Genomic DNA, 55,439 nt, shown 5'->3' on the forward strand with positions numbered 1-55,439 from the left:
GCCGGGACAAAGGCCGAAGCCAACGTCGCCTTCAACTTCTTCGTCGAAACCTACGGCGTGAAATGGGACAAGGCGGTGGCCAAGCTGGTCAAGGATCGCGCGGAGCTGCTGACCCTCTACGACTATCCGGCCGAGCACTGGAAACATATCCGGACGTCAAATCCGATCGAGAGCACCTTCGCCACCGTCCGGCACCGCACCCGGCGAACCAAGGGCTGCCTGAGCCGAAAGACCGGGCTCGCCATGGCCTTCCGGCTGATGATGTCGGCGCAGAAGAAATGGCGGAGGCTCGACGGCCGGAACCGCCTGCCAGAGGTCATCAGCGGGGTTGAGTTCCGCGACGGCGTCCGCCACATTCAAGCTGCCGCCTGATCAAGCGTCACCAACTTTCGAGCATATCTCCGGGGATGGTGCCGACTGGCTCTATGGCGGCGTCGGCAATGACACGCTTTGGGGCGGCAGGGACGAGGGGCGCCTTTTTGGCGGCGACGGCAACGACCGGCTATACGGCTATAACAACCATGACAGCCTGATCGGCGGCGCCGGAAATGATTACATGAGCGGCGGCAATGGCGACGACCACTGCGATGGCGAGGATGGCAATGACGGCATAGAAGGCGCGGAGGGCACCGACCGGATCTATTCCGGCGAGGGAGGGGACACGATCGTCTTCCGCGAGGCAAGCCACAGCGCGGTCGGCGCGGCGCGCGACGTCATCCATGATTTCGACACCCAATACGACACGATCCAGCTTTATGAAATGTTCGACTTCATGGTCAGCATCCCGTTCTGGAACGGCACCTCGGCGGCAGCCTATAGCGTCTGGATCCTCGCGCTTGGCAACAACACGCTGGTGCGCGCCGATACGACCGGCGATGCCGTGGCCGATTTCGAGCTGCTGCTGGCCGGCACCACCGGCGTGACCGAGGACAATTTCATCATCTGACCGCCGCCAGGCGGCACCGGCCAGGCCCGAGCCTGTGCCAGTGCCAATGGGGCGGAAAACACCTGCTTTCCCATCCGGGGCGGCTTCGTCACATCAACCCGTTCAACTAACGAGACATATCCATGGTCACCATCACCGGCACCGATCTTGGCGAAACGATATACGGCGCAATCTCTGCGGATTTCCTCTATGGCCGCGGCGGCAATGACACGATCTATGCGGGCCTGGGCGCGGATGTTCTGGCCGGGGGTCTTGGCGATGACGAGCTTGTTGCGAATGCCGAGAATGACACGCTGTCCGGCGATGATGGCGACGACACGCTTTATGGCGACGCGGGCGACGACAGCCTGTTCGGGGGCAACGGCAACGATAGCGCTGAAGGTGGCGAAGGCGACGATCAACTCATTGGCGGCGAAGGCAATGACCGGCTTTATGGCGAGGACGGCGATGACCGGCTTGTCGGCGGCGATGGCGACGACAGGATCGATGGCGGCATCGGGCACGACACGCTGAGCAGCGGCCTTGGCAATGACGAGATTCTCGGCGGCCTTGGCGACGACTGGCTGACAAACGCAGGCGGCAACGACCGCCTCTATGGCCAGAGCGGTCATGACAACATCCACATCTTCGGCAGCGATGGCAACAGCCGCGCCTTCGGCGGCGATGGCGATGACAACCTGTCCTCAACCGCAACCGGGGGGCACAACCTCCTGAGCGGCGGCGAGGGCAATGACAATCTTTCCTGCGACAACGGGCAAGCCGTCCTGTACGGGGACAATGGCAACGACCGGCTTTCCCTGTCCAACGGCAACGGCACCCTCAACGGCGGCGCGGGCAATGACAGCCTGAGCTGTTACGGGGGCGGCACGGGCCTGTTTCTTGGCGGCGAGGGCGACGATTGGTTCCTTTTTTCCAGCGGCAACACCACCATGAGAGGCGGGGCCGGCAATGACGCCTTTACAAGCGCCGGCACCTCAGATGCCATCTTCCTTGGCGAGGCCGGCAATGACAACCTGAGCGGCGGGAGCGGGCAGGACCGGCTGTTTGGCGGCGACGGAAACGACAGGATCTACGGATATGGCGGCAATGACACCCTCATCGGGGGCGCTGGCGACGATAGATTGAACGGGGGGGCCGGGACCGACCAGCTTTATTCCGGCGCCGGGCAGGACAGCTTCTACTTCTCGAACGCCAGCGACAGCACCGCCGGCACCGGTCGCGACGTCATCCACGATTTCAACAGCCGATCCGACATCATCCACATCTCTGGTCTCGATCACGTTGAATGGAGCCGCGCATCGGCGGCATACGGATTCTGGCTTGTCACCCTGGGCAACAATACGCTGGTCCGCGCCGATACCAACGGCGACGCCGTGGCCGATTTCGAACTGCTTCTGGCCGGCACCACCGCAGTGACGCGAGACGATTTCACCTTCTGATCGCGGGCGCCATGCGAAACATTGCCCGCGCCCCACAGATCGACATGATAGAACCGGTCAGTCCAGTTAACGAGGCACATATATGGTCAGGATCATCGGCACCAATCTAAGCGAAGTGATCAACAGCGGCATTGCGGCGGATCTGCTTTTCGGCCGTGCCGGCAATGACACGCTCAATGGCTATCTTGGCAACGACACCCTGTGGGGCGAGGACGGCAACGACTGGCTGTATGGCAGCCTTGGCGATGACTGGCTTTATGGCGGCCTTGGTGATGACTGGCTTTATGGCGGTGGCGGCAACGACTCGCTTTATGGCGGTGCCGGCAACAACGTGCTTTACGGCGACAACGGTCACGACAGGCTTTTCGGCGAGACCGGAAATGACACGTTCCGCGGCGGCAACGACAACGATTCCCTCTTCGGCAATGACGGCAACGACTATCTCATGGGCGAGCCGGGCAATGACTCGATCTCGGGCGAAAATGGCGACGACAGGCTGCTTGGCCACGAGGGCGACGACATCGTCCTTGGCGGATACGGCAATGACCATGCCTCGGGCGGTGACGGCAATGACACGATCACGGGCGGCCGCGGCAATGACACGCTTTACGGTGACTTGGGGAACGACTCTCTTGGGGGCGACGAGGGTGCGGACAGCCTGTTCGGCGGTGCCGGAAACGACACAATCTGGTCCATGGTCGACGACCTTCTGAACGGCGGAGACGGAGACGACCTCCTGTACACCACGGGTGGCAACACCACCCTGCAGGGTGGTGCGGGGACAGATGTCCTTTCTGTCACGACTGGGGTCAATTTTCTTTATGGCGAGCTTGGTAATGACAGGCTCTCGAGCAGAAATGCAGACTCGATCCTGCATGGCGGCTACGGAAACGACGCCCTCGACGCCTATGGCGGCAACTGCACCCTTATCGGCGCCGAGGGGGATGATGAACTTCTTGCAGTTGGAATGAGAACCCTTCTGGATGGCGGCAACGGCAATGATCGCCTCTGGTCCAGGAACATCCTTTCCAGCAGCAGCGAGACATTGATCGGGGGGGCCGGAAACGACTGGCTGAACGCGGGATACGGTAACAGCCTGCTCAGCGGCGGGAGCGGCAAAGACACTCTCAGCGCCGGAGGAGGCCGTTGCTTGGTCTCGGGCGGGAGTGATGACGATCAACTTAGCGGCGGCAGCGGAAATTCGACGCTGAACGGCGATGACGGCAACGATTACTTTGGCGGCTACTCTGGCAGGGGAAGCGGAAGCGCGACCATGAATGGCGGCGCAGGAAACGATACTATGGCAAGCTTCGCCGCGAGCGACTGGCTTTCCGGGGATGACGGCAATGACTGGGTCTCGGGCGGTGCGCGGAACGACACCCTGTTTGGCGGCAATGGCAACGACAGGGTTGAGGGCGGTGCGGGAACCGACCGCCTCCATGGTGGCGCGGGTAGCGATATGTTCGAGTTCTATGAGGTCAGCGAGAGCACGGTCGGAGCAGGGCGTGATATCATCGTCGACTTCAACAGCCAGGACGACGAAATCAGCCTTTTCTGGCTGCGCGAAGACTCCGCCCCCCGTTTCAGTTGGAGCGGGGAAACGGCCAGTGCCTATGGCGTCTGGGCTGTTGCGCAAGGCAGCAATACGCTGCTCCGGCTCGATCACGACGGCGATGCGGTGGCGGATTTCGAGGTGCTGCTGCTGAACACCCGCACCAGCGATATCACGCAAGACTGTCTCAAGCTCTGACCATGGCTGCGGTGCGGTCTGTCCTCACCGCAGCCTTTCGCCCTGATCAGGCGTCAGCGTCCCAGCCGCTGATCTGCTTGCTGTCCATGAACTCCTCAAGCCCCCAGACGCCGCCCTCGCGCGCGCGGCCCGAGGCCTTGACGCCCCCGAAGGCCGAGCCACGGGCGCGGCTTTGGCCATTCGTCTCGATCATGCCGGCGCGAAGCTGGCGGGCCAGCCGGTTGCGGCGGGCGCCGTCCTGCGTCTGGACGTAGTTGGTCAGGCCATAGATCGTGTCATTGGCGATGCCGAGCGCCTCTTTCTCGGTATCAAAGGGGATGATCGACAGCACCGGGCCAAAGATCTCTTGCTTGGCGATGCTCATGTCATTGTTCACATCGGCAAAGACCGTCGGGCGGACGTAATAGCCGCGATTGACGCCTTCGGGCAGGCCGGGGCCGCCGGCGACCAGACGCGCGCCCTCGTCGATGCCTTTCTGGATCAGCTCCTGAATGCGGTCCCATTGCAGCTTGCTGACCACCGGCCCGATATGGCGGCCGGGCTGATGGGCGGTGGCGACGGGCGTGTCCTCGGCCACCTTGCGGGCCTGCTCGACGGCAGTTTCGTAGAATGAGCGTTCGACCAGCATCCGCGTCGGGGCGTTGCAGGACTGGCCGCTGTTGTAAAAGCAATGCCGCGCGCCGCGCTCGACCGCTTGCGGATCGGCATCGGCAAAGATCAGGTTCGCGCCCTTGCCGCCCAGTTCCAGCGCCACTTTCTTGACCGTGTCGGCGGCGGCCTTGGTGATGGCGATGCCGGCGCGGGTCGAGCCGGTAAAGCTGATCATGTCCACATCGGGATGCACGGAAAGCTGGGCGCCGACGCCCGGCCCGTCGCCATTCACCATGTTATAGACGCCCGGCGGCAAGCCGGCCTCGTCCACGATCTCGCTCCAGACGACCGAGGACAGCGGCGCGATCTCGCTGGGTTTCAGGACCACAGTATTGCCACCCAGGATGGCCGGGATGACCTTCAGCGTGACCTGGTTCATCGGCCAGTTCCAGGGCGTGATCAGGCCGATCACGCCGATCGGCTCCCACGCGACCATGGCGGTGGGGGTGTCGGGGCGCAGCGGGCGGATGAACTCAAAATTGCGGAAGGCGTCGATGAAGGTCTGGATGTGATATTCGCCGGCGCCGGTCTGGTCGCCCAGCGACATGTCCTGCGGGGCGCCCATTTCATCGGTGATCGCGCGGGCCATGTCCGGCGCCCGGCGCTGATAGATCGCAAGGATCTTTTCCACATAGGCCAGCCGCTCGGCCGGGGGCGTTGCCGCCCATGCCGGGAATGCCGCCTTGGCCGCCGCCACCGCCGCATCCGTATCCGCCTGATCCCCCAGCGAGATCACCGCCACGGCCTCCTCGGTCGAGGGGTCGATGACCTCAAGGTCACGGGCCACGACCGGATCAACCCATTGCCCGTCGATGTAGAATTTGCGCTTGTCCGCCAGTCCGCTCATCCGAACCCTCCCAAGGTCTGTGTGCTGGCCGCAAACTGGCACCGCAGGGGCCGGGCTTCAACCCATGGGCGCGGGATCGTGTTTATCACGACCTAACAGATCGTGTTGGACAATCGCGCCGCCATGACTATCTTGGCGCCGCAAATCACCGAAAGGACCGCGCGCCATGTCCCTGCGCATCAACGATATCGCCCCCGATTTCACCGCCAACTCGACCGAGGGCGAGATCCGCTTTCACGACTGGCTTGACGGCAGCTACGCTATCCTGTTTTCGCATCCGCGCGACTTTACCCCGGTCTGCACCACCGAATTCGGCACCGTGGCGCAACTGATCCCGGAATTCGAAAAGCGCGGCACCAAGGTCCTGGGCGTCTCGGTCGATTCGGTCGAGGATCACGGCAAATGGAAGCGCGACATTGAAACCGTCGCCGGTGTCCCCGCGAATTTCGCCATCATCGACGACACGCAGCTGACCGTGGCCAAGGCCTATGACATGCTGCCCGCCGAATACTACCTGCCGGCCGAGGGCCGCACCCCCGCCCATTCGGCGACCGTGCGCACGGTCTTCATCATCGGGCCGGACAAGAAGGTGCGGCTGACCATGACCTATCCGATGTCGGTCGGCCGCAATTTCGCCGAGATCCTGCGGGCGCTGGACGCGGTGCAGGCGACCGATGGCGTGCCGCTGGCCACGCCCGCGAACTGGGTTCCCGGTCAGGACGTGATCGTGGCACTGGCGCTGGACGACGCGGCGGCCGAGGCGAAATACGGGCAATTGGACAAGAAACTGCCCTATCTGCGCTTTGCCCGCGACCCCAGGCGCGCCTGATCCGGCCCGCCGCGCCTTTCGGGGCGCGGCGGCACCGCATCAAGCCGGGACGCGACCTCCCGCCTGCATGCGGCTGCGCAGCCAGCGCGTCATCGGCTGTTCGATCACCGAATAAAGCAGGCACCCCAAGGCGATGCCGATTGCGCCCATGGCCAGAACCTTCAGGTCATATCCGGCATCGGGCATGAGCTTCTGCACCGCCCGATAGGCAACCGGCAGCGCAAAGACCTGCCCCAGATAGATCGAATAGGAGGCCGCGCCGAAATAGCCGCCGATCCGCGACCTGACCTGCGGCAAGAACACCGCCCCCAGCACGATCATCGCCGAGGGGATGCCCAGATAAAGGCTGCGCGGCGCCACCGGCGTGCCAAGGATCGGCAGCAGGAACAGGACCAAGCCCAGCGCAAGGATCACCCCCGCATAGGGCAGATGGCTGCGCGATATCCGTAGCCGCGCGATCAGCATGCCGGCGACAAATTCCAGCACCATATCCTCGACCCAGCCCATGGCCGCCATGAGCGCCAGCACCGGGCCCAGCACCCATGCCACCCGGCGCAAGGGCAGGATCAGGCTGGCCAGCGCGAAAAGCAGATAGAACAGCGCCTCGTATTCCAGCGTCCAACCCACGAACAGGATCGGCCATTCCCTGAGCAACAGCCAGTTCACCATGCCAAAGGACAGCAGGACTCGTTCGGCCGTCACCGGCGGCTGGCCCGCGAATGAGTTCGGCAGCGCCAGCAGCAGCACCATGAAAGTCGCCGTCAGCAGCCAGTAAAGCGGCAGGATGCGCAGGGCGCGGTCACGCAGAAAGGCCCCGAAGGGCCGTTGCGCCCGCGATTGCGAATACATGATCACGAAGCCCGAGATCACGAAGAACAGATCGACGCCGCTTTTTCCCCAAAGGTCAAAGATGCGCTGGATCAGTGGCGGCGCGGCGGGATCGAAGGGCAACCACGGCACGGCATGGTACATCACCACCATGGCAGCAGCGATGCCGCGCAAAAGCTGGACGTTCTGGAACATCGGAACGCAGACCTATTACACAAACACGCGCCCCCATACCCCGCGCGCGCCAGTCGCGGCAAGCATCTCGCGCCGCCGCAGGCGGGACCTTGCCGGGTCTAAAGGAAACCCGCCGCCCTGGCCCGCGCGACGTGATGGCCCAGAAAACTGTCCTCGGGGATCTGGCCGTTGTTTTCGGCTTTCAGGATCTTGTTGATATTGCTGGCGGTCAGATGAACCGCCTTGGTATTCGGGCCGAAGCTGGCATCGGTCAGGTCGCCCGGCGTGACAAAGCGCCGGCAATCGGCAGTCAGGATCGGGTAAAGCACCTCAAGCGGCAGGGCGTATTTCAGCTCATCATGCTGGCGCAGATAGGCGGTCAGGGCGCGCGGCCCGGTCGAGCCCCATGGCCAGCGGTCGATCGGCACGCCGCGCCCCAGCGTCTTGACCCAATATTTCAGCCGCCGCAGACCCTGAATATGCGGCGCGACGCCCCGAGTTTCCGCCGTCAGCTTTGACAGATCGGCCAGAACGGGCGAATCCTTTGGCAGCCGCAGCACGGCGCAATTCACCTGATCGGCCTTTTCATAGCCGTAAATCCGGTCGCCCTGAAAATCAAAGGGCTGCAGCGCGATCATGTCCAGATCGACCCAAGTATGGTCGGTATTCCGCATCAAGGCAAAGCGGAAGAAATTCGAATGCAGCGAGGGCGAGCCCTCGCGCGCATAGGTCGCGATCTTGCGGGCCGGGAACACCTCATTGGCGTCGCGGGCCTGAACGCCCGGCGGCAGATTCACGATGGGCGCATAGCTATAGACCGTCAGCGGGTTGCCCATGCGCAGGAAACTTTCGACCGAGGCCAACTCGATCGGGCCCAGCCTTTCGCCGACCCACAGCGTCGCCAGTGAATTGCGCATCGTTACCCCCGATCCCCGGTCCGAATGAAAAGGCCGGCCCGAACATCGCCGGGCCGGCCCAAAAACTCAAGAAGCCTGACCGATCATTCGGCCTGCGCTTCTTCCTTCTTCTCGGGGGCGACTTCCTCGCCGGTCTCCTGATCGACCATCTTCATGCCAAGGCGGACCTTGCCACGGTCGTCAAAGCCCAGAAGCTTGACCTTGACCTCCTGGCCTTCCTTCAGCAGCTCATTGGGATGGTTCAGGCGCTTGTTGGCGATCTGGGACACATGGACCAGACCGTCGCGCTTGCCGAAGAAGTTCACGAAGGCGCCGAAATCGACCAGTTTCACGACCTTGCCGGTATAGACCTTGCCCTCTTCGGGTTCGGCCACGATCGAATAGATCATGTCATAGGCCTTCTTGATCGAATCGGCATTGGCCGAGGCGATCTTGATGGTGCCGTCGTCGCTGATATCGACCTTGGCGCCCGAAACCTCGACGATCTCGCGGATGACCTTGCCGCCCGAGCCGATCACTTCACGGATCTTGTCGGTCGGGATGTTCATCGTCTCGATGCGCGGGGCATGGGCGCTGAACTCGCGGCGGCCTTCGGTCAGGGCGTGGCCCATCTCGGTCAGGATGTGCATGCGGCCGTCCTTGGCCTGCGCCAGAGCCTGCTCCATGATCGCCGGCGTGATGCCCGCAACCTTGATGTCCATCTGAAGGCTGGTGATGCCGTTCGCGGTGCCGGCAACCTTGAAGTCCATGTCGCCCAGGTGATCTTCGTCACCCAGAATGTCGGTCAGGACCGCATATTTGCCGTCATCTTCCAGGATCAGGCCCATGGCGACGCCAGCCACCGGTGCCTTCAGCGGAACGCCCGCATCCATCATCGACAGCGAGCCGCCGCAGACCGAAGCCATCGAGGACGAGCCGTTCGACTCGGTGATCTCGGAAACGACGCGGATGGTATAGGGGAAGTCCGTCGCCGCCGGCAGAACCGCCTGCAGCGCGCGCCATGCCAGCTTGCCATGGCCGATTTCGCGGCGGCCGGGCGAACCCACGCGGCCAACTTCGCCGACCGAATAGGGCGGGAAGTTGTAATGCAGCAGGAAGTTCGAGCGGAAGTTGCCATGCAGCGCGTCGATGATCTGTTCGTCATCGCCGGTGCCCAGCGTGGTCACGACCAGCGCCTGCGTTTCACCGCGGGTGAACAGCGCCGAACCATGGGTGCGCGGCAGGATGCCGACTTCGCTGTCGATGGCGCGGACGGTGCGGGTGTCGCGGCCGTCGATGCGGGCGCCGCCGTTGATGATGTCACCGCGCAGAATGCCCGATTCCAGCTTTTTCAGCGCCGAGCCCAGATTCGCATCGGCCAGTTCTTCCTCGGTCAGGCTTTCCTTGACCTTGGCTTTCGCGGCGGCCACGGCGTCCTGACGGTCGGCCTTGTCCTTGATCGCGTAAGCCGCGCGCATGTCGGCCTCGCCCAGCGATTTCACGCGGGCATAAAGCGCGCTGTAATCGGGCGACTGGAAGTTGAAGGGCTCTTTCGCGGCGGCTTCGGCCAGATCGATGATCAGGTCGATGACCGGCTGCATGGCGTCATGACCGAATTTCACGGCGCCCAGCATCTCTTCCTCGGTCAGCTCATAGGCTTCCGATTCGACCATCATCACGGCGTCCTTGGTGCCGGCGACGACCAGATCCAGACGCTGCTCGGGGTTCTGGCGCAGCTGGTCCATGTCCTGAACCTCGGGGTTCAGCACGTATTCGCCGTTCACGAAACCGACGCGCGCGGCGCCGATCGGACCCATGAAGGGCACGCCCGAAATGGTCAGCGCGGCCGAGGCGGCGATCATCGCGACGATGTCGGGATCATTGACCAGATCGTGCGACAGCACGGTGCACATCACCAAAACTTCGTTCTTGAAGCCGGGGGCGAAAAGCGGGCGGCAGGGACGGTCGATCAGACGCGCGGTCAGCGTCTCTTTCTCGGTCGGGCGCGCCTCGCGCTTGAAAAAGCCGCCCGGAACCTTGCCGGCGGCATAGTATTTTTCCTGGTAGTGAACGGTCAGCGGGAAAAAGTCCTGACCCGGCTTGGGTTCTTTCGCGAAAGTCACGTTGGCCATGACGCTGGTTTCGCCCAGCGTGGCGATGACCGAGCCGTCGGCCTGACGCGCAACCTTGCCCGTTTCCAGCGTCAGCGTTTCCTGACCCCACTGGATGGATTTCTTCACTTCGTCAAAATGCATCTGATGTCCTCTGGGTGCGCGCCAGCCCTCTGGCCGCCCCTGTCATATCGCGGCCCCATTGCCGCAGCCCCCTGTCCTTTGCGTAGCCCCGGAGGCGCGGGCTTCACGTCGCAGATTGGGGGGCCATACAGCAAAAGTCGGAGTTTGGGAAGTGTTTTGACCCGCCCGCGACCCGCCGGAATGAAAACGCCCGCCCCTTTCGGGACGGGCGCGAAAGCTGGGAAAAGCGCCCCGGCTCAGGCGTTTTTCGGCGCCCGGTATTCGCCCCGGTCGGGGGTGTTGAGGCTGACCAGAACGATGGCGATCCACGAGGCGACAAAGCCCGGGACGATCTCGTAAAGCGTGCTGCTGAGACCGGCGGCAATCCAGACGATCACGACCACCGCGCCCACGATCAGCCCGGCCACGGCGCCGGCGCCGGTCATCCGTTTCCAGGTCAGGGCCAGGATGATCAGTGGACCAAAGGCCGCGCCGAACCCGGCCCAGGCATTGGCGACCAGCCCCAGAACCTGCGAATCCGGGTTCGAGGCGATGATCACCGCGACCCCGCCCACGGCAAGCACGGCCAGACGTCCGACATTGACCAGTTCACGCTCGGTCGCGCCGCGCTTGAAGACGGTGCGATAGATGTCCTCGGTCAGCGAGGACGAGGCGACCAGAAGCTGGCTCGACACCGTCGACATGATCGCGGCCAGCAGCGCGGCGTAAAGGAAACCGGTCACCAGCGGATGGAACAGCAGGTCCGACAGGATGATGAAGATGGTTTCCGGGTCGGCCACGTCCAGCCCGGTCCGCAGCGCATAGGCGCGGCCAAAGACGCCCACGGCCACCGCGCCGATCAGCGAGATGATCATCCAGCTCATGCCGATGCGGCGGGCGGTCGGGACATCCTTGACGCTGCGCACGGCCATGAAGCGCACGATGATATGGGGCTGGCCGAAATAGCCCAGACCCCAGGCCACCGCCGAAAGCCAGCCCAGAAAGGTCACGCCCTTGAACATCGACAGGTAATCCGGATCGACATTGGTCAGCCGCTCGGCCGCCTGATCCACGCCAGCGCCGCCCTGCGTGGTCAGGATCACGATGGGCATGATCACCAGCGCCAGCATCATGATGCAGCCCTGCACGAAGTCGGTCAGGCTGACGGCCAGAAAGCCGCCCATGACCGTATAGACCAGGACCACGCCCAGCGTGACCAGAACGCCGGTCATGTAATCGCCGCCAAAGGCGCTGGCGAACAGCTTGCCGCCGCCGACCAGACCCGAGGCGGTATAGACCGCGAAGAACACCACGATGATGATGGCCGAGACGATGCGCAGCAGCACCGCCTGGCTGGGAAAGCGATTGCCCAGAAAGCCCGGGATGGTCAGGCTGTTGTCATAATCCTCGGTCTGCTGGCGCAGGCGCGGGGCGACGATCAGCCAGTTCAGCCAGGCGCCGACCACCAGACCGATGCCGATCCAGCTTTGCGACAGGCCCGAGACGAACAGCGCGCCCGGCAGACCCAGAAGCAGCCAGCCGCTCATGTCCGAGGCACCCGCCGACAGCGCCGCGACCGAAGGCGACAGGTTGCGGCCGCCCAGCATGTATTCCTCGGAATTCGAGGTCGATTTCTTCCAGGCGTAAACGCCGATGGCCAGCATCAACAGGAAATAGGCCGAAAGGCTGATCCAGACTCCGGTGTCCATATGTACTCCTCCAATCTTCACGAATTTGTGCGGCTTCTGTCATAAAACCTTATAAAAACGAAAGGAGAATTGCCGCTTTCCCCAGAGGCGAGCCGAATTTGGTCGATTCGCCTATAAACAGGCTTCAGAAATCCGAAATGACTACGAATCTGGAAAATTTAGCCAATCCGCCAGAGCAGCATTCGCGCCGGTTCCACGGAATCGGTCGCCGATCCGCCCCGGCATCGCCCGCGGCGAATCCATCTTTTTCTGCTGACCCAGCGTCATGATGACGTGGATAACTGGCCTGACGTCCGTCGATCAGATAGCCTTGGCGGCAGATGACCGCCCCCCGCCCGAGGACCTGCGCATCATGTCCGACACGACCACCGAACTGGCTGAACATTTCGCCGAAATCGAGACCTGGCGCGATGAGGTTCTGGCCCTTCGCGCGCTTCTGCACGCCAGCCCCCTGACCGAGGATTTCAAGTGGCGCGCCCCGGTCTATACCTATGGGGATCACAATGTCTGCATCCTCTGGGCGTTCAAGGATCGCTGCACGCTGGGCTTTTTCAAGGGCGTGCTGCTGACGGACCCCAAGGGCATCCTGAACGCGCCGGGGCCGAATTCACGCTCGTCCCGGACGGTGGATTTCACCGACACCGCCCGCATCGCCGAACTGGCGCCGGTGCTGCGCGCCTATATCGACGAGGCGATCGAGATCGAAAAAGCCGGCCTGCGCGTCCATTTCGCCAAGGACGATCTGGCCTATCCCGAAGAACTGGTCGAGCGGCTGGAAGAGGACCCCGAACTGCAATCGGCCTTCGAGGCGCTGACGCCCGGCCGCCGGCGCGGCTGGCTTTTGCATTTTTCCTCGGCCAAATTGCCGCTGACGCGCGCCACCCGCATCGACTGCGCCGTGCCCCTGATTCTTGCCGGCAAAGGCATGCACGACCGCCCATAGGGTGCGCGCTCGGCACGCACCGCACCCCCGGCCTGCCGGGCCAGCAATGCGGGGCTTACGAAACTGTCAGCCCCTCGGTCGAGGCAAAGAACATTGCCTGACTGACGGCGGAACAGACCTGTTCCTCGGAATAGGGTTTTGAGATCAGGAAGGCCGGCTCGGGCCGGTCGCCGGTCAGCAGCCGCTCGGGGAAGGCGGTGATGAAGATCACCGGCAGATCGCCCATATCGGCCAAAAGCTCATTGACCGCATCGATCCCGGACGAGCCGTCGGCAAGCTGGATATCGGCAAGGATCAGGTCCGGGCGCTCGCGCTGCGCCAGTTCGACCGCGGCGCGATGGGTGCGGGCGACGCCGGTCACGCCGTGGCCCATGGCCTGCACGATGCCCTTCAGGTCCATGGCGATGATGGTCTCGTCCTCGATGATCATCACCTTGCCGGTCACCGCCTGGCTCATTTCGTCCAGCGCGATCTGGACCAGCTGCTCGGCCTCGGATTGCGGGCATTGCATGACGGCGGCGATCTGGTCGTAACGCAGTTCCTCGATGGTGCGCAGCAAAAGCGCCTCGCGCGAGTTCGGGGTCAGCGTGCGCAGATGCGCCTGCACGCGCGCCTCGCGCGGGGTGGCGGCGCCGGTTTCGACCGGCTGGCCCGAACTTTGCCAGATGGCGTGAAACGTGCGGAACAGCGCGATGCGGGTTTCCTCGCCCGCCATCAGGCTGCGATCGCTCAGAATGGCCTCCAGCGTGGCGGCCGCGTAATTGTCGCCGGCGGTCTGGCTGCCGGTCAGCGCCCGCGCATAGCGGCGCAGGAAGGGCAGCTCCCGGCTGATGGACTGGGCAAGATCAGCTGCGGTCATGGCTTCCTCGAAAAAAACGTCGTCAGACGGAACCTGACCGGATACCTATCGGTTAGACAGGGTGCGCACAAGATTTTCAGGAATAACTAAAAAATGAATACCGGGCGTGAGGAACGCAGACGAGCCGCGATAGAAAAGCAGATCGACGAGAATCTGCGGCGCGTCTATGAACAGGAAACTTCCCAGCAGATCCCCGACCGATTCCTGCAACTGCTGGACAAACTGCGCGAGCAGGAGTGAGTGCATGACCGACCCGAAGCCGGCGCAACGCGCCCGTCCCGGCCCTGCTGATCCGCGCGATGAGCTGGTCGACCATTTGCCTGCGCTGCGCGCTTTCGCGCTGTCTTTGACCCGTGACGGCTCGTCGGCGGACGATCTGGTGCAGGACACCATCGTCAAGGCCTGGACCCATATCGACAAGTTCCAGCCCGGCACCAACCTGCGGGCATGGCTGTTCACCATCCTGCGCAACACCTTTTATTCCGCCCGCCGCAAGACCCGGCGCGAGGTCAGCGACACCGATGGCATCCATGCCGCGCGTCAGGCGACCCGCCCCGATCATGACGGCCGGCTGGCGCTGAACGATTTCCGCGTCGCCTTCGGGCAACTTCCCGACGAACAGCGCGAGGCGCTGATCCTGGTGGGCGCCTCGGGCTTTTCCTATGAGGAAGCCGCCTCGATGACCGGCGTCGCGGTGGGCACCGTCAAGTCGCGCGCCAATCGCGGCCGCCGCCGTCTGGCCGAGCTTTTGCATCTGGAGGATGGCGAGGCGCTGGAAATGACCGATCACGCCACGCTGGCGGTGATGGCGCAGAACGCCCCGGTCATGCGCTAGGGGATGACCTCGTGCTGCGGCGATGGCTGGACAGGCTGGAATTCACCAAGGGTCTGGGCTTTCGCCTTGGCGGGCTTTTGTCCGTCGCCATCCTGCCCATCGGCCTGATCTCGGTCATCCAGACGCTGCATCTGTCGCGCGAATACGAACGCTCGTCCGAAATCGCGCTGCTGGGCCGGACCGCGACGGCGGCGGCAGGGGAACGCGCGCTGTTGCAGGGCGCCTTGGGCACCGCCGATGCGCTGGGTCCCGCCGTCCTTGAGACGATGAACAACCCCAAAGCCTGTTCCGACATCATGCGCGGCTTTGTCCAGCGCACGGTGAACTTTGTCTATGCCGGCTTTACCCGGCTGGACGGGGTGACGGAATGCTCGTCGGTGCCGGGGGTGCATGATCTGTCGCAGAACGCGGCCTTCAAGCAGTTCTCGGAAAGCCCCGGCACGCTGGTCACGACCAGCATGGGGGGGCTGGCCACCGACCGCGCCGTGGTGGTGGTGGTCCAGCCGCTGTATCGCGGCGTCGATCTTTTGGGCTATGTCTCGGTCTCGATGACCCATGACCTGCTGCGTTCCAGCCATGTCTCGGCCATGGGGACCGAGGGCGCGCGCATCCTGACCTTCAACACGCAAGGCCAGATCCTGTCATCGGACAGCGACAGCGAGGACGATCTGGCGCAGGTGCTGCCGCGCGGCCAAAGCCTGCCCTCGCTTTTGTCGCGCAGCGAGACGACCTTCCGCGACTATTCCAATTCCGGCGAAAGGCGGGTTTTCAGCGTGGTGCCGGTGGTGCCGGGGCTGGTCTATGCGCTGGGATCGTGGAACCGCGCCGAAAGCGGCATCGGCGGCATCGACATCACCCGGCGCACGGCGCTGATCCTGCCCCTGATCCTGTGGGCGGCCTCGCTGGTCGTGGCCTATTTCGCCGTCTATCGGCTGGTCCTGCGCCATATCCGCGAACTTCGCGGCCAGATGCGGCGCTTTGCCATCGGCGACCGCTCGACCCCGCCGCCGGTTCTGGCCGACGCCCCCGCCGAGATCGAGGACATGAGCCAGACTTTCCACAACATGGCCCGCATCCTGATCCGCGACGAAGAGGCGATGGAGGCCTCGGTCAACGAAAAGACCGTGCTGCTGAAAGAGGTCCATCACCGGGTCAAGAACAACCTGCAACTGATTGCCTCGATCATCAACATGCAGATCCGCGTCATCGACCATGACGACGCGAAACGGGTGCTGCGGTCGGTTCAGGACCGGGTGGCGTCGCTGGCGACGATCTATCGCAACCTTTATCAGGCCGAGCATCTGGATTCGGTTCAGGCGGACCTGTTGATCCGCGATATCATCAACCAGATGGCCAATGCCTCGGTCGGCCCCGGTGCGGGGCTGCGCATCGATACCCAGCTTGAACCCCTTGTGCTGATGCCCGATCAGGCGGTGCCGCTGACCCTGCTTGCGACCGAGGCCTTTACCAATGCGCTGAAATATTCCGGCGCCTCGGACCCCAAGGCCCAGCCCTGGGTGCGGGTCAGCCTGCGCGCGGACGGGCCGAAATCGGCGGTGCTTGAGGTCGAGAATTCGGTTGCCAAGACCACTGAGGCCGAGGGCACCGGCCTTGGCAGCCAGCTGATCGAGGCCTTTGCCACCCAGCTTGGCGGCACGGCGGAACAGGAAATCTCCGAGGCCCGCTTTCTGTTCCGGCTGCGCTTCAAAGTGGATCGGGTCAGCAAGCGCAGCGATCCGGCCGAACCGCCGCAGGTGGTGCTGACCTCGGCCGCGCGGCCGGGGGCGCGGCATTAGCGCAGGCTAGTCCTTGGCCCCGGCCTTTGCCGCCTGCCGCAATTCGCGCGCGGCGATGAAACGCCGCCGCCGCGCCAGTTCCAGATTGATCAGCGCACCCAGCAGGACCGAGAACCCGCCCAGAAAGAACCACATCAGCAGCGCCACCACCGCCCCGATCGAGCCATAGATCCGGTTATAGCTGTTGAAACTGCCCAGATAGGCCGAGAACCCATACGAGGCCGCAGCCCATGCCAGCGCCGCGAACAGCGACCCCCAGGTAAAGATCGCCGTGCGCGGCGTCTTCACGTTCGGGCCATAGCGATAGATGATGCCGATGACGACCAGCACGATCACGAAGACCGCGATCCAGGGCAGCTTGCCGATCAGCCAGTCGCGCAGCGGCATGTCGGGCAGCAGGTTGAAGGCGATGGGCACGACGATGATCGTGGCCAGCCCCAGCGCGATCACGCCGACGATGGCCAGCGTCAGCGCATAGGCCAGCACGAAGCCGGTGATGGTGGAATGCGAGCGCACGCCGTAGGCCGCGTTCAGCCCCTGGATCAGCCCGCCCACGCCCTGCCGGGCGGCGATGGTGGCGATGACAAAGGAAATCGCCGTGGTCCAGCCCAATTGCGTCGGACCTGCCGCGACCAGCGCGCTGATCTGGCCATATAGGATCTGCGCCGCGCCCTCGGGGATGAACTCCTCGCTGGCATGCATATATCCCTCGATCAGCGCCGGGTCATACCACAGACCCCATAGCGCAAACAGCGCCGCAAGGCCGGGAAACACCGCGAACATGGCGTAAAAGGCGACGCCAGCGGCAATCAGGCTCATGTGGATCTTGTCCATGCGTTCAAAGATCGCAAGGATGAACCGCCACACCTCCCCGATCAAATACCCGCCTCCGTGCTTCGGCTGCCGCCCTCAGGCAGCTTCAGGCCTCGCCCATTTTGTAGCGAAGCCATACCGCCTTGTCGCCCATTTTCGCCACGAAAGCCTGATGCGCCTCGGCCTCGGCCCCGGTCAGGCGGGGAGGCAGGGCGCGCGGACGCGGCCCGCGCGGCGCGCTGCCCATGGGCCCCGTGCCCTGACCCGCGCCGCCCGTCTCGGCCGCGACATCCAGCACCAGCCCCGGCTGGCGTCCGCCTTGCAGGGCCAGATAGACCTCGGCCAGAAGCTCGCTGTCCAGCAGCGCGCCGTGCAGCGTCCGGTTCGAGTTGTCGATGCGGAAACGCCGGCACAGCGCATCCAGCGAATTCTGCGCGCCGGGGAACTTGCTGCGGGCGATCTCCAGCGTATCGACGGCGCGGCTATAGGGCATGGTGGGGTGCCCGGCGGCCTTCAGCTCGGCATTCAGGAATTTCATGTCGAACTGGGCGTTATGGATCACCAGTTTCGCATCCGGGCCTATGAAATCGATGAAATCCCGCACGATTTGCGCGAATTTCGGCTTGTCGCGCAGGAAATCGTCGCCCAGCCCATGCACGTCAAAGGCCTCTTTGGGCATCGGGCGCTCGGGGTTGATATAGACATGAAAGGTCCGGCCCGTGGGCAGGTGGTTCATCAGTTCGACCGCGCCGATCTCGACGATGCGGTCGCCGGTGGCGGGGTCAAAGCCGGTGGTTTCGGTGTCCAGAACGATCTCGCGCATGAGGCTAACCTGCCATGATCGCGGCGCAGATGTCCATGATCGCCGCCCGCGCGCCGTCCATGGTGTCCGAAGGGATCACCCAATCGGCCCGCTTGCGCTTTTCGCTGTCCGGCATCTGCCGCGACAGGATCATCTGGAAGTTTTCCTCGGTCATGCCGGGGCGGGCCATGACGCGGGCGCGCTGGATCGCTGGCGGGGCCGAGACCACGGCCACCCCGTCCATTCCGCGCTCTGCGCCGGTCTCGTAAAGCAAGGGGATGTCCAGAACCACGATGGGGGCGGCATCATGCCGGGTGATGAAAGCGGCGCGGTCCGCCGCGACCAGCGGATGCACGATCCCCTCAAGGGTTTGAAATCCATCGGGACTGTCGGCCAGCACAAGGCGCAGGGCGGCGCGGTCGATGCCGCCATCCTTCAGCACGCCCGGAAAGGCCGCAGCGACGGGCGCGACCGCATCCCCGCCCGGCGCGTAAAGCCGATGCACCGCCGCATCCGCGTCCCAGACCGGATGGCCAAGATCGCGAAACATCTGCGCGGCAGTCGATTTCCCCATGCCGATGCCGCCGGTCAGGCCCAGCCGAAAGCTCATGCCAGAACGGCCCGGCGCAGATCGTCGTCCACCTCGGGGCGCTGGCCGAACCAGCGTTCGAACCCCGGAGCGCCCTGATGCAAGAGCATCCCCAGACCGTCCACGACCTCGCAGCCGCGCGATTGCGCCTCCAGCAGAAAGGGCGTCATCAGCGGCGTATAGACCAGATCGGTGACCAGCGTGCCCGGCGCCAGCGCGTCCAGCGGCACGCGCAGGGCGGGCTTGCCCTCCATCCCCATCGAGGTGGCGTTCACGACCGTCATCGCCCCTTCCAGCATGTTGCCGGCCTGCGCCCAGTCATAGACCACGACCTTGGCGCCGAATTCGGCCTTGATCTGCTCGGCCCGGACGCGGGTGCGGTTGGTGATGCGCAGTTCCGTCACCCCGCTTTCCAGAAGCGAGGCGACGACGGCCCGCGCCGCGCCTCCGGCCCCGATCACCGCCGCCGGCCCCAGATCGGGGATCCAGCCCGGCGCGTTCTGGCGGATATTGGCGATGAAGCCGTAACCATCGGTATTATCTGCATGAATCTTGCCGTCGGGGCGAAAGATCAGCGTATTCGCCGCCCCGATCAGCGCCGCGCGGTCGGTGACCACATCGGCCAGCGCCAGCACCGATTCCTTGTGCGGAATGGTGACATTGGCGCCCACGAAACCCATGCGCGGCATGGCGCGCAGCACCTCGGCCAGATGCTCGGGCATGACTGGCAGCGCGACATAGCTTCCGGCGATGCCATAGCGTTTGAGCCAGTGCCCGTGCAGACGGGGCGAGCGGGAATGCGCAATCGGCCAGCCGATCACCCCGGCAAGGGGGGCGTGGCGGGGCAGGGGCGGCTGGGTCGTCTCTGGCATGGCGGGACCGGGAGTGGTTTCGGTTCGGGGCGCATTCGATGCCCTGAACGGGCGTCCTTTTCGAGAAGTGCCGCCGCCCCGCTGCCGGGTCAAGCGGCTTTGCCCGCAGCTGCGCGGATCGCGGCAGGAATGCAACCCTGCCGTGCTGTCAGGCGACGCCGATTTCGGGGATTTCGGGCAGATCGCCCTGATCCAGCAGGTCCTCCAGCGTCAGCGATTCGATCAGCAGCAGATAGGACCAGAAGACCTGTCCGAACATCTTGCGCAGGCGGCAGGTCTTTTCGTCGTCGCAATCCTCGCAGCGCTGATAGGAGCGGCGCGACAGGCATGGCAGCGGCGCGATCGGCCCGTCCACCTGCCGCAGCAATTCCCCGATCGAGATTTCCTGCGCCGGCTTGATCAGCACATAGCCGCCCGCCCGCCCACGCCGCGACCCGACATAGCCCGCATTGCGCAGTTCCAGCATGATATGTTCCAGAAAACGCTTGGGCGCGCCGGACCGCTGGGCGATCTCTTCGATGGTCAGCGCGCTGCCGCCGCTGGCCAGCTCATCGCCAAGGGTCATCAGGGCCTTGATGGCATATTTCGTCTTTTGCGAGATCATAATGAATCCTTAGTGATGCACGGCCCTCTGCGCAAGTTTTCGGCAAGGATGCGGGCTCTTGCCGGTGCGCGACCCGGCCCTCTCGTCAAGTTTTCATTGTTCTGACACATTCCGGCCTCATTCCTGCCGTGCAGCTACAGGAGAGAGGCCATGCGCATTGCAGTTCTGGGTGGAGACGGTTTTGTCGGATGGCCGACGGCGCTTCATCTGTCGGATCTTGGGCACGAGGTTCATATCCTGGACAATCTGTCGCGCCGCTGGATCGATACCGAATTGGGCGTGCAGTCACTGACGCCGATGGATTCCATTCAGGAACGCTGCCGCATCTGGCACCAGGAAACCGGCAAGCGCATTCATTTTCATCTGCTGAATCTGGCAACGGAATATGAGCGTCTCAAGGGCTGGCTTGCCGATCATCGCCCCGATGCGGTGATCCATTTCGCCGAACAGCGCGCCGCGCCCTATTCGATGAAAACCGACCGCCACAAGGTCTATACCGTCACCAACAACACCAACGCGACCCATAACCTGCTGGCAGCGCTGGTCGAAACCGGCATCGATGCGCATCTGCTGCATCTGGGGACCATGGGGGTCTACGGCTATTCCTCGGTCGGGGCGCCGATCCCGGAAGGCTATCTGGACATCCGGATCGACACGCCATCGGGGCCGTGCGACCAGCAGATCCTGTATCCGACGCGGCCCGGATCGGTCTATCACATGACCAAAAGCCTCGATCAGATCCTGTTCCAGTTCTATGCCCAGAATGACGGGCTGCGCATCACCGACCTGCATCAGGGCATCGTCTGGGGCACCCATACCGAGCAGACCCGCCGGCACGAGCAGCTGGTGAACCGCTTTGACTATGACGGCGATTACGGCACGGTGCTGAACCGCTTCCTGATCCAGGCCGCCATCGGCTATCCGCTGACCGTGCATGGGACCGGCGGCCAGACCCGCGCCTTTATCCATATCCAGGATTCGGTCCGCTGTATCGAGCTGGCCCTGCGCGATGCCCCCGCCCCGGGCGACAGGGTGCGCATCTTCAACCAGATGACCGAAACCCACCGCGTCCGCGATCTGGCCGAGCTGGTGGCGCGGCTGACCGGTGCCCGCGTGGCCTATCTTCCCAATCCCCGCAAAGAGGCCGATGAAAACGAGCTGATCGTCATGAACGACCAGTTTCTGGCACTGGGCCTGCAGCCGATCACGCTGGCCGAAGGGCTGCTGACCGAGGTGGTCGAGGTGGCGCGCAAATACGCCCATCGCATCGACCGCGCGCGCGTGCCGGCCGTCAGCGCCTGGACCCGCGACATCGCCCAGCGGGTCGAGCACGACCCCGAGGGCAAGCGGCTGCGTCAGGTCTCGTGACAGAGCCGGGCCTTCGGCCTGATGGCAAGGCGCGTTCCGACCGCGCCTATGTCACGCTGGCGACCAATCCCGATTACGCAAAAGGGGCGGCGGCGCTGTTTCGGTCGCTGCGACGGAGCGGCACCACCGCCGATCTGGTCCTGCTTTACACCGACCTGCCGGCGGAAACGGTGGAGGGCCTCTGTACGCTCGGTGTCCGCACGGTGCACGCGGACCTGCTGCCCACTTCCAGCGAATTCAATATCTTGCATGGCCGTGACCGGCTGCATGGCGCCGCCCCCTTCACCAAGGGCCGGAAGCCGCCCTTTCACACGCCCTTGGACAATTTCGTCAAGCTGCGGCTGTGGCAGCTGGACTATCGGCGCGTGGTCTTCATCGATGCCGATGCGCTGGTCCTGCAAAACGTGGACCGGCTGTTCGATTACCCGGAATTCTCAGCCGCACCAAATGTTTACGAGACGCTGGCCGATTTTCACCGGCTGAATTCCGGGGTCTTTACCGCGCGTCCTTCAGCCGCGACATTTCAGACCATGCTCAGCCGTCTGGACCAGCCCGGCGCCTTCTGGAGACGCACCGACCAGACCTTTCTGGAAAGCTATTTCCCGAACTGGCACGGGCTGCCGGTCTTTGACAACATGCTGCAATATGTCTGGCTGAACCTGCCCGAACTATGGCGCTGGCAGGATATCCGCATTCTGCACTATCAGTATGAAAAACCGTGGGAAAATCAGACCAAGGCCGATGCGCTGCGGGTGCTGATCGACCTGTGGCACGCCCATGCGGGCGATGGCCCGGTGCCCGATCCGCGCGATCTTCCCCCGCCCCCGGCCCTATCGCGGGGCCGCGCATGAGGATCGCGCTCAGCGGTGCCTCGGGGCTTGTCGGGCGTTGGATCGTCCGTGCCGCACAAGCCGCCGGGCATCAGGTCATCCCCCTGTCCCGTCCCGACTGGAGGCTGGGCCAGACCCCCGACCTTGGCGGCTGCGAGGCGCTGGTCCACGCCGCTTTCCAGCACGTCCCCGGCCGCTATCGCGGTGGCGAGGGGGACGATCCCCAGACCTTCATCGCTGCCAATCTGGATGGCTCGTTGCGGCTGTTTCAGGCCGCACGGGACAGCGGCGTAGGGCGGGTGATCTTTCTGTCGTCGCGTGCGGTCCATGACGGATACCCCGCCGGGACGCGGCTTTCTGACGATCTTTCCCCAATACCGACAAGTCTTTACGGTCAGCTCAAGGCCGAAGCCGAGACCGCGCTGGCGCAGATGGCGACGCCGGATTTCCGCAGCGCCAGCCTGCGCCCGACCGGTGTCTATGGCCCTGGCCTGCCGCAGAAATGGGCCGGGCTGATCGCCGATTTCCTTGCCGGCACCACGCCCCCGCCCGCCGTGGCGACCGAGGTTCACGGCGCCGATCTTGCCGATGCCCTGCTGCGGGTGCTGGCCGATCCCGCCATGTCCGGCAGTTACAATGTCAGCGATCTGGTCCTGGACCGCCATGATCTGCTGGCCGGGGTGGCGCGCCTGACCGGCTGCAAGACGCCCCTGCCCGCGCGCGCCGGTCCCGCGCCGCTGCGGGTCCCGGCCTGTGACCGCCTGCGGGCTCTGGGATGGCGTCCCGGCGGCATGGCGCTGCTGCATCGCGATCTGCCGGGCATTCTTGGCGCCTTCACCGATGACATTGCGCCCCGGCAGGGCTAGGTTTCGCCCATGCCTGATTACACCGACCTTTCCGCCCGTATCCGTGCCCTGACCCATGGCGAAACCGACGAGGTTGCGCTGATGGCGACGCTGGCCTGCGAAATCCACCATTCCGACGACCGCTTCGACTGGACCGGCTTTTACCGCGTCACCCAGCCCGAATTGCTGAAGATCGGACCTTATCAGGGCGGCCATGGCTGCCTAGTGATCCCGTTTTCGCGCGGGGTCTGCGGCGCCGCCGCGCGCGCACGCGAGGCGCAGCTTGTCCCCGACGTGGACGCCTTTCCCGGCCATATCGCCTGCGCCAGCTCGACCCGTTCGGAACTCGTCCTGCCGGTTTTTGGCCTTGGCAAGCGGCTGATCGGCGTGCTGGATATCGACAGCAACCAGCCCGATGCCTTTACCGGTCAGGACGCGGCAGAATTGCAGAGGATCCTTGATGACACATTCGCCAATACACCCGGGCGTGACTGAGTTCACCGGCCATTGCCTGTGCGGCACGATCCGCTTTCACGGCAGCTATGACGACACGCATGGTCTCAAGGCCTGCCATTGCAGCCAGTGCCGGCGCTGGTCGGGCCATGTCTGGGCGGCGATCCTGCCCAGGACGCTGGAGATCAGCGGTGAACCGAAATGGTATCGCGCCTCGGATTTTGCGCGGCGCGGGTTTTGCGGCGATTGCGGTTCGTCGCTGTTCTGGCAGCGCGATGGCTCGCCCATCATCGACGTGGCGGCGGGCGCGATCGACAGCCCGACCGGACTGCGGCTGCAGGGCCATATCTTCGTCGCCGATAAGGGCGACTATTACGACATCGCCGACGGCCTGCCGCAGGATGCGCGCGAGTGAGCCTGTCGCTTGACCTTTTCGCCGGGGCATTGGATGGACCGCAAAAGCCCGCTGGCGGATGCGGGGGCAATGACACGATTCTGGGTGGGTTGAGATGATCTGGGATACCATCGCGAATATTCCTGCGCCGCAGCTTCTGGCCTTTATCCTGGGCGGGCTGGCGCTGAACTTTGCGCCGGGGCAGGACGTGTTCTTTGCCAGCGCCTGCGGCATTCAGAACGGGCCGCGCGCCGGTGCACTGGCCGGCATCGGCGTCGGGCTGGGGGTGCTGTTTCACCTGATGCTGGCGACCGTAGGGCTTGGCGCCTTGGTCAAGGCCTATCCCGAGGCGATGACGGCGATCAAATATGCCGGCGCCGGCTATCTGCTGTATCTGGCCTGGAAAAGCTGGACTGCCGGGCCGGTCGATCCGCAGGCGCAGGCGGCGCGCCGGCCGTGGAACATCATCCGGCGCGGGGCGCTGTCGAATATCCTGAACCCCAAGCCGGTGCTGTTTCTGCTGGCGTTCCTGCCGCAATTCACCAACCCCGCCTTTGGTCCGATCTGGCAGCAGATCCTTGGGCTGGGCCTGATCTTTGCCTTTACCGGCACGCTGGTCACCATCGGTTATGGCGTGGTCGCGGGCTATGCCGGGCAGATGCTGGGCAAGCGTCTGGGGCTTTTGAACAAGATCGCGGCGGTGATGTTTGCCGGGCTGGCGATCCGCCTTGTGGCGAAATGAGCTTTGTCTATCAACCGACCGAGGCGCAGCCGCAGGTGATCCATGCCGATCACGAGGTGCTGGTCGTGGACAAGCCCTCGGGGCTTTTGTCGGTGCCCGGCCGGGGTGAGGACAGGACGGATTGCCTGATCGAACGGTTGCGCGGCGCCTTTCCGACCGTGCTGCTGGTGCATCGGCTGGATCTGGACACGTCCGGGGTGATGGTCTTTGGCCTGACGCCGCATGCGCAGCGCAACCTGTCGAAACAGTTCGAGGAACGCCGCACCAAAAAGGTCTATGTCGCCCGCCTGCATGGCCGGCTTGAGCCGAGATCCGGCACGGTCGATCTGCCGCTGATCGTCGATTGGCCAAACCGTCCCCGGCAAAAGGTCGATCACGATCAGGGCCGTCCGGCCCAGACCGACTGGCGGGTGATCCGCGCCAGCGACGACGAGACCCGGGTACGGCTGATGCCGCTGACCGGGCGCAGCCACCAGTTGCGGGTGCATATGGCCGAACTCGGCCACCCGATCCTGGGCGATCCGCTTTATGCCAGCGGTGCCGCCGCCGATTTCCCGCGCCTGATGCTGCATGCGGAATCGCTGCGCTTCAAGCATCCGGAAACAGGGGTCAGCATGAATTTCTCGGCATCGGCGCCTTTTTGATCACGCAGGTTTCATGCGGGAACCCCGCGCCCGCCCCTATGGTTGAAGATGCGACAACCAAAGGAGCGATGAAGATGAGCGATATTGATGTGACCCGCCGCACCGCCCTGCTTCTTGGGGGCCTGCCGGTGCTTTTGGCCCTGCCGGCCCATGCCCAGACCGCCCCGGCGGCCCCGGCCTTTTCCGGCCGCGCGCAGACGATCAGGCTGGGCGCCTTCGAGGTGACGACGCTGCTTGGCGGCGAAAGCATGCGCGAAAAGCCGATCGAGACCTTTGGCATCGGCGCCGACCCGGCCGAGTTCGACAGACTCAGCGCCGAGAATTTCATCCCCGCCGACCGCACGGGCAGTTCCTTTACCCTGACGCTGGTGAAGACGTCCGATGCGCTCGTCCTGTTCGACACCGGCATGATCGCCGACAACAACAAGGCCTCGCTGGCCGCCGCCGGCTACACGCCCGAGGACGTGACCCATATCGTCCTGACCCATATGCATCCCGACCATATCAGCGGGCTGATGGCCGGGACCGTGCCGAATTTCCCCAATGCCGAGCTGATCTTTCCCAAGATGGAAAACGACTTCTGGGCCGCCAATCCCAGCGAGGCCTATACGGCCAATGTCGCGCCTTTGGCCGCGAAGGCGCGCCAGATCGCTGACGGGGACGAGATCATGCCCGGCATCCGCGCCGAGGGCGCTTATGGCCACACCCCCGGCCACACCACCTATCTGCTGGAAAGCGACGGGCAAAAGCTGCTGATCACCGGCGATACCTTCAACCATTACGCCTATTCGGTGCAGCGTCCCGGCTGGCATGTCCGTTTCGATCAGGACAAAGAGGCGGGCGCCGCCACCCGGGCCAGGGTTCTGGCGCGGCTGGCCGGGGAGCGCATCCCCTGCATCGGCTATCACATGCCCTATCCGGCGCTGGCCTTCATCGCACCGAATGGCGAGGGGTCGTTCCGCTTTGTCCCGGCAACCTATCAGTTCGCGGGCTGAAGCGTCTCATACAGCTCCAGCGGCAGACCGTCGGGATCGGGAAAGAATGTAAAGCGGCGCCCGGTATATTCGTCGACGCGGATCGGCTCGACCGTGACGCCATGGCCTTCCAGCCGGGCGCAGGCGGCGTCGATATCGTCAACGGCAAAGGCCAGATGCCTCAGCCCCTGCGCCTCGGGGGTCGAGGGGCGCTTGGGCGGGTTCGGAAACGAAAACAGCTCGATCTGGCTGCCATCGGGCAGGGCCAGATCCAGCTTCCATGATTGCCGCGCGGCGCGCAGGTTTTCCGCGATGATGCGCAGACCAAGCACCTGCGTGTAAAACGCCTTCGAGCGTTCGTAATCCGAACAGATGATGGCGGCGTGGTGAATGGCGCGCAGCATATGGCCCCCTAGTCCAGATTGAACACGCGCGAGGGCTGGACCTCGCCGCCCATATAGCGGCCGATGCACAGCGCCCGGCCTTGCCGGCTGACCCAGACTTCCTCGCCGAATTCGGCGTGTCCCAGCACCTGACCGGGATTGCCGTTCAGGATGCGGGTGGCGCCGATATCCGTCGCCTGCATCTCGGGCAGGTCGGCCAGGGCAGACTGGATCGGCAGCAGCGCCGCCTCGATCTCGGCCTGATTGGCGCGGTCGATGCGGTCAAAGGCAAAGCCGTCAGCGGCGTCGAACGGCCCTGACCAGATCCGGCGCAGGCGCGCGACATGGCCAAGGCAGCCCAGTTGCCGGCCCAGATCGCGGGCGATGGCGCGGACATAGCCGCCCTTGCCGCAGACCATGCGCAGATCGGCGGTGTCCGGGGTCGTGGCCAGCAGGTCCAGCTCCTCGACCCAAAGCGGGCGGGCGGCCAGTTCGACCACCTCGCCCTCGCGCGCAAGGTCATAGGCGCGGGCGCCATCGACCTTGACGGCGGAAACGGCGGGCGGGACCTGCATGATCTCGCCGGTGAATGCGGGCAGGGCGGCGCGGATCGCATCCGCAGATGGACGGGTTTCTGCGGATTTGATGACCTGCCCCGAGGCGTCGTCGGTCGAGGTCTCGGCCCCCCAGTTGACGGTGAAGTCATAGGCCTTGAGCGCGTCGGTCAGGATCGGCACGGTCTTGGTGGCCTCGCCCAGGGCCACGGCCAGAACGCCGGTCGCATCCGGGTCCAGCGTGCCGGCATGTCCCGCCTTTTTCGCGTCCAGCGCCCAGCGGACCCGGCTTACCACATCGGTCGAGCCAATACCTGCGGGCTTGTCCACGATCAGCCAACCGTGGATCTCGCGTCCCTTTTTCCGTGCCATTATTCCTGTTCCGTATATCCGATGATCGGCCCCAGCCGCCGGCCGAAATCGGCGCGGTTCAGCGCAGGCGCATATAGCCGCGAGACCGAGCCGTCAAAGTAAAGCGCGTCCCGCGCCCCAAGGCCGTCGCGAAACAGCCGCCCGAATTCGTGAAATGTCACCGCGCGGTCAGAAATCGCGAACCATGCCGTCTGCCCGTCGGGCGAGACGCCGACCCCGTTCCGGATATAGCGGCTGTCGCTGTCGATCAGGAAACGCGGATGCAGCGCGCCATCGATGACCAGCATCGGCCCCGATTGTGTGGCCAGCCGGCAATCCGGCCGGGCTTTCGCGAATGCGCGCGATTCGATGACCTGATAGGGCCGGGCGCCGCCGCTGCAAAAGACGCCATTGGGCAGCATGCCGAAATTGTCGTTGCTGGCCCCGGTGACCAGCCCGCCCGCCGTTTCGCCATCGCTGAGATACAGCCCCACCGGGCTGTAATCGGCGTGATACATGCCCGCGTTCATGGCGAAACCCAGCACCCGACCTGCGGCCAAGGTGCGGCGCACGGCGGTGAAATCGCCCAAGGTCTGCCCGTCCGGGCCGTTCAGCCACAGCCGCAGGCCCGGCTCCTGCGCGGCGTTCAGGGTGCAGATGACATAGCCCTGCCCGTCGAAATCGCGCTTCTCACAGATGCCCGCGATGGCGGGCAGGGTCATGGCGATCAGCGCGCCGATGGCCAGCCCCAGCCGGCGCTTCAGCTTAGTCCTCATCGCCTTCGTCATCGCCCGATTCGACATCGCGGCGCACGCGGTCCTCGGACAGGATGCGGCGGGTGTCGTCCATGCGGTCGAAGGTCTCGTCCAGAACAAAGCGCAGCTGCGGCGCGTATTTCAGCGTCATCGCCTTGGCGACCAGATGGCGCAGCTCGGGCGCGTTGCGGCGCAGGGCGGCCAGCGCATCCTCGGCGTCATGGCCGCCAAGGGGCAGCACATAGGCTGTCGCGACCTTGAGGTCGGGCGAGGTCCGCACCTCGCCCACCGTGATCGAGTGGCGGTTCAGGTCGGGGTCATGGACATCCGCGCGCAGCAGGACGTCCGAAAGCGTGCGGCGGATCAGCTCACCCACGCGAAGCTGGCGCTGCGAGGGGCCGGGGCCGGAATGAAAGCGGTTCTGTGCCATGGCCGCAGATGTAGGGGGTCGCGGCCCGCGCCGCAACGGGATACAGAGGGGGCAAAGCCGGGAAAGCAGGGGTTTTGGCATGGAAAAGCCGGGAATCGTCATCACGGGCGCGTCGGGTCGCATGGGGCAGATGCTGGTGCGCACGGTTCTGGAGTCCGATCAGGCCCGTCTGGTCGGCGCCATCGAGCGTCCCGGCAACCCCTGGATCGGCCGCGATCTGGGCGAGGCGATGGGCGGCGCGCCCCTTGGCATCACCGTCACCGATGACGCGGTCGAGGCGATTGCCGGGGCGCAGGCGGTCATCGATTTTACCAGCCCCGCCGCGACCGTGGCATTCGCCGAACTGGCCGCGCAGGCCCGCGCCGTGCATGTGATCGGCACCACCGGGCTTGAAGCCGGCGATCTGGCCAAGATCAAGGCCGCCGCCCGCCACGCCGCGATCATCCGCGCAGGCAACATGAGCCTTGGCGTCAACCTGCTGGTCGGCCTGAGCCGCAAGGTCTCCGCCGCCCTTGGCGAGGATTGGGACATCGAGGTGGTCGAGGCCCATCACAATCGCAAGGTCGACGCCCCCTCGGGCACCGCGCTGATGCTGGGCGAGGCCGCAGCCGAAGGGCGCGGCCACAGCCTTGACGATCTGCGCACCCCCGCCCGCGAAGGCATCACCGGCGCGCGTCAGGCGGGCAGCATCGGCTTTTCCGCCATTCGCGGCGGCGATATTGTCGGCGAACATGACGTGATCTTCGCGACAGCGGGGGAACGGGTGATCCTGCGCCATGTCGCCACCGACCGCGCCATTTTCGCGCGCGGCGCCCTGCGCGCGGCTTTGTGGGGCCAGGACAAGGGGCCGGGCGAATATGACATGGCCGATGTGCTGGGCCTGTGACGTCAGGAACGACATATCTCGGTGACGTCAGGAACGGACCATCCTTGTGACGTCAGGCAGATGTGACACAGCGGGCTTTGACGGCCCGGTCTTGCGGGCATAGATTCGCGCCATGACCCTGCTTGCCACGCTTGACCATGCAGATGCCGACCTGACCGCCTGTCTTGCGCGGGTGATGGCGGCCGTCCTGAAACCCGGCGACACCGTCGCGCTTGAGGGGCCGGTCGGCGCCGGCAAGACCCATTTCGCCCGCGCCTTCATCCGCGCGCGTCAGGGCGCAGCGGCCGAGGACGTGCCCAGCCCGACCTTTACGCTGGTCCAGACCTATGCCGACCCGATGGGCAGCGAAATCTGGCATGCCGACCTGTACCGCCTGACCCATCCCGACGAGCTGATCGAACTGGGGCTGGACGAGGCGATGCGCGACAGCGTCGTGCTGATCGAATGGCCCGACCATGGCGGCCCGCTGCCCGATCCGCTGTCCCTTGGGCTTGAACCCCTGCCCGATTTCCCCGAGCTGCGCCGCATCACGCTGGCCGGCTCGGATGCCCGCTGGGGTGCGATGGCCCGCCTGCCCGCGATGGCGCGGCTGATCCACCGCGCGCATTGGGATCCGGCGCGACTGGTCCCCTTGGCGGGCGACGCCTCGTCCCGGCGCTATTTCCGGCTGCTGGACGGGGACCGCAGCGCCGTCCTGATGGATGCCGCGCCCGGCACCACGGACAGCTATGTGGCGATGACGCAATGGCTGCGCCACCGTGACCTGCACGCGCCCGAAATCATCGCCGCCGACCAGACCGAGGGGCTGCTGCTGCTTGAGGATCTGGGCGACGATCTGGTGGCGCGGGTGCTGGAATCCGACCCGGGCCTTGCCCCGCGTATCTATGAGCGCATGACCGACCTGTTGGTCGATCTGCATGGTCACCCGCCCCCCGACTGGGTCCTGCGGCTGGACGGGCGCGAACTGGCCCATCAGGTCGGGCTTTTCGCCGAATATTACCCCGCCGCCGCCGGTGCCCCCGGCAAGGGCGCTGAGGTGGCCGAGGTCATCGCCGCCCTGCACAAGGAACTGGCCGAAGACCTGCCCCCCGTCCTTGGCCTGCGCGATTTCCATGCCGAGAACCTGATCTGGCGCGACAGCGATCCGTTGGGCCTGCTGGATTTTCAGGACGCGGTTTCGGTCCACCCGGCCTATGATCTGGTCTCGGGGTTGCAGGATGCGCGCCGTGACGTGGACCCGGCGATCGAGGCGGCGCAGATCGCCCGCTATATCGCCGCGACCGGCGTGGATGGCGACCGTTTCTGCGCCGCCTATGCGCTTTTGGGCGCGCAGCGCAGCCTGCGGATCATGGGGATCTTCACCCGGCTGGCACAGCGCGACGGCAAGCGGCGCTATCTGGCCTTCATGCCGCGGGTCTGGGACGCCATCCAGCGCAATCTGGCGCATCCGGCGCTGGCACCCCTTGCCCGCGCGCTTGAGGGCATCCCGACCCCCGGCCCAAGGGTGATCGAAAGGATCGCGCAAGCATGAGCCTGCCCCTGATGATCTTTGCCGCGGGCAAGGGCACCCGCATGGCACCCCTGACCGATGTGACCCCCAAGCCCCTGATCCCGGTCGGCGGCCAGACCCTGCTGGACCGGGCGCTGGCCCTGGGTGATCAGGCCGGGGTCGGGCGCATTGCTGTGAACATCCACCATCTGGGCGGCCAGATCCGTGATCACATTTCCGGGCGCGATATCGCCATCTCGGACGAATCCGACCTGCTGCTGGAAACCGGAGGCGGCTTGCGCAAGGCGCTGCCGCTGCTGGGCGGCGGGCCTGTGATCACAATGAACCCGGACGTCATCTGGACCGGCCCGAACCCCATCTCTGCGCTGCTTTCGGCTTGGGACGATGCCCGCATGGACGCGTTGCTGATGCTGGTGCCGCTGGCCCGGACCCATGGCCGGCAGGGCGGCGGCGATTTCAGTCTGGACGCGGGCAGCCGCCTGATCCGCAAGGGCGATCTGGTCTATGGCGGCGCGCAGATCATCCGCACTGACCGCTTGGGCGAAATCCCCGATGCGGTGTTTTCGCTGAACCGGCTTTGGGACCTGATGATCGCCCAGACCCGTGCCTATGGCCTGATCCATGGCGGCGAATGGTGCGACGTAGGCCGCCCCGACTGCATCCCGCTGGCGGAAGGGCTGCTGGATGCCTGACTGGCAGAGCGGCCTTTTCGCCCTGCCCTGCGGCGCCGATTTCGCCGGCGCCTTTGCCGAGGGGCTGATCGCGCGGATGCGGGACCGCCCGCCACAGGACATGGCGCGGGTCACGGTCTATGCCAATTCCGGCCAGTCCCTGCAGGCCCTGCGTGAGGCGCTGATCTGGCGCGGCCCGCTGATCCTGCCGCAATTGCGCCTGATCGCCGATCTGGGCGGCGGCTCGGCCACCGCGCCGCTGGCCCGGCGGCTGGAGCTGGGCCGGCTGATCGACGCCGCCTTGCGCGCCGATCCCGATCTGGCGCAGGGGCAATCGGTGCCGGAACTGGCGGCATCCTTGGCGGCGCTGATGGCCGAGATGCAGCTTGAAGGGCTGGATGCCGAGGCGCTGGACCGGATCGACGCGGGCGATCACGCCCAGCATTGGGCGCGCGCGCTGGCATTCCTCAGGATCGCCGCCGGCTATTACCTGACCGACCCGCCGCAGGACCGCGAATCCCGCCAGCGTCTGGCCGCCGAAAACCTTGCCGCCGCATGGGCGCGCGGCGAAAACCTGCCCGAGGGGCCGGTGGTCATCGCCGGCTCGACCGGCTCGCACGGGGCGACGCGGGATTTCATGCGCGCGGTGGCCCGCCTGCCCATGGGCGCGGTGGTGCTGCCCGGCTATGACCCCGACCTGCCGCAACAGGTCTGGGATGGGCTGGACGTCCGGGCCGAGGATCACCCGCAGGCCCGCTATGCGCCCTTGCGTGCCGAGTTCGGCCCGCCCGCCGACTGGTTGGTCGATGCCGCGCCCGATCCGGCGCGCAATCGGCTGATCTCGCTCGCGCTGCGTCCCGCGCCGGTCACCGACCAGTGGATCGAGGAAGGCCCGCGCCTTGGCCCGCTGATCCCCGCGACCGAAAACCTGACCCTGATCGAGGCCGAGCAACCCGCCGAGGAAGCCGATGCCATCGCCCTGATCATCCGCGAGGCGGTGGAGCACGACCGCCCCGTCACCCTGATCGCCGCCGACCGCATGCTGACGCGGCGCGTGCAATCGGCGCTGGACCGCTGGGGCATCATCCCCGACGATTCCGCCGGCCAGCCTTTGCCCCTGACCGCGCCGGGGCTGTTCCTGCGTCATATCGCCGATCTGTTCGGGCAGGCGCTGACCTTGGACATGCTGCTGGTCCTGCTGAAACACCCGGTCACCGCGACCGGGCTGGGCGCGGAATACCGGCGTGATCACAACCGCCATTCCCGGGATCTGGAGCTGCGCCTGCGCGCCCATGGCCCGGCCTTTCCCGATGGCGCGGCGCTGCGCGACTGGGCCGACAAGGGCGACGAAAAAAGCAAGCCCTGGGCCCTGTGGCTGGCCGGGATGCTGGACCGCATCACCCCCTTGGCCGAGGATCGCGGCCCCCGCCCCCTGCGCGCGCGTCTGACCGATCTGCGTGCCCTGGCCGAGGCGCTGGCCGCCGGGCCGGACGGGAATGCGGATGGATCAGAGCTGTGGGGCAAGGCCTCGGGCGGGCTGGCACGGGGGGTGCTGGACCATCTGGCTGCCCATGCCGATCAGGGCCATGACCTGCGCCCCGGCGAATTCCGCGACCTGCTTTACGGCGAATTGCAGGGGCAGGCGGTGCGTCAGGACGTGGCTGCCCATCCCCTTGTCCGCTTTCGCGGCCCGCGCGAGGCCCGGACCGAGGCCGTGGGCGAGGCTGCCGGGCTGGTCATCCTTGCCGGGCTGAACGAGGGCGGCTGGCCGCAGGCGCTGCCCCCTGATCCGTGGCTGTCGCGCCCGATGCGGCTGACGGCGGGCCTGACCCTGCCCGAACGCCGCGTCGGCCTTGCCGCGCATGATTTTCAGCAGGCCGTGGGTGCGGCGCAGGTGGTGCTGACCCGCGCGCGCCGCGACAGTGATGCCGAAACCATCCCCTCGCGCTGGCTGAACCGGCTGGTGAACCTGCTGGGCGGGTTGCCCGATCAGCAGGGCCCGCAGGCGCTAACGGATATGCGCGCGCGCGGACGGCGCTGGCTGGATCTGGCCGCGTTGCAGGCCCAGCCGCGCCACCGGCTTCAGCCTGCGCGCCGCCCCTCGCCCATTCCGCCCGCGCCCGCGCTGCGCGAGATGTCGGTGACCGAGGTGCGCAGCCTGATCCGCGACCCCTATGCCGTCTATGCCCGCCGCGTGCTGGGCCTGCGCGCGCTGGACCCCCTGCGTCCCGAACCCGACGCGGCCGAGCGCGGCACGGTCCTGCATGACATCATGGACCGCTTCCTGAAGGGCCTGCCCGAACAGGCGGAACCGCCCGGGGCGATGGCCGCGCGGCTGCTGGCGATCACCGATCAGGTGCTGGCGGACAAGGTGCCATGGCCCTCGGCCCGGCTGTTCTGGCGGGCGCGGATCGCCGGTGTCGCCGACCGGCTGATGGCGGATGAGGCCGCGCGGCTGGCCCATGGCCGCCCCGCCGTGATCGAGGATCGGGCCGAGCTGCCCATTCCCGGCGTCGATTTCCGCCTGACCGCCAAGCCCGACCGGCTGGACCTGCTATCGGACGGGCGGGTGCAGGTCTATGACTACAAATCCGGCAAGCCGCCGACCGACAAGCAGATCGCGCATTTCGACAAGCAATTGCCGCTTGAGGCGGCGATGGTCGAGCAGGGCGCCTTCAGGGCGCTGGGGCGCACCGATGTCGCGGGCATCAGCTATATCCAGCTGGGCGGCGACGGCAAAACCGAAAGCCGCGATTTCGGCCCCGGTTTCGCGCAGGAGACCTGGGCCGGTTTCGTCGATCTGATCGGCCGCTATCTGCGCGGCGAGCGCGGCTTTACCGCCCGCCTTGCCATGGAGCGCAGCGACCATGCCAGCGATTACGACCACCTGTCGCGCCATGGCGAATGGGACATGACCGAGGCCGCGACCCCCGAAAGGCTTGGCGATGGATGAGGCGACGCTGGCGCAGGTCCGGGCGGCGGATCCCGGGCGCTCGACCTGGCTCACCGCCAATGCCGGTTCGGGCAAGACGCGGGTGCTGACCGACCGGGTGGCGCGGCTTTTGCTGGCCGGGACGGCGCCGGAAAAGATCCTGTGCCTGACCTATACCAAGGCCGCCGCGACCGAGATGCAGAACCGCCTGCTGGCGCGTCTGGGCAAATGGGCGATGCTGCCAGAACCCGATCTGCGCGCCGAGCTGGCCCGGCTGGGCGAGGATAGCGGCGCGGCCCCCGACCTGCGCGCCGCGCGCCGCCTGTTTGCCCGCGCCATCGAGACGCCGGGCGGGCTGAAGGTCCAGACCATCCACAGCTTTTGCGCCGGGGTCCTGCGCGGCTTCCCGATCGAGGCCGGCGTGCCGCATGGCTTTACCGAACTGGACGACCGCAGCGCCGCCCTGATCCGCGCCGAGATCATCGAGGACATGGCGCGCGCGGCCGCGCCGGAACTTGACGACCTGCTGAGCCTGCATTCGGGCGAGAATCTCGACGCGTTCCTCTCCGGTCTGCGGGGGTTCGATGCCCCCGCCGACCGGGACGCGCTGTGGCGGGCCTCGGGTCTTGGTCCCGGCGAGGATCTGGACGGGCTTCTGGTCCGGACCTTTGCCGACGGGGCGCAGGTCATTCCCGCGCTGATCCCGCAGCTTCTGAAAAGCGGCGTGAACGACCAGAAGGCGGCGGCAAAGCTTGCCCTTGGCAACTGGGCGCAGCCCGGCGCGGCGGAACTGACGATCCTTGAGGATGTGCTGTTGACCGGGGCCAGCGCCAAGCTGCCCTTCAGCGCCAAATATGACAGCTTTCCGGCCAAGGCGCTGCGGCAGGGCGCGGCCTCGGACCTGATCGACGACCTTGCGATCCTGATGGAGCGGGTCGAAGCCGCCCGCCCCCGCCGCGTGGCGCTGTCCCATGCCGCGCGCACGCTGTCGCTGCACCGCTTCGCCCATGCCTTCCTGAGCCGTTACCGGGCGCAAAAATCCGCGCATGGCTGGCTGGATTTCGACGACCTGATCGACCGCACCGCCCGGCTTTTGTCGGAAAACAGCATGGCGCAATGGGTGCTGTTCCGGCTGGATGGCGGCATCGACCATATTCTGGTCGATGAGGCGCAGGATACCAGCCCTGCGCAATGGCAGGTGATCGAGCGGCTGACCGACGAATTCACTGCCGGCCATGGTAGCCGTGAAGGCGGGCGCAGCCTGTTCGTGGTCGGCGACCCGAAACAGTCGATCTATTCGTTCCAGGGCGCCGATATCGCCGTGTTCGAGACCCGCCGCGCGGGCTTTGCCGCCGCGTTCGAGGCGATCCAGAACCCCATGCAGGTGCTGGAACTGCGCCACAGTTTCCGCTCGTCGACCGCAATCCTGTCGCTGGTCGATCAGGTCTTTGCGGGCGATGCGGCCCGGGGCTTGGGCGATCCGCCCCGGCATCGCGCCTTTCGCGCCGAGATGCCGGGCCGCGTCGATCTGTGGCCAGGGGTCCCCAAGCCCGAAAAACCCGATCCCGGCGACTGGACCGATCCCGTCGATCTGCCGGCGGAAAACTCGGAAACCACCCAGCTTGCCCGCGCCATCGCGACCGCGATCCGGGGCATGCTGGGCACCCCGATCTTTGACGCGAAATCCGGTGCGGTGCGCAGGATCCGCGCGGGCGACGTGCTGATCCTTGTGCAGCGCCGCTCGGAGCTGTTTCAGGAAATCATCGCGGCGCTGAAAGCCGCAAACCTGCCCGTCGCCGGGGCCGACCGGCTGAAGCTGGCCGGCGAAATGGCCGTGCGCGACATTCGCGCCGTGCTCTCGGTCCTCGCCACGCCCGAGGATGACCTGTCCCTGGCCGCCTGCCTGCGCTCGCCGCTCTTCGGGCTGACCGAGGACCAGCTTTACCGCCTTGCCGCGGGACGCAAGCGGGGCGAATACCTGTGGCGGCGGCTGCGCGAGTCCGGCCATCGCGCGGCGGTTGACCTGCTGTCGGACCTGATGGGCCAGACCGGCTTCATGCGCCCCTATGACCTGATCCAGCGCCTGTTGATCCGCCATGCCGGGCGCGAGCGGCTGATCGCCCGGCTTGGAGCCGAGGCGCAGGATGGCATCGACGAGCTGCTGTCGCAGGCGCTGAGCTACGAATCCAGCGAAACCCCTTCGCTGACCGGATTTCTGGTCTGGCTGACCGGCGACGATGTCGAGGTCCGCCGCCAGCCCAGCAGCGCGGGCGAACATGGCGAGGGGTTGATCCGGGTGATGACGGTCCATGGCTCAAAGGGTCTGGAAAGCCCCGTCGTCATCATGCCCGACAGCGCCAGGCGCAAACCCCCGCGCGAGGGGCAGGTGCTGGTCGCGCCCGATGGCAGCGCGCTGTGGCGCGGCCGCAAGGGCGAGCGTCCCGATGCGGTCGAGGATCTGGCCGCGCATCTGACCGAACGCCAGTTGCAGGAACGAAAGCGGCTGCTTTATGTCGGCCTGACCCGCGCCGAAAGCTGGCTGATCGTCGCCGCAGCCGGGGAAACCGGGACGGATGAGGAAAGCTGGCATGCCATGGTCGAGGCGGGCTTTGGCCGCTCCGATCTGATTCAGACCCGCCTGCCCGCGCCCTGGGGCGGCGAGATCCGGCGGCTGAGCTTTGGCGACTGGCCGGGTAGCGCGCCCGAGACGATCCGGATCGCCCCCGCAGCCATTGCCGCGCCCGACTGGCTGCGCGCTGCGCCGCCGCCCATGCCGGCCAAGCGCCGACCGGTGGCTGCGACCTCGCTGGGGGGCGCCAAGGTGATCTCGGGCGGCGACGGGGATGCCGAAGCCGCGATGCTGTTCGGCACGAGGCTGCATCTTTTGCTGGAACATCTGCCGGGCCGCGATGTCGGCGACTGGCCGGTGATCGCCCGCGACGTTCTGACTGACGCCGAGGGCGGCCTGCCCGAACCCGCCGCGCTGGCCGGCCTGCTGGACGAGGCGCAGGCGGTGCTGAGTGCCCCCGATCTGGCCGAGGTCTTTGACCTGCCCGAAGGCGCCGAGGTCATGCGCGAGCTGGCCCTTGCCGCGCCCTTGCCGGGCGTTGGAACGGTCTGGGGCAAGATCGACCGGCTTGTGATCACAAGGACCCGCGTGCTGGCGGTGGATTACAAATCGAACCGTGACGTGCCCGCTGTGCCCGAGGCCGTGCCTTTGGGCATCCTGCGGCAGATGGCCGCCTATCATGCGGCGCTGGCGGCGATCTGGCCGGATCGCGTGGTGGAAACGGCGGTCCTGTGGACCGCGACGCGCAGCCTGATGCCTCTGCCCGATGCGCTGATTTCGCGCGTGCTGGCGGGTCTTGACCCCGCGCGGTCGGGTGCCTAGCTGTTTGGGGACGTTCCTGCCGGCATGATCCGGCGCATCGCAGGAGATTTCCCATGGCGACCCACGCCGTATCCGACGCCACCTTCGACAGCGAAGTCCGCGAATCCGCGACCCCGGTCGTGGTCGATTTCTGGGCTGAATGGTGCGGTCCCTGCCGCCAGATCGGCCCGGCCCTTGAGGAACTGGCCGCCGAATATGGCGACAAGGTCAAGATCGTCAAGGTGAACGTGGACGAGAACCCCGAAAGCCCCGCCCAGCTTGGCGTGCGCGGCATTCCGGCGCTGTTCCTGTTCAAGGACGGCCAGGTCGTCTCGAACAAGATCGGCGCGGCGCCCAAGGCCGCGCTGAAGGCCTGGATCGACGACGCGATCTGATCGCGGCTATGAGTTCATAACGGGGGCGGCGGGTCAGATCGGCCAGCCGCCCCTGCGCATTTGGGCAAGAATCCGTTCGCCCGCATCCGGGCGGCTGGCATTGACGGATTGCTGCTGCAGGAACCAGTAAAGATAGGCCGCGAATTCCGACTGCCGGGTTTCGGCCAGCGCCAGGGCGCGCTCGGCCCCCAGATCGGCCACATTCAGCCCGATATGGTGAAAGTCGATCTGTGCAAACAGCACTGCCGGCTTGCCCAGCAGATAGCCGTCAAAGGCCACGGCGCTGTTTTGCGTCACCACAAAGGCGCAGTCGCGCAGCAGCATCGCCGTGTTGCCGCCGATGGTCAGGTTCGGATGGCGCGCGGCAAGATTTTCCAGCGCCTGCAGGTCGGCGGCGTCATAGTGCTCGCCCGGGTGCAGGGTGGCGGTCACCGGGCGGCCGGTGGCGGCGGTAAGGGTCAGCATCTCGACCGGGCTCATGGTCTGGAAGGACCGGCAGCGGCGGATATGGCCCTGCAGTGGCACCAGAACCGGTCCGTCGCGCCGGGGCGCGCGGCCCGGCAGGACGCGCTCGCGCAGGCGGTCGGCAAAGTCGCGGGCCTCGTCCGGATCGACGCCTTGCGGGTCGAAGCGGCTGCGCGCGACATGGAAACGCCAGCGCTGCGGGACCGGCTCGATCTGCCAGAACGGATAGTGATAGGCGCGGCGAAAGGTCAGGGCGCGGTCATGGGTCGGCGGCTCCATGTGATAAAGCGCGTAGCCGTCCAGCCGGGGCGCGAGATGGCGGGCCTCGGGGCTGGTCTGGTGGAATTCGATGTGCCAGCCGGCGCCCTGAACCGCATGGCGCAGCACGTTCATGAAGTTGAACGTGCCGGCGCGCGAGGTTTCCAGCATCGTGCCGTCCAGATAGATACGCAGGGTCGGGGCATGGCTCATGCGCAGCAGGCTAGCGATTGCGGGCGGCTTGCGAAAGCCTGCCCGCGCCCATATCTGAGCGCCAAGACCATAGCGGAGAAGACGCATGTCCGATGAGAAATTTCCCGGCTGGCACGGCACCACCATTCTGGCGGTGCGGCGCGGCGGCAAGGTCGTGGTGGCCGGCGACGGTCAGGTCAGCGTCGGGCAGACGGTGATGAAGGGCACGGCGCGCAAGGTGCGCCGCCTCAAGCCCGGCGGGCATGACGTGGTGGTGGGCTTTGCCGGCTCGACCGCCGATGCCTTCACGCTGCTGGAGCGGCTGGAGAAGAAGCTGGAGGCGGCACCGGGGCAATTGGCGCGGGCCTGTGTCGATCTGGCCAAGGACTGGCGCATGGACAAGTATCTGCGCAATCTGGAGGCCATGCTGATCGTGACCGATGGGCGCGAGATCTTCGTGGTGACCGGCGCGGGCGACGTGCTGGAGCCCGAGCATGACGTGGCGGCCATCGGCTCGGGCGGGAATTTCGCGCTGGCTGCGGCGCGCGGGCTGATGGCAAGCGATCTGGATGCCGAGGGCGTGGCCCGCGCGGCCATGGCGATCGCGGCCGATATCTGCGTCTATACGAACGACAATCTGACGGTTGAGGTGCTGGGTTAGGGGGCTCTGCCCCCGGCCCTTCGGGCCTCCCCCGGGATATTTGGGCATGAAAGAAGGGCTTTTGCCTCCGTGCCCGTGACAGGAAAGGTGGAACATGAGTGATTTGACCCCGCGCGAGATCGTGTCCGAGCTGGATCGCTTTATCATCGGGCAGAAGGACGCCAAGCGCGCGGTCGCCGTGGCGCTGCGCAATCGCTGGCGCCGGAAGCAGCTGGGCGATGATCTGCGCGATGAGGTCTATCCCAAGAACATCCTGATGATCGGGCCGACCGGGGTCGGCAAGACCGAGATCTCCCGCCGTCTGGCCAAGCTGGCGCGAGCGCCGTTTCTGAAGGTCGAGGCGACGAAATTCACCGAAGTCGGCTATGTCGGCCGTGATGTCGAGCAGATCATCCGCGATCTGGCCGATGCTGCCATCATCGAGACCCGCGAGCGCATGCGCGACGAGGTCAAGGCGCGGGCTCATAAGTCCGCCGAGGATCGCGTTGTCGCCGCTTTGGCCGGCGAGAATGCCCGCGAGCAGACGCGCGAGATGTTTCGCGACAAGCTCAAGCGCGGAGAGCTGGACGATACCGTGATCGAGCTGGAGGTTCAGGACAATTCCAACCCCTTCGGCATGATGGAGGTGCCCGGCCAGCCGCCCGGCGCCATGGGCGGCATGATGGACCTGTCGGGGCTGATGAAGGCCTTTGGCGGGCGCCGGGTGCGGCGCAAGGTGACCGTTTCGGAAAGCTATGAGCTGCTGATCGCCGAAGAGGCCGACAAGCTTCTGGATGACGAGGCGGTCAAGGCCGCCGCGCTTGAGGCGGTGCAGGAAAACGGCATCGTCTTTATCGACGAGATCGACAAGGTCGCCGCCCGGCAAGAGGCGCGCGGCGGCGATGTCAGCCGCGAGGGGGTGCAGCGCGACCTGCTGCCCTTGATCGAGGGGACTACCGTCAGTACGAAATACGGGCCGGTCAAGACCGACCATATCCTGTTCATCGCCAGTGGCGCGTTCCACATCGCCAAGCCTTCGGATCTGCTGCCGGAATTGCAGGGGCGCCTGCCGATCCGGGTCGAGCTGCGTGCCCTGACCGAAGAGGATTTCATCCGCATCCTGACCGAGACGGACAATGCCCTGACGCTGCAATATACCGCGCTGATGGCGACCGAGGGCGTCGTGGTCAGCTTTACCGAGGATGGCATCCGGGCGCTGGCGCGGATCGCGGCCGAGGTGAATGGCTCGGTCGAGAATATCGGCGCGCGGCGGCTATATACCGTCATCGAGCGGGTCTTCGAGGAGCTGTCCTTTACCGCCCCCGACCGCTCGGGCGAGAAGGTGACGGTGGACGCGGCTTTCGTCGAGAAGCATCTGGGGGATCTCTCGCGTTCGACCGATCTGTCGCGTTACGTGCTGTAAGGGAACCGGGCGGCGTCCATATCGTTGAGGCATAAGCCAATACGGGGACGCCGCATGAAGTTCATCATCGCCACCATCATCTTTGCCCTCGATGTCTGGGCAATCGCCTCGATCATCAACAGCAATGAATCGAACGGCACCAAGCTGATCTGGATCCTTCTGGTGGCCTTGCTGCCGGTGGTGGGCCTGATCATCTGGTGGTTCGCCGGACCCAAGGCGAATTATTCAAGCTGACGGCATTTTGGCCCGCGCGGGGCGCGTCCTGCCCTTGCGCGGACCGGATCTGCTGGCGGCGGCGACTCTACCGCCTGAGATAGACGTAATAGGCGCCCTCGCCGCCATGGCGGCGATGGGCGGGCCGCACCTGCAGCACGATGGCGTTCAAGGGCGGCATATGCAGCCAATGCGGCACGTTGTGGCGCAGCGCGCCGGGGCGGACGGGCAGCGGCGCATCGGGGCCGCCCTCGCGGCCCTTGCCGGTGATGACCAGAACAAGGCGTTTTCCGGCGGCCTGCGCCTGCAGGACAAAGCGGATCAGCACCGGCTGGGCCACGGCCAGCGTCATGCCATGCAGGTCGATCCGGGCCTCGGGGGCGACCTTGCCGCGGGTCATCTGGCGATGGGTCTTGTGATCCATGCGCAGGGGTTGGTTGTGCAGCGCTTCGCGCGGGGGCGGGGACAGATCGATCCGGGTGCTGCCGCCGGTCCGCTTGCCGCCCAGTGTCAGGCCGGTCAGCGCGACCGGTTCGCGCGGGGCGGGTTTGGCAAGCAGCGCGGGTTTCGTATTGTCGGCCAGAGGCGCGCTTTTCTTGCGCGCGGGATGCATGGGCACCGCTGTCGCGGCGATGCGGGACCAGAGGGCCTTGTCCTCGGCCGAAAGTCCGCGCCGCCGTGCCATCGTTCAGGCCGTGGCGACAAGCTGCCAGTTGGGATCGGCGGCGCCCATATGGCGGGCAAAGGTCCAGACGTCGCGCTGTTTGCGCGCGGCCTTGGGATCGCCCTCGATCACATTGCCCTCGGCATCGCGGGTGGCGACGATCATCTCGCCGACGAAGCGGACGGAAAGCTCGGCCATGCCGGTAGCGCGGTTGAACTCGGCCTCGGCCAGCGCGGTTTCGCGGGTGCCCAGGAATTCGGCCGTGGTGGTCAGGTTGCGGGCCTGACGGTCGGCAATGACGGTTTCAAACGCCTCGGCCACGGGCGGGGCCAGAAAGGCGCGCACCTCGGACAGATCGCCGCGCTCAAAGGCCATCAGGATCATTTCATAGGCGGATTTCGCGCCGGTCAGGAACGGGCCAACGGCGAATTGCGGCTCGACCGATTTCATCTCGGCCAAGGCCTTGGCATTGGCGCTGCCCGGCTCGGCATGGTCGGTGATGTCGTTATCGGCGTCACCGTCAATCACCTCAAAGCGCTTGCGCTGCGCCGGCTCTTCGGGCAGGCGCGGCGATTCAAACCCGTCGCGCGTGCCCAGAACCCCGCGCAGGCGCAGGATCAGAAACACGGCAATGGCGCCCAGGACGAGCAATTGCAGCAGGGGGTTCGACATCGACGGACCTAACGAGCTTTGTAACGGCGGTTCAGGATGCTTATGTAGGGTGCAAGCCGGCCCAAGTCCAGTTTGGTGCCGCAAATGGGATAGGTTCGAGGATAGACTTTCATGTGGCTGTTGCTGCCGTTCGTGGTTCTGCCGATCATCGAGATCGCGCTGTTCATTCAGGTCGGGGGGGTGATCGGTGTCTTGCCGGTCATCGCGCTGGTTCTGGCCTCGGCTGTGGGGGGCGTGGCGATCATGCGCCGGCAGGGCGCGCGGGCGGCACAGGACGTGCAGCGGGCGATGCAGGATTTCACCGATCCGGCGCGGCCGATGGCGCATGGCGCGCTGCGCATGATCGGGGCCGTGCTGATGGTGGTGCCGGGCCTGTTCACCAGCGCGCTGGGGCTTTTGCTGCAGGTGCCGCCGCTGCGCGACCTGATCCTGCGGCGGATGGCGGCGCGGGTGCGGGTCTCGGGGACGGGGTTCGGCCATGGGCCGGGTGCGGGATTTGGCGCGGATTACCCCTCGGGGCGGCGGCGCGATGAGGGCGTGATCGACGGCGAATATTCGGTGCAGGACGATCCGCCCGCGCCGGTGCGCGAGGGGCTGACCGATCAAAGCGAAAACGCTGCACCCCGCCGCGGCAATTCCGGCTGGACGCAGCATTGAGCGCGGGGCGCGGCAATGCTAGAACCCGCGCAGTTCCGAGGAGATTTCGATGACCGATGAAACCACCAACGGCGCCCCCGAGGCGCCGAAAACCGAACAGGCCGGCGTGCGGCTGCAGATCCTGACCCAATACACGCGCGACCTGTCGTTCGAGAACGCGGTGGCGCAAAAAGGCCTGCCCTCGGGCGAGGTCCAGCCCGAAATCAGCGTGCAGGTCAGCCTGGACGCCCGCAAGCGCCCGACCGAGCATCAATACGAGGTCGTCACCAAGTTCCGCGTGCAATCGGTCAATGCCAAGGACAAGGCACCGCTGTTCCTGTGCGAGCTGGATTACGGCGGCATCTTCCATATCGAGGGCGTGCCCGAGGATCAGATGCACCCCTTCCTGATGATCGAATGCCCGCGCATGATGTTCCCCTATGTGCGGCGCATCGTGTCGGACATGACCCGCGATGGCGGATTCCCGCCCTTCAACATGGATCCGATCGATTTCGTGGCGCTGTATCGGCAGGAAATCGCGCGGCGGATGCAGTCGGGCGAGCGTCCGGCCAACCAGCCGCTGTCCTGAGAGTTTCACATTGTCGTGAGGTCCGTGGGTCTGCCGGCCTGCGGGCCTTTCGCATGTCCGGCCCCGCGCGATCCGCCGGCGCGTGATCCGGTGGCGGGCTGCGGGGGATGCGGCTAGGGTTCGGTCCTGTCCGGCAGAGGGGTGACTGATGGCGAAGCAAGCGAAACGGGCCTGGCAAAGGATGCTGTCGGGACGCAGGCTGGACCTGCTGGACCCGACGCCGATGGATATCGAGATTTCGGACATTGCCCATGGCCTTGCCTTCGTGGCGCGCTGGAACGGCCAGACCCATGGCGACTGGGCCTATAGCGTGGCCGAACATTCGCTGCTGGTCGAAGAGATCTTTGCCCGGGGCGAGCATGGCCGCGACCCGCGCTGGCGGCTGGCGGCGCTTCTGCATGACGCGCCCGAATATGTCATTGGCGACATGATCTCGCCGGTCAAGGCGGCGCTTGGCGGCGAATACGGAGAGATGGACACGCGGCTGGCGGCGGCCATCCATCGCCGCTTTGGCCTGCCCGCACAGCTGCCCGTGGCGATCAAGCGCGCGATCAAGCAGGCCGACCGGATTTCAGCATGGCTTGAGGCGGTCCAGATCGCCGGATTTTCCCGCGCCGAGGCCGACCGGCTGTTCCCGATACCAAGGCTGGATCTGCTGGAGGGGCTGGAAATCCGCCTGCGCCCGCCGCGCGAAACCCGCAATGCCTATCTGGCCCGGTTCGACGGGCTTATCGCGGAAATCGACCAAAGCAGCCGGTAGCGCGCGGCAGATAAAACGCGGCGAAACATCTGACAGTTTCCGGCTCTCGGGACATGCACAAACGCGCCGGCAAGGCAGGCGCGCCATCGCGCTGCTTCCGGCCATCGGCCTGAGCCGCGCATATTCGCCATGATCGACAGCCGCCGCCCGCTGGCGCTGCTTTGTTGTATCCTTTCATGGGTGGCGATGACCAAGGGCGGGGCTGCGGCCCTGATCCCCGAAATGATGCGCCGGGGTTATTCCGGCGGTTTGGCGCCGGCCATTGCCGCCGTCCCGGTCCTCATCGGCATGAGAGGCGACACGGAATGGCGGCCGGGAATGGCACGGCGGATTTCCGCAAGGCCGGCTTGAAAATCGCTGAACGCCATCGACTGCGCGAGTGCCGATCCTGCGATATGCCGAACCCGCCTCCCGAACGGATCGGAAATTTGATCCTTTCCACAAAAAGGAAATCCCGTCGAGATTTTTCCATGATGCTTTGCAGCCGGAAAATTCCCCGCACGATCGTCAAAAAGCCTGTGGAAAAGGTCGGAAAAAACAAACGCCTGCCGGGAAATCCCCGGCAGGCGGCAGGTTTATGTTCAAAATCCCCGGATTCGGCAGGAAATACCGTGGATTTCTGTTTCTGTCCGGTCAGATTTCCAGACTTTCCAGCGGCTTGCCGGCATCCAGAACCTCCTGAACCCAGCGCGGTTTGCGGCCGCGCCCCGTCCAGGTCTGTTCGGGATCCGAGGGGTTGGCATATTTGGGCGCAACCTTGCCGCGTGCCGCCTTGGTGACGGTCAGATCGGCAAGATTAAAGCCGAACTCGCGCGCGGCGGTTTCGGCGGCGGCCAAAGCCTCGCGCTTGCGGCGCTCCTCAAAGGTGGAAATGGCGCGGTCGAGCTTGTTTCTGAGATCACGAAGCTCGCGCAAGGACATGTTGTCCAGATCGATGCTCATATTTATGTTCCTGGGTTGGCAGATTGTATCTACCAATATTTTCATTCAGGAATTAATTGCAACTGTTTTCCAGAGGTTATTATTATCTAGGGCTTCGCTTGGCTAAAATCCGCTGCAAGGTGCGCCGGTGCATATGCAATCTGCGTGCCGTTTCGCTGACATTTCGGTCGCATTGCTCGTAAACGCGCTGGATATGTTCCCAGCGCACCCGGTCGGCCGACATCGGCGCCTCGGGCGGGGGCGGCAGGGTTTCGCCCCGCGACAGCAGCGCATGCATCACGTCATCGGCATCCGCGGGCTTGGCCAGATAATCGGTGGCGCCCATCTTGATTGCCGCAACGGCGGTCGCGATGGCGCCATAGCCGGTCAGGACGACGATGCGGGTATTCTCGCGCGCCTCGCGCAGGGCATCGACCACATCAAGACCGTTGCCATCCTCAAGCCGCAGATCCACCACGGCAAAGGCCGGCGCCCGGACTTGCACGGCGGCGCGGGCCTCGGCAACCGACAGGGCGCGGGTCACCTGAAAGCCGCGCTTCTCCATCGCCCGGGCCAGCCGGTTCAGGAATATCTCGTCGTCATCGACCAGCAGCAGGCTGGGATCGGGTCCGATATCGTATTCGTCGGCCATATGCGCGCCCCTTCCGAAAGCTGACAGGTCCATATGTCCATTCTGGCCTGCGGTCAAATCCGGCTAGCCTGTTGCCCCGATAAAACAGGCGGTTCGGTCGGCCATTTCCTGCGGGGGGACATCGCGGCCAAAGAATTCGACCGTTCCGGCATCGGGCATGACCAGATAGGTATTGGTCATGTGATCGACCAGATAATTCTCGGGATCGTCCTGATCGTTGATGCGATAGAAATTGCGCCAGGATTTCGATACCGCGTCGATTTCTTCGGGCGAGCCGGTCAGGCCGATCATCCGTTCATGCATCGCGCTGACAAAGCTGGCCAGAACTTCGGGCGTGTCGCGTTTGGGATCGACCGAGATGAACACCGGCGTGACCTCGATCCCGCGCTCCTGCAGCATGGCGACGGCCTCGGCATTGCGGGCACTATCCATCGGGCAGACATCGGGGCAATAGGTATAGCCGAAATACAGCAGCGCCGGCTTGGCAAAGACCTGCTCCGAGCTGATGCGCGCGCCGGTCTGGTCGGTCAGGGTGAAGGGTCCGCCCAGCTGGTCAAAGCCCCCGGCCATCGCGCTTTTGCGGCAGCCGGCATAGGGGTCGCTGCCACCGCGCGACAGCCACAGCGAGCCGGTGACCAGCACCAGCCCCGCCGCCACGCCGCCGAGTATCAGGATGCGCCTGTCCTTGTTCATATCCGTCGCTCCGTTTCATACGCCTGCATTGATCGCCCATCCGATGCTGGGTATCAATGCCGCCAAGCCATTCCCGACCCCAAGGCTTCGCATGCCCTTCGGACTTGTCACCCGCCGCATCGCCCTGTTGCCCGGCCAACCCGGACCCGAGCCGATCCGGCTGGGCACGCTGATCCTGCTGCGTTGGGTGGCGATTGCCGGCCAGCTGGCTGCGGTTTGCGGGGCGCTGCTGATCGGGGCCGAGTTTGCGCTGGCCCCGGTTCTGGTGGTGATCGCGCTGGCCGCCGCGCTGAACCTGACGCTGATGATTCGCCAAGGCCGGCGGGTCTCGGCCTATGAGGCGGCGTGGCAGCTGGGCTATGACCTGACGCAGGTGGCGGTGCTGCTGGCGCTGACCGGCGGGCTTGCCAATCCCTTTGCGCTGCTGCTTCTGGTGCCGGTGACCATCGCCGCGACGGCCCTGCCCGGCCGGCAGCTGGTGATGCTGGCCATCACGACTGTGGTCATGGTGACGCTGACCGGGATCCTTGCACAGCCGCTCAGTTTCCGGCCCGATCCTCCGATCCGCCTTCAGCAACCGCTGCTGGTCGGGCACTGGTTCGCCATCGTGATCGGCGCGGCCTTTTTCGCCGCCTTCGCCCGCCGCGTCGCAGCCGAGCTGAACGCCAGTTCCGAGGCGCTTTTCGCCGCGCGCATGGCGCTGGAACGCGAGCAAAGGCTGCAACATCTGGGCGGAGTCGTCGCCGCCGCCGCGCATGAGCTGGGCACGCCGCTGGCCACGATCAAGCTGGTCAGCGCCGAGCTGGCCGACGAACTGGCCGAAGCCCTGCCCGACCGCGAGGATCTGGCCGAGGACGTCACCATCCTGCGCCAGTCCGCCGATCGCTGCCGCGACATCATGCGCTCGATGGGGGCGTCGGGGCGCGACGACCTGCTGATCCGCTCGGCGCCGCTGGCCGAAGTTCTAGCCGAGGCCGCCGCCCCGCATCGCGATCGCGGCACCGATATCGTCATCGAGGCTCGGGGCGATATGCCGATCATCCAGCGCGACGCGGCGGTCATCCATGGTCTGCGCAACCTGATCCAGAACGCCGTGGATTTCGCCAGTCGTCGGGTCGTCATCCAGGCGCAGCGCGACCGGCGCGAATTGCGGATCAGGATTTCCGACGACGGCCCGGGCTTTCCGGCCACGCTTTTGCCGCGCATCGGCAGCCCCTTCCTGACCACCCGCCCCCGCGCCGAGGACGGCCGCAGCTATGAGGGTATGGGCCTTGGCCTGTTCATCGCCAAGGCGCTTTTGCAGGGATCAGGCGCGCGGCTCAGCTTTGGAAATGGCCTCAAAGGCGGGGCCGAGGTCACCGTGATCTGGCCTCTGGCGCGGATCGAGACCGAGGATCGTGGTGCTTTGGGCCCAAATCCGGAAATTCTTTCGTGATTCACTTTGAGTGTTAACCATTTCTTGATTATCTCCCTATAGTTGTTTCCGTGGTTATTTTTCTTACGGGTGTGGGCGATGGTCGGACAGTTTCTCATCGCATTCGCAGCGGCAGCGGTTGCCGTCATGCTGGCATTGACGGCGATCTGGGCGATCGACCGGCGTCGGCGCTGGGTCGGGTCGGCATTGCGGCTGGATCGCGACATTGAACCAATCGTTTTTCTGTTTCGCGACCGGCATCTGATCGACGCGACCGCGCCGGCGCGCGCGCTGCTTTCTGCCCTGCCGGGCGACAGCGAATGGCAGCGGCTCAGCGGCTGGCTGTCGATGCGCCTTCCGGATGCGGCGGCGATCCTGTCGGATCCCGACCGGCCGCCGCGGGTCGAACTGGCCGAGCAGTCGAAAGACCCGCAATTGCGGCTTCTGGCCGAGGATCTCGCCGACGGGATCCTGCGTATCACCCTGACCGACCCCAATGCCGAGAATGCCGGGATCGTCGTCGACTCGCTCTCCTTCGCGGCGATGGAGCATGAGCTGGAAATCCTGCGCTCCACCATGGACCATTCGCCGATGCTGGCCTGGCGGCAGGACCGGAACGGCAATGTGACCTGGGCGAATTCGGCCTATCTCGACCTCGCCGAGGCAAAATCCGGGGGTGAGACGGTCTGGCCGCTGCCGCAGCCGATCGATCTGTCGGCGCGTCCGGCACCGGGACCGGCGAATGGCGCATCGCGGCGCGTGCAGGTCGAATATGACGGGCATGTGCGCTGGTATGACTGCCATATCCACGAGGTTGCCGACCAGACCGTCGCCATCGCCTTGCCGGCCGATGCGGCGGTGCGGGCCGAACGCAGCCTGCGCGAATTCGTCCAGACGCTGACCAAGACCTTTGCCGACCTGCCCATCGGGCTGGCGATCTTTGACCGCGACCGCAACCTGCAGCTCTTCAACCCGGCGCTGATCGATCTGACCGGGCTGGCGACGGGTTTTCTGACCGCGCGGCCAACGCTTTACGCCTTTCTGGACCGCCTGCGCGAGGCGCGGATGGTGCCGGAGCCTAAGGATTACCGCAGCTGGCGCAACCAGATGAACTCGCTTGAGGCGGCGGCGGCCTCTGGCCATCACGTCGAAATCTGGTCCCTGCCGGGTGGCCAGACCTATCGCGTCACCGGCCGTCCGCATCCCGATGGCGCGGTGGCCTTCCTGTTCGAGGACATCACTTCCGAAATTTCGCTGACACGAAAGTTCCGCGCCGATCTGTCGCTGGGCGCCGAGGTTCTCGACGCGCTCGAGGATGCGGTGGCGGTTTTTGGCGGGAATGGCGATCTGCTGACCTCGAACCGGCGCTATCTCGAGCTTTGGGGCAGCACGTCGCGGCCGACGCTGGACGACCATATCGCCGGCTGGCTTGCGGCCAGCGGTCAAAGCCCCGGCCTGACCGCGCTGCGCGAGGCGCTGAACGCGGCGCTGCCCGATGAGCCGCTGCGCGGCGCCATGGCCGGCCCTTCGGGTGGGCTGATGTCCTGGGGGTTGCGCCCCTTGTCGGGGGGCCGCGTCCTGATCAGCTTTGCCAATGCCATGCCGGCGCCGGTCGCGCCGCGCCTGCCGCAAAGCGCCGAGGTTGCGCCCAAGCTGCCCGGCGATCCGCCCGCACAGCGCGCGATCGGTTGACCAGTTTGTGGCGCCGGGGATTGCCTTGGCGACCGGATCGCGCTTCGTTATGTGGCGAATGCATGGCGATGCGGTCCCGGCGGGGCATCGATAGGGGCGGCAGATGGATGTGAATATTCTGGCGGGACGGCGAGTGCTGTTCGTCATGGCGGTCGAGGCGGAATACGGCGCCGCGCTGCGCGCCCGTATCCAGCCCCTGATGACCGGCGTCGGCCCGGTCGAGGCGGCGGTCGAGCTGACCGCCCTGCTGTCACAGCTGGCGGCGCGCGGCGAATTGCCGGAACTGGTGGTATCGCTGGGGTCCGCCGGGTCGCGGGTGCTGGAACAGGCGGCGGTCTATCAGGTCTCGGCGGTGGAATATCGCGACATGGATGCCTCGGCCTTGGGGTTTGCCAAGGGCGAGATGCCGTTTTCCGGCCTGCCTGTCCGCATCGAGCTGCCGTTGCAGATCCCCGGCATCCCGCATGCCTCGATCGCGACCGGCGGCAGCATCGTCAGCGGCCGCGCCTATGACGAGATCGCCGCCGATATGGTCGATATGGAGACTTTTGCCGTTCTGCGTGCCTGCCAACATTTCGGCCTGCCACTGATCGGTCTGCGCGGCATTTCCGACGGGGCCGAGGATCTGTCGCACCTGTCCGACTGGACGCAATACCTGCATCTGGTCGATGAACGTCTGGCGGCGGCGATCGATCTGCTGGAACAGGAGCTGCTGCGGGGCGATCTGCTGGTCTGACGCGGGACCGATGGGCCCTGCGTGCCATATCGCAAGATCAGATCAGTCGTCGAAAAGCGCCATCCCGTCGGGCCAGCGCAATGAGGTCGTCAGGGTGATCTTCTGCTCTTCGCCCGGTGCGATCTTGCCATTCCAGACCAGCAATCCGCGCTTGCCCTCGGGGTCGGTTTCATCCGGGGCGGGGTCGGCGGACCAGTCCACCCGCAGATCCTCTTGCCGCGAGACGGGGACCTGATCGATCACCCGCAGCGGCCATTCCTCGGCGGTCAGGTTGCGGATGCCAAGAATTGCAGTTTCCGTCCGTTCCGCGGATTTCAGGATCAGGCCGCTATTGCCCTCGGTCTCGTCAGGCAGCTGGCGTTCCAGCTTGATGCCGGTCAGGGGGCCGAAGCCCAGCTTCATGTCGTCGCCCGCCGCCGTCAGTTCCAGCGTGCCGCGTCCGACCATCGCGCCATCGGCATAGAAGGTCGCCTCGCCGGGCAGGATCACCGCCCCGGTCGAGTTCACCGTATCCGCCACCAGATAGGCGCTGTTGTCACGGCTGGGCACGGCCTCGGCCACGATTTCGGGGGTCAGCGCATGCGAATCCAGCGGCAGGCGCAGCGCATCGGCGCCGTCGCGGATATCGACCGGGGTCGGATAGTCATAGACCTCCGTCTCGCCCACCACGGCCAAGAGGGCGGAGGCGACCACGGGCTGTTCATCGACCACGACCGGCTCGACCTCGGTGATCGGTGCGACATAGCCGCCCTCTTGCATCCGGGCGCTGTCGGCGGCCATCATGGCGGGCTCGCTGCCGGAATAGAGCTTGCTGTCCTTATCCATGACGCGCACGAAATGGGGACTCAGCTCGCTGGGCGCGGCCTGATCCATCGGCCGCGCGGTCGACAGCGTCAGATGCACACCGGTCCAGTCCTCGCCGCTGTTTTGGGCCACCATCAGCCCGCGATCCATGCTTAGCTTGGCCTCCTTGCGCTGCAAGGACAGGTCATAGACCGGCTGCCAACTGGCCTGCCGGGTCAGCGAGGCAATGCGGATGCTGGCCGGGGCACCATTGCCCTGAACCGCGATGACCAGCGCCGAGGTCTGGTTTTCCGGTGCCCGCAGCGCTTCAAGCCGGGTTCTGGCGCGGTCGATCTCTTTGTCCATATCCTCGCGGGTGCGGTTGGCGGCCTCGGCCTCGGCGGCGGTGCGGACGATGGTCTGACGCGCCTCGATCATCTGGTCGCGGGCCGAGGCGGTCAGCCCGGCGAAATCACCCGCCACGCTGTCGGATTCCGCCAGTTTCATCAGGAATTCGATCATGTCCTCGGCGGCGGTGCCGCGTGCGGTGATCTCGGCCACGCGGGCATCATGCTGGGCCAATGCGTCCTCAAGCCGGCGGACCATATCCTTGGCGGCAAGGAATTCCGTGGTTTCCACGGGGGCGGCGGGCAGGGCGCGGTTGATTTGCAGGCTGACTGCACCAATGGTCGCGCCTTCGCCGGTCACGCGCAGCGTGCTTGGGTCGATGTCCACGGGCATGCCGGTCACCACCAGCTCATGCGCGCCCTGCGGCAGATCCATCTGGACCGTACGGTTGACGCCGGCGCCCCAGGGATAGACGGTGACCGCATCGATCCGGGCGGTGGTTTCAAACCGGTCGGCCAGGGCCGGGCCGGACAGAAGAATGGCGGTGGAAATCAGCAGGTAACGCATCGGGACCCCTAAATGAACGCGCAACCAAGCTTGACGAGGGGCGGTCAAAAAGCAAGAGGGCGCCCCGCGGGACGCCCTCACAAGACCGTAGGGTCTGGTTCAGCCCTTTTTCAGGCAGCGATTGCCCAGCAGCTCTGCGATCTGGACCGCGTTCAGCGCCGCGCCCTTGCGCAGGTTGTCCGAGACGCACCACAGGTTCAGCGCGTTTTCCGCCGTCACGTCCTGACGGATGCGCGACACGAAGGTGGCGAAATCGCCCACGCATTCGACCGGGGTCGCGTAGCCGCCCGGCTCGCGCTTGTCGATGACCAGCACGCCCGGCGCCTCGCGCAGGATGTCGCGGGCCTCGTCCTCGTCCAGGAAATCCTCGAACTCGACGTTGATCGCTTCCGAATGGCCGACAAAGACCGGCACCCGCACGCAGGTCGCAGTGACCTTGATCGAGGGGTCCATGATCTTTTTCGTCTCGGCCGCCATCTTCCATTCTTCCTTGGTGTCGCCACTGTCCAGGAAGACGTCGATCTGCGGGATCACGTTGAAGGCGATCTGCTTCTGGAACTTCTTGGGCTCGACCTCCTGGCCGGGCACATACATGCCCTTGGTCTGGTTCCACAATTCGTCCATGCCGTCCTTGCCCGCGCCCGAGACCGACTGATAGGTCGAGACGACGACGCGCTTGATCCGCGCGCGGTCATGCAGGGGCTTCAGCGCCACCACCATCTGCGCGGTCGAGCAGTTGGGGTTCGCGATGATCATCTTGTTGCGATAGTTCTCGACCGCGTCCGGGTTCACCTCGGGCACGACCAGCGGGATCGCCGGGTCATAGCGGTAAAGCGAGCTGTTATCGATCACCACGCAGCCCTGCGAGGCGGCGATGGGGGCATATTGCTTGGTCGCGTCCGAGCCGATGGCGAACAGCGCGATGTCGTAGCCGGTAAAGTCGAAACCCTCGATATCCTTGGTCTTCAGGGTCTTGTCGCCATAGCTGACCTCAGTGCCAAGGCTCCGGCGCGAAGCCAGAGCAACAACCTCATCGGCAGGGAACTCGCGCTCGGCGAGTATGTTCAGCATTTCACGGCCCACGTTCCCCGTGGCGCCGGCGACAACGACCTTGTAGCCCATTGGGGGTCTCCTGATATAAAGGACAGCGCGATATAGGGCAGGATCGCGGAAAGCGAAAGCAACATATCGGCGATTTGACAGGTATATTGGCGATTTATCGTCATTATGACGATGGTTGTGTCGATCTGCCTGCGTCGTGGCGGACCGGGATGGCGGTTGCCAGTGGCGCGCGGCTGGCGCAGTCTTTGTCGGCGGGGGTTGCTTAGGGGACGGCGCGGGATGGTGGTGGCAAATCTGGTTCAGGTTCTGGCCATGCGGCTGCCGATTCTGCAGGCGCCGATGGCGGGCACCTCGACTCCGGCCATGGCGGCGGCGGTGTCCGAGGCGGGTGGTCTGGGCGCGCTGGGACTGGGCGCGGCCACGGTCGAGGCGGCGGGCAAGGCCATCCGCGAGACGCAGGAACTGACCCGGCGGCCCTTCAACGTGAATTTCTTTTGCCATGCGCCGCGCCCGCCCGACCCGGCCGGCGACCGCGACTGGATCGAACGGGCGGCGCCGCTATTTGCCGGCTTTGGTGCCGCACCGCCCAGTGAGCTGACGGATATCTATGACAGTTTCCGCAGCCATGACGGGTTTCTGGATCTGGTGCTGGCGCTGCGCCCGCGCGTCGTCAGCTTTCATTTCGGCCTGCCGCAGCCGCATCAGATTGCGGCCATGCGGGCGACGGGGCTGATCCTGCTGGCCAGCGCCACCTCGCTGGACGAAGCGCGCCAGATCCGCGCGGCCGGGCTGGACGCCGTCATCGCCCAAGGCTGGGAGGCCGGTGGCCATCGCGGGATTTTCGATCCCGCCGCGCCCGATGCCCGGCTCTCGACCGAGGATCTGACCCGCGCGCTGGTGCGCGAGATCCCCCTGCCCGTCATCGCGGCCGGCGGGCTTATGGATGGCGGGGATATCCGCTGGGCGCTGTCCTGGGGCGCGCAGGCGGCGCAACTGGGCACGGCCTTTGTCGGCTGCCCGGAAAGCGCGGCCGATGCGGCCTATCGCGCGCGGCTGTCGCAGGGGGGCGAAACGGTGATGACGCCGGTCATTTCCGGCCGGCCGGCGCGCTGTCTGTCGAACGGCTTTACCGATTGGGGGGCTGGGATCGCGGCGG

56 protein-coding genes (1 of these 56 running past the window's edge) are annotated in these 55,439 nt (G+C 65.6%); 33 read left to right on the top strand and 23 right to left on the bottom strand.

The window, feature by feature from the left end; all coding sequences use genetic code 11:
* From DFP89_RS09655 to DFP89_RS09670, 4 genes are all read left to right on the top strand, one after another.
* The coding region (locus tag DFP89_RS09655) for a transposase (protein WP_181870300.1) at positions 1-372 on the top strand (372 nt) is incomplete at its 5' end.
* The gene (locus tag DFP89_RS09660; RefSeq protein ID WP_114349182.1) at positions 329-946 is read left to right on the top strand and encodes a calcium-binding protein; all 618 of its coding nucleotides are present in this window, start codon (positions 329-331) and stop codon (positions 944-946) included. The genes DFP89_RS09655 and DFP89_RS09660, both read left to right, overlap by 44 nt.
* A 122-nt stretch (positions 947-1,068) precedes the next feature.
* Positions 1,069-2,385, top strand: a complete 1,317-nt coding sequence (locus DFP89_RS09665) for a calcium-binding protein (RefSeq protein ID WP_114349183.1) — start codon at positions 1,069-1,071, stop codon at positions 2,383-2,385.
* Positions 2,386-2,467: 82 nt separating this feature from the next.
* Entirely contained in the window at positions 2,468-4,135 is a 1,668-nt protein-coding gene (locus tag DFP89_RS09670) for a calcium-binding protein (protein WP_114349184.1), read from the top strand.
* Positions 4,136-4,181: 46 nt separating this feature from the next.
* On the opposite strand, the gene DFP89_RS09675 is transcribed toward DFP89_RS09670, so the two are convergent.
* The gene (locus DFP89_RS09675) at positions 4,182-5,633 is read right to left on the bottom strand and encodes an aldehyde dehydrogenase family protein (protein WP_114349185.1); all 1,452 of its coding nucleotides are present in this window, start codon (positions 5,631-5,633) and stop codon (positions 4,182-4,184) included.
* Positions 5,634-5,799: 166 nt separating this feature from the next.
* On the opposite strand from DFP89_RS09675, the gene DFP89_RS09680 reads away from it, so the two are divergent.
* A complete protein-coding gene (locus DFP89_RS09680) occupies positions 5,800-6,462 on the top strand; it encodes a peroxiredoxin (protein ID WP_114349186.1) in 663 nt (220 codons plus the stop codon).
* 39 nt (positions 6,463-6,501) lie between these two features.
* Here DFP89_RS09680 and DFP89_RS09685 read toward each other — a convergent pair whose 3' ends face one another.
* From DFP89_RS09685 to putP, 4 genes are all read right to left on the bottom strand, one after another.
* Positions 6,502-7,485, bottom strand: coding sequence for an acyltransferase family protein (locus tag DFP89_RS09685; protein ID WP_114349187.1), 984 nt, complete (start codon positions 7,483-7,485; stop codon positions 6,502-6,504).
* Positions 7,486-7,583: 98 nt separating this feature from the next.
* Positions 7,584-8,381, bottom strand: a complete 798-nt coding sequence (locus tag DFP89_RS09690; RefSeq protein WP_114349188.1) for a hypothetical protein — start codon at positions 8,379-8,381, stop codon at positions 7,584-7,586.
* Positions 8,382-8,464: 83 nt separating this feature from the next.
* Complete coding sequence (gene pnp, locus DFP89_RS09695; protein ID WP_114349189.1) at positions 8,465-10,615, bottom strand: polyribonucleotide nucleotidyltransferase; 2,151 nt, start codon at positions 10,613-10,615, stop codon at positions 8,465-8,467.
* Positions 10,616-10,851: 236 nt separating this feature from the next.
* Positions 10,852-12,303: a sodium/proline symporter PutP gene (gene putP / locus DFP89_RS09700; RefSeq protein ID WP_114349190.1), complete on the bottom strand. Its 1,452-nt coding sequence runs from the start codon at positions 12,301-12,303 to the stop codon at positions 10,852-10,854.
* A 352-nt stretch (positions 12,304-12,655) separates the two neighbouring features.
* On the opposite strand from putP, the gene DFP89_RS09705 reads away from it, so the two are divergent.
* Positions 12,656-13,246, top strand: a complete 591-nt coding sequence (locus DFP89_RS09705) for a YdeI/OmpD-associated family protein (RefSeq protein ID WP_114349329.1) — start codon at positions 12,656-12,658, stop codon at positions 13,244-13,246.
* Between the two features lie 55 nt (positions 13,247-13,301).
* Here DFP89_RS09705 and DFP89_RS09710 read toward each other — a convergent pair whose 3' ends face one another.
* Positions 13,302-14,105 carry a response regulator gene (locus DFP89_RS09710; protein WP_114349191.1) on the bottom strand — a complete coding sequence of 268 codons (804 nt, stop codon included), beginning with the start codon at positions 14,103-14,105 and terminating at the stop codon, positions 13,302-13,304.
* Between the two features lie 93 nt (positions 14,106-14,198).
* Here DFP89_RS09710 and DFP89_RS09715 point away from each other — a divergent pair, with 93 nt between their 5' ends.
* From DFP89_RS09715 to DFP89_RS09725, 3 genes are read left to right on the top strand one after another with little or no spacing between them, the layout of a single operon-like run.
* Positions 14,199-14,345 (top strand): NepR family anti-sigma factor, encoded by a 147-nt coding sequence (locus DFP89_RS09715; RefSeq protein WP_114349192.1) that lies wholly within the window; start codon positions 14,199-14,201, stop codon positions 14,343-14,345.
* Between the two features lie 4 nt (positions 14,346-14,349).
* Positions 14,350-14,940 (top strand): RNA polymerase sigma factor, encoded by a 591-nt coding sequence (locus DFP89_RS09720; protein ID WP_114349193.1) that lies wholly within the window; start codon positions 14,350-14,352, stop codon positions 14,938-14,940.
* Between the two features lie 11 nt (positions 14,941-14,951).
* Complete coding sequence (locus DFP89_RS09725; protein ID WP_114349194.1) at positions 14,952-16,736, top strand: sensor histidine kinase; 1,785 nt, start codon at positions 14,952-14,954, stop codon at positions 16,734-16,736.
* 6 nt (positions 16,737-16,742) lie between these two features.
* Here the strand turns inward: DFP89_RS09725 and DFP89_RS09730 are convergent, their stop codons facing one another.
* The 5 genes from DFP89_RS09730 to DFP89_RS09750 all read right to left on the bottom strand — a co-directional run bounded on the left by DFP89_RS09730 (position 16,743) and on the right by DFP89_RS09750 (position 20,416).
* Positions 16,743-17,615, bottom strand: coding sequence for a YihY/virulence factor BrkB family protein (locus tag DFP89_RS09730; protein WP_114349195.1), 873 nt, complete (start codon positions 17,613-17,615; stop codon positions 16,743-16,745).
* Between the two features lie 40 nt (positions 17,616-17,655).
* Positions 17,656-18,372 carry a DNA polymerase III subunit epsilon gene (gene dnaQ, locus DFP89_RS09735; RefSeq protein ID WP_114349196.1) on the bottom strand — a complete coding sequence of 239 codons (717 nt, stop codon included), beginning with the start codon at positions 18,370-18,372 and terminating at the stop codon, positions 17,656-17,658.
* 4 nt (positions 18,373-18,376) lie between these two features.
* Entirely contained in the window at positions 18,377-18,961 is a 585-nt protein-coding gene (coaE, locus tag DFP89_RS09740; RefSeq protein WP_114349197.1) for a dephospho-CoA kinase, read from the bottom strand.
* Complete coding sequence (locus DFP89_RS09745; RefSeq protein ID WP_114349198.1) at positions 18,958-19,812, bottom strand: shikimate dehydrogenase; 855 nt, start codon at positions 19,810-19,812, stop codon at positions 18,958-18,960. The genes coaE and DFP89_RS09745 overlap by 4 nt, the downstream gene beginning before the upstream one ends.
* 148 nt (positions 19,813-19,960) lie before the next feature.
* The gene (locus tag DFP89_RS09750; RefSeq protein WP_114349199.1) at positions 19,961-20,416 is read right to left on the bottom strand and encodes an RrF2 family transcriptional regulator; all 456 of its coding nucleotides are present in this window, start codon (positions 20,414-20,416) and stop codon (positions 19,961-19,963) included.
* A 150-nt stretch (positions 20,417-20,566) separates the two neighbouring features.
* Here DFP89_RS09750 and DFP89_RS09755 point away from each other — a divergent pair, with 150 nt between their 5' ends.
* The 8 genes from DFP89_RS09755 (at position 20,567) to DFP89_RS09790 (ending at position 26,687) form a co-directional block, all read left to right on the top strand.
* Positions 20,567-21,784 carry an NAD-dependent epimerase/dehydratase family protein gene (locus DFP89_RS09755; protein WP_114349200.1) on the top strand — a complete coding sequence of 406 codons (1,218 nt, stop codon included), beginning with the start codon at positions 20,567-20,569 and terminating at the stop codon, positions 21,782-21,784.
* Positions 21,781-22,635 (top strand): glycosyltransferase, encoded by an 855-nt coding sequence (locus tag DFP89_RS09760; RefSeq protein ID WP_114349201.1) that lies wholly within the window; start codon positions 21,781-21,783, stop codon positions 22,633-22,635. The genes DFP89_RS09755 and DFP89_RS09760 overlap by 4 nt, the downstream gene beginning before the upstream one ends.
* Positions 22,632-23,480, top strand: a complete 849-nt coding sequence (locus DFP89_RS09765; protein ID WP_114349202.1) for an NAD-dependent epimerase/dehydratase family protein — start codon at positions 22,632-22,634, stop codon at positions 23,478-23,480. Before DFP89_RS09760 ends, DFP89_RS09765 begins: the two co-directional genes overlap by 4 nt.
* Before the next feature lie 9 nt (positions 23,481-23,489).
* Positions 23,490-23,954 carry a GAF domain-containing protein gene (locus tag DFP89_RS09770; protein ID WP_114349203.1) on the top strand — a complete coding sequence of 155 codons (465 nt, stop codon included), beginning with the start codon at positions 23,490-23,492 and terminating at the stop codon, positions 23,952-23,954.
* Positions 23,920-24,327: a GFA family protein gene (locus DFP89_RS09775; protein WP_114349204.1), complete on the top strand. Its 408-nt coding sequence runs from the start codon at positions 23,920-23,922 to the stop codon at positions 24,325-24,327. Before DFP89_RS09770 ends, DFP89_RS09775 begins: the two co-directional genes overlap by 35 nt.
* Positions 24,328-24,421: 94 nt before the next feature.
* Positions 24,422-25,048, top strand: coding sequence for a LysE family translocator (locus DFP89_RS09780; protein WP_114349205.1), 627 nt, complete (start codon positions 24,422-24,424; stop codon positions 25,046-25,048).
* Positions 25,045-25,692 (top strand): RluA family pseudouridine synthase, encoded by a 648-nt coding sequence (locus DFP89_RS09785; RefSeq protein ID WP_114349206.1) that lies wholly within the window; start codon positions 25,045-25,047, stop codon positions 25,690-25,692. Before DFP89_RS09780 ends, DFP89_RS09785 begins: the two co-directional genes overlap by 4 nt.
* A gap of 74 nt (positions 25,693-25,766) precedes the next feature.
* Positions 25,767-26,687, top strand: a complete 921-nt coding sequence (locus DFP89_RS09790) for an MBL fold metallo-hydrolase (protein ID WP_114349330.1) — start codon at positions 25,767-25,769, stop codon at positions 26,685-26,687.
* On the opposite strand, the gene gloA2 is transcribed toward DFP89_RS09790, so the two are convergent.
* The 4 genes from gloA2 to rbfA are packed head-to-tail and all read right to left on the bottom strand — an operon-like array spanning position 26,672 to position 29,139.
* Positions 26,672-27,070, bottom strand: a complete 399-nt coding sequence (gene gloA2 / locus DFP89_RS09795; RefSeq protein WP_114349207.1) for an SMU1112c/YaeR family gloxylase I-like metalloprotein — start codon at positions 27,068-27,070, stop codon at positions 26,672-26,674. The two genes, DFP89_RS09790 and gloA2, sit on opposite strands and share 16 nt — an antisense overlap.
* Before the next feature lie 8 nt (positions 27,071-27,078).
* A complete protein-coding gene (gene truB, locus DFP89_RS09800) occupies positions 27,079-27,975 on the bottom strand; it encodes a tRNA pseudouridine(55) synthase TruB (RefSeq protein WP_114349208.1) in 897 nt (298 codons plus the stop codon).
* Positions 27,975-28,730, bottom strand: a complete 756-nt coding sequence (locus tag DFP89_RS09805) for a phosphodiester glycosidase family protein (protein ID WP_114349209.1) — start codon at positions 28,728-28,730, stop codon at positions 27,975-27,977. The genes truB and DFP89_RS09805 overlap by 1 nt, the downstream gene beginning before the upstream one ends.
* A complete protein-coding gene (rbfA, locus tag DFP89_RS09810; RefSeq protein ID WP_114349210.1) occupies positions 28,720-29,139 on the bottom strand; it encodes a 30S ribosome-binding factor RbfA in 420 nt (139 codons plus the stop codon). The genes DFP89_RS09805 and rbfA overlap by 11 nt, the downstream gene beginning before the upstream one ends.
* A 79-nt stretch (positions 29,140-29,218) precedes the next feature.
* On the opposite strand from rbfA, the gene dapB reads away from it, so the two are divergent.
* The 6 genes from dapB to trxA all read left to right on the top strand — a co-directional run bounded on the left by dapB (position 29,219) and on the right by trxA (position 38,903).
* A complete protein-coding gene (gene dapB / locus DFP89_RS09815) occupies positions 29,219-30,025 on the top strand; it encodes a 4-hydroxy-tetrahydrodipicolinate reductase (RefSeq protein WP_114349211.1) in 807 nt (268 codons plus the stop codon).
* Positions 30,026-30,137: 112 nt separating this feature from the next.
* On the top strand, positions 30,138-31,556 hold the full coding sequence (gene tsaE / locus DFP89_RS09820; RefSeq protein WP_114349212.1) for a tRNA (adenosine(37)-N6)-threonylcarbamoyltransferase complex ATPase subunit type 1 TsaE: 1,419 nt from the start codon (positions 30,138-30,140) through the stop codon (positions 31,554-31,556).
* Positions 31,553-32,227 carry a nucleotidyltransferase family protein gene (locus tag DFP89_RS09825; RefSeq protein ID WP_114349213.1) on the top strand — a complete coding sequence of 225 codons (675 nt, stop codon included), beginning with the start codon at positions 31,553-31,555 and terminating at the stop codon, positions 32,225-32,227. The genes tsaE and DFP89_RS09825 overlap by 4 nt, the downstream gene beginning before the upstream one ends.
* A complete protein-coding gene (gene addB, locus DFP89_RS09830) occupies positions 32,220-35,159 on the top strand; it encodes a double-strand break repair protein AddB (protein ID WP_114349214.1) in 2,940 nt (979 codons plus the stop codon). Before DFP89_RS09825 ends, addB begins: the two co-directional genes overlap by 8 nt.
* Positions 35,152-38,529 (top strand): double-strand break repair helicase AddA, encoded by a 3,378-nt coding sequence (gene addA, locus DFP89_RS09835; RefSeq protein WP_114349215.1) that lies wholly within the window; start codon positions 35,152-35,154, stop codon positions 38,527-38,529. Before addB ends, addA begins: the two co-directional genes overlap by 8 nt.
* Before the next feature lie 53 nt (positions 38,530-38,582).
* Positions 38,583-38,903, top strand: a complete 321-nt coding sequence (gene trxA, locus DFP89_RS09840) for a thioredoxin (protein ID WP_114349216.1) — start codon at positions 38,583-38,585, stop codon at positions 38,901-38,903.
* A 33-nt stretch (positions 38,904-38,936) separates the two neighbouring features.
* Here trxA and DFP89_RS09845 read toward each other — a convergent pair whose 3' ends face one another.
* Positions 38,937-39,839, bottom strand: a complete 903-nt coding sequence (locus DFP89_RS09845; protein WP_114349331.1) for a hypothetical protein — start codon at positions 39,837-39,839, stop codon at positions 38,937-38,939.
* 85 nt (positions 39,840-39,924) lie between these two features.
* Here DFP89_RS09845 and hslV point away from each other — a divergent pair, with 85 nt between their 5' ends.
* From hslV to DFP89_RS09860, 3 genes are all read left to right on the top strand, one after another.
* Positions 39,925-40,479, top strand: coding sequence for an ATP-dependent protease subunit HslV (hslV, locus tag DFP89_RS09850; protein ID WP_114349217.1), 555 nt, complete (start codon positions 39,925-39,927; stop codon positions 40,477-40,479).
* Positions 40,480-40,573: 94 nt separating this feature from the next.
* On the top strand, positions 40,574-41,881 hold the full coding sequence (gene hslU / locus DFP89_RS09855; protein WP_114349218.1) for an ATP-dependent protease ATPase subunit HslU: 1,308 nt from the start codon (positions 40,574-40,576) through the stop codon (positions 41,879-41,881).
* A gap of 54 nt (positions 41,882-41,935) precedes the next feature.
* A complete protein-coding gene (locus DFP89_RS09860; RefSeq protein ID WP_114349219.1) occupies positions 41,936-42,115 on the top strand; it encodes a PLD nuclease N-terminal domain-containing protein in 180 nt (59 codons plus the stop codon).
* A gap of 67 nt (positions 42,116-42,182) precedes the next feature.
* On the opposite strand, the gene DFP89_RS09865 is transcribed toward DFP89_RS09860, so the two are convergent.
* Together DFP89_RS09865 and DFP89_RS09870 are read right to left on the bottom strand one after the other, a co-directional pair.
* Positions 42,183-42,779 carry a Smr/MutS family protein gene (locus tag DFP89_RS09865; protein ID WP_114349220.1) on the bottom strand — a complete coding sequence of 199 codons (597 nt, stop codon included), beginning with the start codon at positions 42,777-42,779 and terminating at the stop codon, positions 42,183-42,185.
* 3 nt (positions 42,780-42,782) lie between these two features.
* Positions 42,783-43,430, bottom strand: a complete 648-nt coding sequence (locus DFP89_RS09870; protein ID WP_114349221.1) for a Tim44/TimA family putative adaptor protein — start codon at positions 43,428-43,430, stop codon at positions 42,783-42,785.
* 111 nt (positions 43,431-43,541) lie between these two features.
* Here DFP89_RS09870 and DFP89_RS09875 point away from each other — a divergent pair, with 111 nt between their 5' ends.
* The 3 genes from DFP89_RS09875 (at position 43,542) to DFP89_RS09885 (ending at position 45,415) form a co-directional block, all read left to right on the top strand.
* Positions 43,542-44,087, top strand: coding sequence for an FxsA family protein (locus DFP89_RS09875; protein WP_114349222.1), 546 nt, complete (start codon positions 43,542-43,544; stop codon positions 44,085-44,087).
* 49 nt (positions 44,088-44,136) lie between these two features.
* Positions 44,137-44,655 (top strand): protein-export chaperone SecB, encoded by a 519-nt coding sequence (secB, locus tag DFP89_RS09880; RefSeq protein WP_114349223.1) that lies wholly within the window; start codon positions 44,137-44,139, stop codon positions 44,653-44,655.
* 148 nt (positions 44,656-44,803) lie between these two features.
* Positions 44,804-45,415: an HD domain-containing protein gene (locus DFP89_RS09885; RefSeq protein ID WP_114349224.1), complete on the top strand. Its 612-nt coding sequence runs from the start codon at positions 44,804-44,806 to the stop codon at positions 45,413-45,415.
* Positions 45,416-46,048: 633 nt separating this feature from the next.
* Here the strand turns inward: DFP89_RS09885 and DFP89_RS09895 are convergent.
* The 3 genes from DFP89_RS09895 to DFP89_RS09905 form a co-directional block, all read right to left on the bottom strand.
* The gene (locus DFP89_RS09895; RefSeq protein ID WP_114349226.1) at positions 46,049-46,357 is read right to left on the bottom strand and encodes an H-NS histone family protein; all 309 of its coding nucleotides are present in this window, start codon (positions 46,355-46,357) and stop codon (positions 46,049-46,051) included.
* 82 nt (positions 46,358-46,439) lie between these two features.
* Entirely contained in the window at positions 46,440-46,988 is a 549-nt protein-coding gene (locus tag DFP89_RS09900) for an ActR/PrrA/RegA family redox response regulator transcription factor (protein ID WP_114349227.1), read from the bottom strand.
* Between the two features lie 63 nt (positions 46,989-47,051).
* Positions 47,052-47,681 (bottom strand): SCO family protein, encoded by a 630-nt coding sequence (locus tag DFP89_RS09905; protein ID WP_114349228.1) that lies wholly within the window; start codon positions 47,679-47,681, stop codon positions 47,052-47,054.
* 91 nt (positions 47,682-47,772) lie between these two features.
* Between DFP89_RS09905 and DFP89_RS09910 the strand changes: the two genes are divergently transcribed.
* The 3 genes from DFP89_RS09910 to DFP89_RS09920 all read left to right on the top strand — a co-directional run bounded on the left by DFP89_RS09910 (position 47,773) and on the right by DFP89_RS09920 (position 51,523).
* Positions 47,773-49,116 carry an ActS/PrrB/RegB family redox-sensitive histidine kinase gene (locus DFP89_RS09910; protein WP_114349229.1) on the top strand — a complete coding sequence of 448 codons (1,344 nt, stop codon included), beginning with the start codon at positions 47,773-47,775 and terminating at the stop codon, positions 49,114-49,116.
* 126 nt (positions 49,117-49,242) lie between these two features.
* Entirely contained in the window at positions 49,243-50,787 is a 1,545-nt protein-coding gene (locus DFP89_RS09915) for a PAS-domain containing protein (RefSeq protein WP_245948640.1), read from the top strand.
* A 103-nt stretch (positions 50,788-50,890) separates the two neighbouring features.
* A complete protein-coding gene (locus DFP89_RS09920; RefSeq protein ID WP_114349231.1) occupies positions 50,891-51,523 on the top strand; it encodes a 5'-methylthioadenosine/S-adenosylhomocysteine nucleosidase in 633 nt (210 codons plus the stop codon).
* A gap of 42 nt (positions 51,524-51,565) precedes the next feature.
* On the opposite strand, the gene DFP89_RS09925 is transcribed toward DFP89_RS09920, so the two are convergent.
* Together DFP89_RS09925 and DFP89_RS09930 are read right to left on the bottom strand one after the other, a co-directional pair.
* Positions 51,566-53,221, bottom strand: a complete 1,656-nt coding sequence (locus DFP89_RS09925; protein ID WP_114349232.1) for a mucoidy inhibitor MuiA family protein — start codon at positions 53,219-53,221, stop codon at positions 51,566-51,568.
* A gap of 99 nt (positions 53,222-53,320) precedes the next feature.
* Complete coding sequence (locus DFP89_RS09930) at positions 53,321-54,343, bottom strand: aspartate-semialdehyde dehydrogenase (protein ID WP_114349233.1); 1,023 nt, start codon at positions 54,341-54,343, stop codon at positions 53,321-53,323.
* Between the two features lie 219 nt (positions 54,344-54,562).
* Here DFP89_RS09930 and DFP89_RS09935 point away from each other — a divergent pair, with 219 nt between their 5' ends.
* A protein-coding gene (locus DFP89_RS09935; protein ID WP_114349234.1) for an NAD(P)H-dependent flavin oxidoreductase crosses the window boundary here: on the top strand, positions 54,563-55,439 show its 5' portion. The gene runs 191 nt beyond the window's last position; only the first 877 of its 1,068 coding nucleotides appear in the window; its start codon is at positions 54,563-54,565; its stop codon lies off the right edge, out of view.

Origin of the sequence: Paracoccus lutimaris (genome assembly GCF_003337565.1) — a bacterium.
Taxonomy (GTDB): domain Bacteria; phylum Pseudomonadota; class Alphaproteobacteria; order Rhodobacterales; family Rhodobacteraceae; genus Paracoccus; species Paracoccus lutimaris.

Bases quoted from the DNA above. Each gene is read 5' to 3' on its own strand.
- pnp (WP_114349189.1), bottom strand. From the start codon at position 10,615: ATGCATTTTGACGAAGTGAAGAAATCCATCCAGTGGGGTCAGGAAACG.
- putP (WP_114349190.1), bottom strand. From the start codon at position 12,303: ATGGACACCGGAGTCTGGATCAGCCTTTCGGCCTATTTCCTGTTGATG.
- coaE (WP_114349197.1), bottom strand. From the start codon at position 18,961: ATGAGCTTTCGGCTGGGCCTGACCGGCGGCATCGGCATGGGGAAATCG.
- DFP89_RS09860 (WP_114349219.1), top strand. From the start codon at position 41,936: ATGAAGTTCATCATCGCCACCATCATCTTTGCCCTCGATGTCTGGGCA.
- DFP89_RS09745 (WP_114349198.1), bottom strand. From the start codon at position 19,812: ATGCCAGAGACGACCCAGCCGCCCCTGCCCCGCCACGCCCCCCTTGCC.
- DFP89_RS09825 (WP_114349213.1), top strand. From the start codon at position 31,553: ATGAGCCTGCCCCTGATGATCTTTGCCGCGGGCAAGGGCACCCGCATG.
- gloA2 (WP_114349207.1), bottom strand. From the start codon at position 27,070: ATGCTGCGCGCCATTCACCACGCCGCCATCATCTGTTCGGATTACGAA.
- DFP89_RS09910 (WP_114349229.1), top strand. From the start codon at position 47,773: ATGCCCTTCGGACTTGTCACCCGCCGCATCGCCCTGTTGCCCGGCCAA.
- DFP89_RS09805 (WP_114349209.1), bottom strand. From the start codon at position 28,730: ATGAGGACTAAGCTGAAGCGCCGGCTGGGGCTGGCCATCGGCGCGCTG.
- DFP89_RS09925 (WP_114349232.1), bottom strand. From the start codon at position 53,221: ATGCGTTACCTGCTGATTTCCACCGCCATTCTTCTGTCCGGCCCGGCC.
- DFP89_RS09665 (WP_114349183.1), top strand. From the start codon at position 1,069: ATGGTCACCATCACCGGCACCGATCTTGGCGAAACGATATACGGCGCA.
- DFP89_RS09930 (WP_114349233.1), bottom strand. From the start codon at position 54,343: ATGGGCTACAAGGTCGTTGTCGCCGGCGCCACGGGGAACGTGGGCCGT.
- DFP89_RS09690 (WP_114349188.1), bottom strand. From the start codon at position 8,381: ATGCGCAATTCACTGGCGACGCTGTGGGTCGGCGAAAGGCTGGGCCCG.
- DFP89_RS09755 (WP_114349200.1), top strand. From the start codon at position 20,567: ATGCGCATTGCAGTTCTGGGTGGAGACGGTTTTGTCGGATGGCCGACG.
- DFP89_RS09900 (WP_114349227.1), bottom strand. From the start codon at position 46,988: ATGGCCGACGAATACGATATCGGACCCGATCCCAGCCTGCTGCTGGTC.
- DFP89_RS09710 (WP_114349191.1), bottom strand. From the start codon at position 14,105: ATGACCGCAGCTGATCTTGCCCAGTCCATCAGCCGGGAGCTGCCCTTC.
- trxA (WP_114349216.1), top strand. From the start codon at position 38,583: ATGGCGACCCACGCCGTATCCGACGCCACCTTCGACAGCGAAGTCCGC.
- DFP89_RS09920 (WP_114349231.1), top strand. From the start codon at position 50,891: ATGGATGTGAATATTCTGGCGGGACGGCGAGTGCTGTTCGTCATGGCG.
- DFP89_RS09715 (WP_114349192.1), top strand. From the start codon at position 14,199: ATGAATACCGGGCGTGAGGAACGCAGACGAGCCGCGATAGAAAAGCAG.
- DFP89_RS09675 (WP_114349185.1), bottom strand. From the start codon at position 5,633: ATGAGCGGACTGGCGGACAAGCGCAAATTCTACATCGACGGGCAATGG.
- DFP89_RS09895 (WP_114349226.1), bottom strand. From the start codon at position 46,357: ATGAGCATCGATCTGGACAACATGTCCTTGCGCGAGCTTCGTGATCTC.
- truB (WP_114349208.1), bottom strand. From the start codon at position 27,975: ATGGCACGGAAAAAGGGACGCGAGATCCACGGTTGGCTGATCGTGGAC.
- tsaE (WP_114349212.1), top strand. From the start codon at position 30,138: ATGACCCTGCTTGCCACGCTTGACCATGCAGATGCCGACCTGACCGCC.
- hslV (WP_114349217.1), top strand. From the start codon at position 39,925: ATGTCCGATGAGAAATTTCCCGGCTGGCACGGCACCACCATTCTGGCG.
- DFP89_RS09770 (WP_114349203.1), top strand. From the start codon at position 23,490: ATGCCTGATTACACCGACCTTTCCGCCCGTATCCGTGCCCTGACCCAT.
- DFP89_RS09875 (WP_114349222.1), top strand. From the start codon at position 43,542: ATGTGGCTGTTGCTGCCGTTCGTGGTTCTGCCGATCATCGAGATCGCG.
- DFP89_RS09885 (WP_114349224.1), top strand. From the start codon at position 44,804: ATGGCGAAGCAAGCGAAACGGGCCTGGCAAAGGATGCTGTCGGGACGC.
- addA (WP_114349215.1), top strand. From the start codon at position 35,152: ATGGATGAGGCGACGCTGGCGCAGGTCCGGGCGGCGGATCCCGGGCGC.
- DFP89_RS09915 (WP_245948640.1), top strand. From the start codon at position 49,243: ATGCTGGCATTGACGGCGATCTGGGCGATCGACCGGCGTCGGCGCTGG.
- DFP89_RS09685 (WP_114349187.1), bottom strand. From the start codon at position 7,485: ATGTTCCAGAACGTCCAGCTTTTGCGCGGCATCGCTGCTGCCATGGTG.
- dnaQ (WP_114349196.1), bottom strand. From the start codon at position 18,372: ATGCGCGAGATCGTTCTGGACACCGAAACCACCGGCTTTGACCCCGCC.
- DFP89_RS09905 (WP_114349228.1), bottom strand. From the start codon at position 47,681: ATGAACAAGGACAGGCGCATCCTGATACTCGGCGGCGTGGCGGCGGGG.
- DFP89_RS09705 (WP_114349329.1), top strand. From the start codon at position 12,656: ATGTCCGACACGACCACCGAACTGGCTGAACATTTCGCCGAAATCGAG.
- DFP89_RS09870 (WP_114349221.1), bottom strand. From the start codon at position 43,430: ATGTCGAACCCCCTGCTGCAATTGCTCGTCCTGGGCGCCATTGCCGTG.
- rbfA (WP_114349210.1), bottom strand. From the start codon at position 29,139: ATGGCACAGAACCGCTTTCATTCCGGCCCCGGCCCCTCGCAGCGCCAG.
- DFP89_RS09680 (WP_114349186.1), top strand. From the start codon at position 5,800: ATGTCCCTGCGCATCAACGATATCGCCCCCGATTTCACCGCCAACTCG.
- DFP89_RS09670 (WP_114349184.1), top strand. From the start codon at position 2,468: ATGGTCAGGATCATCGGCACCAATCTAAGCGAAGTGATCAACAGCGGC.
- DFP89_RS09780 (WP_114349205.1), top strand. From the start codon at position 24,422: ATGATCTGGGATACCATCGCGAATATTCCTGCGCCGCAGCTTCTGGCC.
- DFP89_RS09865 (WP_114349220.1), bottom strand. From the start codon at position 42,779: ATGGCACGGCGGCGCGGACTTTCGGCCGAGGACAAGGCCCTCTGGTCC.
- hslU (WP_114349218.1), top strand. From the start codon at position 40,574: ATGAGTGATTTGACCCCGCGCGAGATCGTGTCCGAGCTGGATCGCTTT.
- DFP89_RS09765 (WP_114349202.1), top strand. From the start codon at position 22,632: ATGAGGATCGCGCTCAGCGGTGCCTCGGGGCTTGTCGGGCGTTGGATC.
- DFP89_RS09750 (WP_114349199.1), bottom strand. From the start codon at position 20,416: ATGATCTCGCAAAAGACGAAATATGCCATCAAGGCCCTGATGACCCTT.
- DFP89_RS09775 (WP_114349204.1), top strand. From the start codon at position 23,920: ATGACACATTCGCCAATACACCCGGGCGTGACTGAGTTCACCGGCCAT.
- DFP89_RS09790 (WP_114349330.1), top strand. From the start codon at position 25,767: ATGAGCGATATTGATGTGACCCGCCGCACCGCCCTGCTTCTTGGGGGC.
- DFP89_RS09845 (WP_114349331.1), bottom strand. From the start codon at position 39,839: ATGAGCCATGCCCCGACCCTGCGTATCTATCTGGACGGCACGATGCTG.
- secB (WP_114349223.1), top strand. From the start codon at position 44,137: ATGACCGATGAAACCACCAACGGCGCCCCCGAGGCGCCGAAAACCGAA.
- addB (WP_114349214.1), top strand. From the start codon at position 32,220: ATGCCTGACTGGCAGAGCGGCCTTTTCGCCCTGCCCTGCGGCGCCGAT.
- dapB (WP_114349211.1), top strand. From the start codon at position 29,219: ATGGAAAAGCCGGGAATCGTCATCACGGGCGCGTCGGGTCGCATGGGG.
- DFP89_RS09720 (WP_114349193.1), top strand. From the start codon at position 14,350: ATGACCGACCCGAAGCCGGCGCAACGCGCCCGTCCCGGCCCTGCTGAT.
- DFP89_RS09785 (WP_114349206.1), top strand. From the start codon at position 25,045: ATGAGCTTTGTCTATCAACCGACCGAGGCGCAGCCGCAGGTGATCCAT.